This is a genomic window from Bacteroidales bacterium (assembly GCA_035299085.1).
GTDB lineage: Bacteria > Bacteroidota > Bacteroidia > Bacteroidales > UBA10428 > UBA5072.
Genome location: DATGXG010000039.1, coordinates 1 through 57,671 on the forward strand (window position 1 = coordinate 1; position 57,671 = coordinate 57,671).

A 57,671-nucleotide genomic window follows, 5' to 3' on the forward strand; every position below is an offset into this window, starting at 1 on the left:
GATTTCAGGACCCTATTCATGGAATATTACGGCGGGCACACAAGGATGGCAGGAATTTGCGCTTCCGATGCCGGTTCCGTTGGTTTCAGGAGGAGTATATATAGTATCAGTGACGACGGGAAGCGACAGGAACTTTGTATACACTGCAAATTTGACTTTAGTGACACCAAACGATGGGATAGAGTTTATTAGGAGCACTAACTCAACCATTGGTGGCACACCTTCAAATTCAAATGCGAATTCGTTTTTCAGGGATGTGGTGTTTGTACCGGAAGGCGGGCCTGAACTAAAGGCTACTGATCAGCCAGAAATAACAAAATCACTCCATGATATTACATTGGATGCTATATTATATCCCAATCCTGCCAATCATTTGGCATATATCCAGTTCAAGGTACCTACGGAGGGTGAAGCATCGGTTGAAATATGCGCTATTAACGGAAGTCTATTAATAAATTCAAGGATCAAAATCATAGATGACAAAATTGAAATTGATCTACAGGAATTGAATCGAGGAATCTATTTGATTCGAATCATGCTTAATGACCAAATAAAAGTTTTTCGAATTGTAAAGAACTGACAATAAAAGAGGGGTGCTTCTAAACGAGGCACCCCTTTTATTAACTGACTATGAAAGTCAGATTACAAGTGTTTTTTAACCAGGATCCGTTTCATCTGGTTTTTTATGGATTGCATCACCAGCTCTTTAGTCCACAGAACAGGATTATTTGTCCAACGCTGGGGATGAACAGTAATCATCATATGATCTGGTAGTATCTTTTCTTCTGCGGCTCTGATTATATCAAAAGTAGAGTGGAAATTATGCCTCAATATCCTGTTCTCATCCCTATAAACCTTTAACCTTCCATCCTTCGTCATTCCAACAATCTCCTCCACTCTCTCCTCTCTCCTCTCTGCTCTTTCTTCACCACCGATTACCGAATACCGATTACCTTTGGCTGCAGTAGGTTCAGCATGGGAGACGCTTACTTTGTCTCTCACACTCACGCTCTCCCCGTCCCATCTTCTTCCAGTATCAGTTAAATAAAATACCCTTGTAAAGTTCATATCTAAATAGGGTTCAAACTCAATTCCAAAGTCTTTATAACTATATTTTTCCCAAAGTTGCCGATTATCATATTTGCTCAACGGGCTTCCATGCATGCATATGGTTTTAACCGGGTAAAACTGGCGGAAATATTTGAGATTTTTTTCAAAACTTCTAATTGCTTCATCAAGATTGCCTTTACATAATGTCAGATCTTCATAATGATAACCGATTTCATGGCCAAGTGATGCGATTTGTTCGATTATTTTCGGGTTGTTACTTTGAGGAACTATTCTAAAATAGTAAATACCAATTAATTTAAAATCATATTCAATTTTGGATATTTGTAAAGAATTAAAAGGCATTTTATCTACATCATGCCTAAAAATAATATTATTAGCTGAAGATGTATCAGAAAATAAATTATTGGTCAATCGATTAATTAGGGATTTATATGAATCTAAAGTAAAATCTAACACCACAGTATTATTTAAAGTTATTTTGATATAATGGATTATCTCGTATAACCTGTATACTTTTAGGAAAATTTTCTATAAACCAAGTGTAAAAACTTGTAACATCCATTTTTTCCTTAAGTAAGGAATTTCTACGTTCGTTAAAAATATCCCTTAAATTTGGAGTATTAATTAATTCATCAATCTTATCAAATAATTCTTTCTCATTTCCTGATTTTATACCAAATCCAAGATTATATTTATTTTCAATTTCATTCAAATAGCTAATTTTTCCTACGAAATCATTATATCTTATAAATGGTGTGCCTAATAAACCTGCTTCAGTACACATGGTTTGACTATCACCAATGAAAAGGTCAGCATAGGCTATATAATGATGTATATTATTCAAATTTCCTTTAAATCGATAGGGTTCTAATTCTTTTAATATTGGTCGTTCACTGCTAATAATAACTTTCCCCTTTTTTTTAAGTTTTGATACTAAATCTTTTGCTAACTTATCTGAGATACCAGATTTCCCAGAATCATGATACGCTGTAAGACCCGAAAACCTGAGAATAAAGTAATTTTGGTTATTATTTATTTCAACTAAATTACGATTTGGTTTAAACCAATTAGGATGTAAATATGCAAGTTTTTGAAAACCATCATAAAAAATAGTTTTCTTATTCCAAAGGCTATTATTTACACATTTTGGAGCCAAAATACAATCAAAAAATGGATAGCAGGTAAGGGCTCCTAAAAACATAGTCAAAGAAAGATTAACATCATCTTCACCAAAAAATAAGGCTGGAACCTTAATAAAACCTGATATTTGGCCAATTTCTGGAGAAGTACCGATCATCAAGTCGGGATTGAAATTCTTAGCTACTTTGTATAATTCTTTATTTCTTTTAATTAAAGAAGCAAGTATAGAATATAGATTCTTTTTTCTATATCCCCTTGAAATTTGAATGAAATTGAGATTTTTAACCAATTCAATTAAGATATCCTTGTCCTTAATGGTTATTAAAACCTCATGCCCTTCATTTTGCAAATTGTTTATTGTGTTTTTAAATAAATGGTAGTGAGCAGGATGATTTAAGTGGAATAGAAAACGCCTTTTATACGGAGTAACTTTCATTTATTTTATTCGCTATTGTAATTATATGTTTTTTAGATACCAATGAATGAATTGGTATTACAATAATATTATTAATAATTTTTTCAGTATTTGGGCAATCTCCCATTTTATATCCAAATTCTTTTGCCCATTCAATGCATTTGAAGAAATGTTTACCTGCCTCAATATTTACATCTAATAGTTCATTAATTAAGTTATCCCTATTATTAATTAATATGGGAAATGCATAAAAATTAGGACAATTACCGTTTTTCAAATAGTTTATAGTAAGTTTTATTTTTAGTTTAGTAACTAAATAATTCGCATTTTGTTTGTGTATATCTCGTAGGGAGTTACAAAGTGTAAAATTCTGAAGTAATAGAGGTTTAAGCCATTTATGTCCTTTTCTTTGATTGAAGGAAAACTTATTGAGAAAATCTGTATGAGAATCTAACTTTTTTCCAATTTTAAAGGTAAACAAACCATAAATTGGAGGCTTTAATATATATGAAAACAAAAATAGTTTACATAGATCCTTAAAAGATAAAAGAATATTATTATTCGGTAATTTGTCATATTCCTTTTTAAAATTTGGGAATACATCTGGTTTATTAATTATACTAAATCCTCCATTTCCAATAGGTGGGAACTTACCTAAACCTGTTGAAAAAAACGAGGCATCCCCAAACAAGCCTGTATATTTACTATTATATTGTGATAAAAAAGAATGAGCACAATCCTCGATTATAATTTTACCTTTTGCGATTTTAAATATTTCTTCAATATTCTCTGGAAAACCGAACGTATGAGTAATTATTAATACATCTATTCGAGTTATTTTATTTTGGAGGTCAACTAAATCTAATTTTAAATCATTTGTCAAATCGATGAATACAATATTATGACCTGCTTTCTTTATTGCTTGAAAAACGCTTTGGCAGGTATATGCTTGAATACCTATAGTTAAAATACTATCTGAAATAGAATTCAGAAGTACTCGTAAAGCCACTCGAGCAGAGTTGTAAAAGAATGTATGTTTTTCAGGAAAGGGCTCATTATAGACTAAACGTGATTTTGGCCTAGGAAAATATGAGTAAAAAGGAAAACTGTAAAAAAATCTAGGTAATAATTTATAAGTCATTCGGATTAATATTTTTAATAACTTTAGCTGGATTACCTACTGCAATTGAATTATCAGGAATATTTTTTGTTACAATTGATCCTGCACCAACCACAGAACATTTACCAATTTTAACGCCTGGAAGTATAGTGACATTAGCTCCAATCCATGAATCATTATCAATTTCGACATTTTGTGATAAAACCGGAAATATTTTAATAAGTTTTGAATAATTCGGGGATGAATCAGTTATTATTAAAACATTGGGCCCAATAGAAACTCGGTCCCCAATAAATACATTATCCTTACGAGTTTTAAGATCTGAAATTTTCAAAGATGATGGTAAATAAACCTTATTACCGATTTTGTAGCCAGCCAAAATCAAAACAAATCTTCTTAAAGTAATTGCTGGAAGGATTGGATATATTATTTTAAGGAACTTTTTTAAATATGGGTTAAAAACCATTTTACATTTTTTAATACCAATATACCAATTCTTCCTATAATCATTAATAAGGGCTTGTGTATTATTTGAAATCTGCCCAATTCTACCAAATTTTTACTAAATTTTAATTTATGTTCTCTAACTCCATATGGTTTATTTGGCATACCTGCACCACCAAAATCAAATATTTTAAATTTGTGTTCATGACTCCAGATAAGGACATTATAAATTAAAAAATCATTAGGATACTTACTTTCCTCATTTTCCTTTGTACCGGCATACCAATCATAAACCGTATCATTAAATATAAGTTCTATTCTCGTGGCAATTTGCTTATCGTCCAAAAATGCACTAAAAACTTTTAACCGGTTTATTGGGTTAAGTTCCTTAAAAGCAGTAATGAAATATTCCTTTTTAGGACATGGTAAGCCTAGTTTATAATATGTTGATAAGATTAACTCAATTGATTCTAAAAACTCACTTAAATCAGTAATTTCAATAAATACAAGTCCTTTATTCTTACTTTTTGTAATATTCCTTTTCTTATTTTTGGAAATCCCCTTTTCCAACGTATTTAAATCCTCAACATTGATTAATATATTAAGATGAGGTATATAATTAAAGCCATATTTTTTAAAGATGTCATTTGATTCTTTCCAATTCCATTGGTTCCTTATTTGAGTATAAATTACCTTTCCTTTAATAATTTTAAGGTATTTTTGTAATAAGATTTCAAGAGTTTCCAGTGATTCATCAATAATTAATGGTCCTCCTATTATTATTGAACGAGATGTAAATCTTCCAAAAAAGCCGTAATGTTCCTTGTAAATAATCGCTAATAATATACCAACTACCTTATCTGATTTATCAACTGTAATTATAATTGGTTCACAATTAAAAGTTCTTTTATGTATTTCATAATACTCATAAGATTGAAATATGTTTCCATGAGGATGTTTCGAAACCAAAGCCTCCCAGTCGTTTTTATTTATCACTTAAGACCTCCTTATAAATTTCAAAAATTTTTTTAGAAGTTGATATAGAATCTAATCCCAATTCTAATATCCGTTCCACACCTTTTATTGGTCTATTATAAGCTAATACATCTTTTATTTTGTTAGAAATTTCAATTGGATTATTTGAAGTTATATAGCATCCATCCATTTTATTAATTATTACGCTTATATCTCCAACATCAGTTGAAATTACTGGACAATTACATGCTAGTGCTTCCTTTATTACTTGAGGAGAGCCTTCAGAAAAAGAAGTCATCAATACAAGATCCACTGCATTTAAAAGAGTTGATACTTCCATTCTTGAATATCCCTTTAATTCTATCATTTCAACAATCGAATCAGAATTTAAACAGTGTAATGCCTTTTTTGCAAGTTGATAGTTTTTAACATAGTTATTATAAGATCCAGGGAATAAAATATATTTTTTAGTAGTATTTAGTCCTAATAGCCTTTTACTTTCATTTTTGTCTAAAGGTTTAAAAATAGATAAATCTACACCACAAGGGATAATTTTTTGAATGTTTCTTGTTAATTTCTTAGCTAGTTTTTCAGATACAAATATGCACTTTGCAGAAAGGAAAAAAGCTATTCTAGAAAAAAACCTGTTATTTCCAAAGTTAATATCGCTCCCATGAAATGTAACTACAACTGGTGTTTTTCTTTGTAGATTAGCTATAAGTCCACTTAAACCATAATGAGCATGGATAACATCTGGCTTAAAAGTCTTTATCTTATTTTTTAAAGGTTTGAGATTTTTAAGGTAACCAAATGCACCCTTATTAACAATAACATAATATTCAGTACAAATTTCTAGTTCATTTAAAGATAAAACTTGATCAACAATATAAGGACTTATACGATTATTATTACCGCTACAAACAATTAAGACTCTCATTTTCTAAAACCTATAATTTTCGCTGGATTTCCAGCTATAATAGCAAAATCTGGGATGTCTTTAGTTACAATTGAACCTGCTCCAATTATTACACCATTACCTATATTTTGAACTTGAGGTAAAATTATGCAACGAGTACCAATCCAAACATCATTTCCAATTACGAGTTTTGTTTCTATAGATGCTCCTTGTTCAGACATAGGAATGTCTATTCGATGAAATGTATGATTTTTATTTAATATGATGACTTCCTCAGCCATCATTACATTGTTCCCCAGAATGATATTGGAAGGAACTTTACAGCGTTTGCCAATGCCAGATGAATTACCAATTCTAATTTCAAATCCTGAACCAAAATAACAATTGTTTTCAATATTAACAGATTTTCCAACATATTTAAAAATACCTTTAACTAATATATACCTAAATTTTTTACATAGTTTTCCTATTAATGGGAAAGTACTTTTTGGTAAATTGTTAGCAAGGGTGTAAAAAAAGAATAATAAGATGTATCTAATTGCTAACATATTTCTTGATAGGTAATATTTTTTATCTTCGAAGGATGAAAGAATAAGAAACCAAGAATTTGCATAACATCTCTTAATAAGTAAAACAATATATTTTCAAAACGAGTAGATAAGTCATATCTTTTATTAAATGAAACTCGTAATAAAATAACCATAAAATAGGCAAAAAGAATGTAATAATAGTTTAATGTTAGTGATAAGATTAGAAAAATTATTAGGGAAAGCATAGAATAATCTTGTTTCATCATGAGCTTCCATGTCGATTTATTGAAAATATTTCTTCTGTATAGATAACATCTTCCCCAAAGATGACTTTTATCGAAAAGCATTAACCATTTTCTTCTTCGATGAGTATATGAAATTGTATGGTGTATAGCTGCAATAATTGGTAATCTGTGAAGATAGATTCCTTTTTGTGCCAATCGTAAACCCAAATCAAAATCTTGACTACGTTTAAATTCATTTCGCATTCCGCCCACACTGTTCCATATTCTCCTTTCGATTAAAAACAATCCACCAGTTTTGTAATCTATAAGTATTTCTTTATTATTATACATTAAAGTTTTATATACAATTTCATTGCTTTTATCGTAATAATAATTAAAAAAGTCTCCAGAAATAAAAGGATAAATTAAGTTACCATTTAACAGAATAATAGATAAAAAACCTGGAATAATTTCCATATCACCGTCGATAAAAAATAGTATTTTTCCCCGCGATTTTAGAACTCCTATATTTCTTGCTATTGCTGAATTATGGTAATTTAATAATTTAATTATTCTGACATTTTTGAATCCTTGAACTATCCTGATACTGTCATCGATTGAACACGAATCAACATAAATAATCTCATATTCGATTATATGATCCGAGCTAATGCTATTTAGAATGCTATTCAAACATCTTGATAATTTTGGACCTTCATTTTTTCCTATGACAACAAAAGAGATCACCTTATGTAAGGATTATAATTAGTAATTTTATTTCTAAAAATTAACCATAAAATACCAGAACAATAACCACGCAAGAAAGAAAAATTCTTGTTTCTTTGTTCAACTTTAGAAAATATAGATTTAAAAACGAACTTGGTTAGATTCTTGCCTAAAATATAAATAAAAACCAAGAAGTTTAGATTACGATATAAATAGATTAGAGAGCTCTTACTTCGCCAATAACAAACTGGTAAAGAGAACCTCTCTCCTTGTCCGGAAGAAAGACTTCCAATATGCCAAATCCTAGCAGTTGGAGTGTATATTAACTTATAACCCTTTCTTTTTGCTCTTAACGCGAAATCTGCCTGTTCAGAATACATAAAGAAGTATTCACAATAATAGCCAACATCAAATAATATATTATAAGGTAATAACCAAAAAATATCATCAAGCATATCTCGCTCTTTTTCAATTTCAAATTGCCCCCTATCTTCCTCATCTTTACCAGGATAAACCTCTTTAAGTAGTATTTTATTTGAAAAATTACTTCCAATGTATTGAATTTTGTTAGGATTATTATAATGATATACTTTACCAGAAACAATTGCCTTATTATTATGTCTTTGACAGCATAATACCAAATTCTTTATGGAATCCTTATCTATATTGGTATCATTGTTCATAATAAGAATATATTCTGGAATTATATCTCTTATGCTTTTTAGACCCAAGTTTACTCCTTTTGCATAACCTAAATTGACCTCACTTCTTAATATTGTTACCTTTTCAGATTGGATTTTATTTAGTATTTTATAATTTTCTTCTGTTGAACCGTTATCTATTATTGTAAGATGAAAATCTTTATAATTGGAATTCAAAATAGATTTAGTGCAATCAATCGTCATTTCAGGTTGATTATAATTTACAATATATACAAATACATCAGTTTTCATTTTAAACTTCTGGTTAGAGATGAATTTACTAAATTAAATATCAAACAGATAAGGAAAGAGGCATCAGCTGACATATAATACGATATCATATTCCTACTAGTAGAATGGATAACCAATATACTTATTAATCCAATAGCTAAAGACCTAAATCTATGACTTTTATATACCTTTATTTGAAAAAGATATATGAAAATTGAAAATAAGGTACCCCAAATCAATAATAATCCAACTATCCCACCCATAAGTATTATTGAATGATTTGCAATATGCCCGTCATAATATTCAGCTGAAATTTTGCTATATCCAAATCCAATGATAGGACTTTCTTGAATTTTTGACATAATCTTAGGCACTCTTTCAGAAAGCCGAATTAGTGTTCCTTCTGCAGTAAGATTTCCTTCAGCTAAACTCTCAAGTGTTGCAAGCCTATTTAAAGATAATTCTAGGTTTCTTCTAATCGGCGATGGAATAAGAAAGTATGTTATTACTAATAATATTAAACTGGAAAAGATTAATGCAATGTTTTTCTTTTTAGTAATTATAAAAGTGAATAAAAAATAAAGTAATAGCAATGCTGATGCGATCATCCAACCTCTTGTAGCACTTAAAAATATGTATAAAATAGAAATAGTTGAAACCAATACCAAAAACCTAGATTTAAATGCTTTTTCCTTATTAACTATATAATAAATTGAAATTATAATGCTATACAAAGACAATACTATACCTCCAGTTAGTCTAACTAGTTCCTCTTTTTCTAGGATAACATTTTTTGAGGCGCTGTTAAATGTTATCATATTATATATTTTGCCTCTAAGACCAATATCTAGGAATTCAATCAGGTTATGAATAATTACAAAATAGAAAATTATTGTGTTGAATTTAATAAGTTCCTTTTCATTAAATATGATTGGTATTATTAAATAGAGTAAGAATGTTGGAAGTACCTGTAAATAAGTAAAAGAACTTTTTATATTTATTCCAAAATATAGACCTAGGATCAACAAAAAAATTAGATATATACCAATTAAAATATAGAAATTCCTAAAATGATTTAAAATGGTTGGCTTATTTCTTTTATTTAAGTAATATTTAATGAAAATTGCTAAACAGAAAATTGGGACAAAAGATATACCAACAGTAGAAGTTAATTTGAAAATCCAATTATCCCAACGATAATAAAATAGCATAAATGGATAAGAGAATAAAATAAAAACAAATGCTAACCAAAATACACGATTCTTTGAATAAAAAAAACATATAATTAAAAACGAAAAATACAAGGTATTCGCATAAATACTTGTATTACCATATACCAAGAGGCAACCTAAAATTAAAAGAATAAAAATATTTAATTGTGTTAAAATATTTTTTATTGGAATATTAGAAGTCTTATAGCGATAAATCATTTATGATATGTGAATTTTTTGTAGAAATTCAAGAGGAATAACTTTTCAGATTTGCTTAAAAATACGATTGAAGCCAGAATCATTATTGGACTCATAAAATATTTAAAGGAATAATTATCTATTATAATGATTATTAGTGCCGATAGAAGCACATACAACATTATCAGAAGATTTTTTCTATATATATTAAAACCATATAAATATTTTAAAACAATAAAATATATTATAAAGAATATAAAAGGGCTAATTAGAAATTTTAACATCCATCCATATAAACCAAGTTTGGGTACAAATAGTAAGACTATTACAACATTTAATATTGACATTAAAGTTATTAGTATACCATGTATGATGATATTACCTCTAGGCGTCAAAGATTGTGAAAATGCGTACCACCACATATAGAAAAGCACTCCTATAAAGTGAATCGACAAATATTTTTCGGCTTCTAAAAAGTCATTGGAATAGAATAGAGGTATTATAATCTTACGGAATGGCATAGCAATAAAGAGAAAGGGAATCATTAGGAGTGTAACCATTCTTATAGAGTCATTTAATATTCCTTTAATCTCAACGTTATTTTTACACTCACTAAACCTTGGATATAAATAGGTGCTTAATGACGGTAAAATAAAACCAATTAGTAAGTTTGACCATGAGGTAATTGGACTATAAATTCCCAATTTTTGAATGCCAATTTGACTAATTACAATTGAACGGCATACGCTTTCAGAAATTAAAGAAATGATTCCTGCTGTTGCTCCAAATATTGCGAAGGTAAGAAATTCTTTTAGATAAGGCTTATGAATTTTTGCGAAAGCGATATCCCTATATTTAATTTGAAGTTTTCTATAAAAAAGTCTATTGACCTGTAAATGATTAATAATTAGCAAAAAAAAGAAATTCAATAGTACAGATATTACAGCGCCTGTGGTTTTAAAAAAGTAGATTAATGGTAAAAAGAAAATTATAGTTAAAAGTGAACTTAAAATATTTGATCTTGAAATCAATATGGTGTCTTTGTTACTTTTTAACACAGCATAAGATAAGCTATTTCCAATAGTAATTGGAATACAAGTAATCCCTAATAAATAATAAAGTTTATATTCAGATGATCCTAAAAAAAATATAGTCAATTTCTCAGTAAATACTAAACAAAATATTATTATTACAGTTGTAGTAATTGAAATAAGTACAGAATAGGATTTAATTAATTCTACTAATATGTTTTTATAATTATTATTATTTTTATTTTGAACTATTTGTTTAACTAATCCATCGTTCATACTTAATAAAGTAACATTAGATATCATCGTTACTAAATAGCTTATTTGAGAAAAAATACCAACGCCTAAGGTACCGATGTATACTGCAGCTACTTTTGATCTAAGAATTCCAATGAAGAATTGGATACCCTTAGAGAAAACTAAAAACGATGTATTTTTTAATAATTTTTTAAATTCCATGAATTACTATAGAGCAGAATGATTTTTTAAAAAAATTACTAAAAGATTCTTTTTATTAACTTTGAAGGAACTCCGCCAAATACAGAATTGCTTGGAACATTAGAATTTACTAAGGATCCGGCCGCAATAATACTTTTTTCTCCAATTTCAACCCCCATTAATATAGTAGAATTAGCTCCTATGTAGCAGTTAGAATTAATAATTATTGATCGAGATTTAGACGGATAGTAGTTAGATAAAAGAGATTTTGATAGATCTATATGAGTTATAAGAGTAGTTCTCATGGATATAACAACATTATTATGTATAGTTATTCTTTCTCTCAAATCCAAGAAACACTGTTTTCCAATATGTGTTTTACATCCTATTTTTAAATTTTGAAAGTCTCTACAATTATGAATTATTAGACCGGATTCAATATCGCAATCTGAATCAATTGATGCTCCATATAATCTTAATATGGGTATGATTGCATTTTTGTCTATTTTAGAAAGATAAAGAGCTGCATTTTGAAAACCTAGAAAAAGCCTCCTCAAGGAAAAAATAATAATAATTAAAATATTATTGATCTGTACAAAGATGGTTATTCTTAAAAGCTTATAAAACTTTAATAGAAGTTTCATATTTATAATTATTTCAAGCCATCAATTATTATATCGATGTCTGCTTTGGTAATATTAAGATGCAATGGTAAACTCAAAATATGCTCTGAAAAGAACTGTGCTTTTGGACATGTGCCTTTAGCATATCTATATGAATCATAATTCGTATTATCTATATAATGCACCCCTGGATAAATTCCTAATGAATAAAGTCTCTCAATTTTATCATCACGATTATCTGTATATACTTGAAAAAGGTGCCTAGAAGAATAGCAATCGTTAGCCACAGGTATAATATTAATTGATTTAAAGTTCCGTAATCTATTGATATAATAATTAGCTAAATCATTTCTTAATTGATTATCCTCATCAAGGTATTTTAATTGAACAAGCCCTATTGATGCAACAATAGAATTGCCATGATATTTAAAGCCAACATTTGGAACATCATAATACCATTTATAACTTCCTTCTTTTGTGTTAAATCTTTGATATGTATCTTTTGAAATTCCTAACCAGCTAAGTTGTCTGGCTAACTTATCAAGTTCATCATTCTGAAAACAAATCATTCCGGAATCAGCTGTAGGCAAATTTTTTACTGCCTGAAAACTAAAAACAGCCACATCAGCTTCTGGTCCTACATGACTACCTTTCCACTTGGTACCTGCCATGTGAGCTGCATCCAAAATTAGTTTCAAGTTATTCTCCTTGCAAATTTTCAGAATTTCTTCGTATTGCCCTATATTTCCTCCAATGCCAACATACATTATTGCACGAGTCTTACTCGTAATCCGGTTTTTTACCGAAACAGGATCCAGACATAAATATTGATCCACATCTGCAAATACAGGATGCAATCTTTCGTAGAGAATTGCATGATTTGTGGATACAAAGGTTAAAGGTGTTGTTATTATCTCATCGCCATCGTTCCAGTCATTAACTTTTTTGAAAATATGCACAGCAAGGTGCAAACCAGAAGTATTTGAATTAACAAAATGTGCGTTTTTTACCCCGGAGTATTCTTTCCATTTATTTTCAAATTCCACTGTTTTAAAGCCAAGTCCTGTCCAGCCTTTTTCAAGACATTCACGAATTTCTTCCAAAATTTCATCTGTATGGAATTTTGGTACAAAAACATTGATAGCCATTTAATTTGATTTTAGATTGAGAAAGTTAATAGATTTATAAATTTATATTTCGATAAGAGATCAACAGATGTTTGAATTGAATGATTTACATCAGCGAGTTATATTATCCTAAAAAATTAGGTTGAAGTTACTCAAAACATGAGTTCGCAATCAGTGGCTTATTCGTTGTAGCTTGGTAAAATGACTGGCAGCGATTAGAAATTAGTGATTTGATAGCAATAAAAGTTTTTTGGTTGGTCTTCCTGCTGGTCTGGGTGCTAAATATAACGTTTTCTCAGCATCCTTAATTTCAGCAGCCAGCAACGCTGAAAATTCCCGGGAACCGGGTTCATTTAAATGTTCTTTATCTTTAAAAAATTCCGGGTTCTTTATAAAAGCCGGATAATTGGAGTAATCCAGTAATACCGTGCTGGTGTTTTGGATGCTTTCTTTCAGGACATCCATGTTACTGTTTTTGTTCATCACCTTGTAAACCGGAGAAGTAACCAAGTATAACAGGATGCCATGCTTTGAACAGTAGGTGATAATCTCACGCATCATATCCACTTTATATGCATCTATCTTACCTGTGGGGGGGTTAGCAGTATCCGGCAGCACATCTGTTGCCAGTGATCCCTTTATTGGTATATATCCTTTTTCTTCACCCTCACGCAATTTATTGCGGTTCAGGTTTCCCTGGGAAATGGTCAGAAGCAGTGAATTATACGGGTAAACAGAGGACAGAAGCTTTGCTTTTTCATACGGACCTTTGCGTGCCAGGATTTGACTGAATTCTGGATGATTGCTTATATACGGAAGCAGGGTAGACAACCGGTCATTATCGATTTTATTTTCAAGAAACTCATCCGGGTTAATATCAAAAATTACCATTTTAGGAGTATAGCGTTTTACTACAGACAGGAAAACTGCGTAATTGAAAACCAGAAAATTCCCGTCACGGCCTGTATTATAAAAACTCATATGCAGGCTATCTTCAAAAATGCCCGGAACATAATGATGGTTGGCACGCGACGAACCGAAAACCAATATATCAGCGGTTGTACTGTCAAGTGCATAGGTCGTTCTGTAATTTAATCCCGTAGTTTGGGTGAAATAGTAATGCCTTAACAGGCTTCCGGCCAGCAGGTCAAATGCAGCAACAATCAGAAACAGAAGAACAAGATTAAGAATAAACTTACGGATATTTTCTTTTACTTTCATGACCGGCTAAAATTGGAAGTAAATAAATTGTCCGCCGTCAAAAACCCCGATCAGTAAAATCAATAATATGATAAGACTGTAGCTGACCTTCCTCACCCACATGTTCTCATTATGGAAGAATAATAATTTTTCCTTCAGGTATTCTTTCTTCATTTCAATGAGCACCAGGAATACGATGCCAAAAACGGAATAAATAAAGTAAGACAGGGTTCCTATGAAAAATGGCCCTTTAAAAAGGGCTATCTTTTTAATGATTAACAGTGCCTGGTCAAATGACGATGCCCTGAAGAAGATCCAGGCAAAACAAGTAAGGGCAAAGGTTATCACCATGCTTGTAATTTGCCTGAAATACGGGAACTTTTCAAGACCCATTCGGGCATTGAATTTCTGCCTGAATGTACCGGTTACTTCGGCAAAAATCAGGTACAACCCATTTAAGCCGCCCCAGATAACGAAAGTCCAGTTTGCCCCGTGCCACAGCCCGCTGACAAGAAAAACAAAAAACAGGTTAAAATACCAGCGTGGTATCGAAACCCGGTTTCCTCCCAGCGAAATATAAAGGTAATCCCTGAACCAGGTGGATAAGGATATATGCCAGCGTTTCCAGAATTCGGATATGCTTTGGGAAAAATATGGTCTGTTGAAATTGGTCATCAGCTTGAAACCCATGACCTGCGCAGCCCCGATAGCAATGTTGGAATAACCGGCAAAGTCGCAATAAATCTGGAACGCAAAGAATACGGTTGCGACAAGCAGGGTGATCCCCGAATGCTGTTCAGCATTATTGTATACCGCATTCACGTAAATGGCCAGCCTGTCTGCAACTACCAGTTTCATAAAGAAACCCCATAACATCGAACGCAGTCCCTCAACGACCCTGGTGTATTCAAATTCATGCTTCTCGTAAAACTGGTGAAGCAGGTTTTGGGGCCGCTCAATTGGACCAGCAACCAGCTGGGGGTAGAACATTACATAGAGAGCATAGATCCCGAAATTGCGTTCCGCTTTCTGATGTCCCCTGTATACTTCGATGGTATAGCTCATTGCCTGGAACGTGTGAAATGACAGGCCTATGGGAAGAATTATACCCAGGTGGGGAATCCGGTTATGATAGCCTATAGAATTTAAAAAGACGGATAAGTTATCGTTAAGGAAGTTGTAATACTTGAAAACGGCAAGAACGCCAATGTTGGCGATTAAGCTTGCGACGAGGAAATATTTTTTGTTCTTTCCTTTGGTTTTTTCAAGCCAGATACCCGCAAAATAATCGATTACAATGGTAAATCCAAGGATGAGGATATACACAGGGATAAATGCCATATAAAAATAGCAACTGGCCGCCAGTAACAGAAACCACCGGTATTTGTGGGTAATTACAAAATACAGCGTTGTGACTACTATGAAAAAGAGAATAAAATTAATGCTGTTGAAAAGCATGGGGAAAGTGACTGGTGACTAGTGATTGGTGACTGGTAACTGGATGATCTTTGTTAGGGTGTGCCGGTGCGGGCAGATTGCTTCACCCCGGAGGAACCGGGGGTTCGCAATGACGTGAATTGTGACTAGTGACTGCCTCCTTCGCTGAAGCTACTTAGTTAGCCACAAAGGCAATGAATAATTAAAAAATGAAATAATGAAATAATGAATGAATGAAATAATGAAATAATGAATGAATGAAAAATGAAATAATGAATACATGAAAAATAAATATCGAATACCGGATACTGCCTTGGTTAGGGTGTGCCTGTGCGGGCAGATTGCTTCACCCCGGAGGAACCGGGGTTCGCAATGACGTGAATTGTGACTGGTGACTGGTAGTGATTAGTGACTAGTAAGGTCACTCATTTCTCCGGTTGATGATCCATCGGGTGAAAAATGGATCGTCGATTTCGTAACGGTTTTCAAATTTTGTTATATAACCGTTCCTGATTATCCTTTTCAGAGAGCTGAAAACAGTGCTGGATGCCCCTATATCATACTTCTTTATAAAGGCATCCGATAAAGGAGACAAATCGGATTCCGCCATTCCGATCAGCAATTTTTTATCCGTATTGTTGAATGTCCCCCATAATCTTTCATAATCAATATCATGTGATTTCAATATTCCTGCTATGCCTTCATGAACCGGATTTTCAACTACGGCATCCGGGTGTAAAACCTCCCAGGTGGAAAAAGCCAATTGCTGCGTATAGTAAGGATGACACCTGGTAAAATCCATAATTTGCTTCGCAATACCCTCTGCATGTGCCGTCAGATTTTTGAATTTTTCTTCCAAATAAACCGTGAACTCTTTTCCCGGTATTCTCGACAATGCCATCAGATACCCGAAATGATAAAACGGGGAACTCTTCTTTTCAAATAAATCGCGTATCATCGACTCCTGACTGCCCAGGAAAACATAATTACAGTTTTTCTGAACCTGTAATACTGCCCTCAGTTTTCGATCAAGTTCCCTGTCCAGACGCATGATGTCCTGGAATTCATCCAACACCACGATACACCGCTTCTTCTCCGTGCTCAACTTTTCCAGAAGATTTAACACGTCCTCCAGATTCAGAAAGGATTGGCCCGACGGCTGAAAGGACACATCTACAGCATTGGTCAGTGCATTTACCGAGAGAGTGGGTATGATCCTGAAACCTTTTATATACTGACGGATCCGTTCCCCGGGATATACCCTGTAAATTCTCTTCATAAGCTGGGCCGCAAAATCATCCACGCTGGTTATCAATTGAAGATCGATGGCAATCACCGGTCGGTTCATGTCATTCACTACTTTGTATATAAGGCTGGACTTTCCATAACGCCGTGGACTGATCAAAATCAGGTGATTTGGACTCGAAAGCACAGACCGGACCTGCTTGATTTCGTCCTTCCTGTCGATGAAGTAAGGATCATCCACTATGGTTCCAAATTTAAACGGATTAACCGACGTCATTGCGATAATTTCGTTGCGAAAAATTACGGAAGTTTTTTCTATGAAAAAAGGAATTGCGAAAATTTACGTTGCGAAAAAAGTCGCAATGCCATTTTAAACACGAACAACAAGAAGTTTAGCCACGAATGCACTGATTAAAGGCGAAAAATTAAAACGAATGTGACGAATGCGCTGCCTGCGGCAGCTTGAAGAGTTTTAACACGTAGAACACGAGGTACACTAAACACACTAAGTAAAAAGATAACCACGAATGCACTAAGTAAATGAAAAATGAAAAAATGAAAAATGAAATAATGATTACATGAAAAATAAATATCGAATACCGGATACTGCCTTGGTTAGGGTGTGCCTGTGCGGGCAGATTGCTTCACCCCGGAGGAACCGGGGTTCGCAATGACGTGAATTGTGACTAGTGACTGGTGACTGGTGACTGGCAGTGATTAGTAATTAGTGACTAGTTAAAACCCCACTCCACTTATTCGATAAGCCTGAAAGACCCTGGATTAATTTAAGGACTCTCCATGATGTATCTGTAATGGAATAGTCATTGACATTATTTATATATTTTCTCAACCGATGTTCCTCCATAACCGTTTCTATGCAATTTAAAACCCTGTCTTTATCAAACCCTGTTAACACAATCGTGCCGGCGTCCTGGGCTTCGGGGCGCTCCATGCTATTGCGGAGGGAGATGGCCGGGAAACTGAGGATGGCGGATTCTTCGGAAATAGTGCCGCTGTCAGAGAGGGTGCAGGCGGCGTGCGTCTGGAGGGCGATGTAGTCGGAGAAGCCGAAGGGTTTGAGGAAATGTAAGAGGGGGTGATTGGGTGAAGGGGAGACGGGGAGAAGCTCGTCAGTCGTGCTTCGACTCCGCTCAGCATGACCTTCTGATAAGGATTCAATACGCTTACGGGTGCGGGGATGGGTGGAGATGATGACCGGGTAATTGTATTTTTCTACTAATGCATTCAGTATATCCAGGATCTTTTTAAGATTTTCGGGGTTGTCGACGTTTTCTTCTCTGTGTGTACTGACAACAAAAAACTTTCCCTTTTCCAATTTTAATTCATCCAGGATTTTTGATGCTTTTATTTTATCAAGCTGGTGGTCGAGGACTTCTTTCATGGGACTGCCGGTTAAGTAAATACGGCGGTGGGGAAGGCCTTCGACCAGTAAATGCCTGCGGGCATGCTCGGTATATACCAGGTTGAAATCGGCTATGTGATCAATGATCCGGCGGTTGGTTTCTTCAGGTACGTTCTCGTCAAAACACCGATTACCGGCTTCCATATGGAAGATCGGGATGTGCAGGCGCTTGGCCATATAAGCGGCAAGGCACGAATTGGTGTCGCCCAGCACCACAAGGGCATCGGGTTGTTCCTGTTTTAACACGGCTTCGGACTTACGCATGATGTCGCCTACGGCAGCACCTAACGAAGAGGTGTCGACGTTGAGATAGTGATCGGGTTTACGGAGGCCGAGGTCGTTGAAGAATATTTCGTTGAGCTCGTAGTCGTAGTTCTGGCCGGTGTGGACGAGGATGTGGGTGGTGAATTCGTCGAGGCGGGTGATGACGCGGGAGAGGCGGATGATCTCCGGGCGCGTACCCAGCACGGTCATTACTTTGAGTGGATTTTTCATAGGGTAAACACTAAATATTTTTAATGCCTGCGGCATTTTGTTTTATAACACAAAGAACACGAAATCTTTTAACACGAGGCACACTAAGAACACTAAGCACACGAAGATAAAACACAGGTTATTTTTTAATGCCTGCGGCATCTATTTGTTTTAACACGAGGAACACTAAGAGCACTAAGCACACGAAGATTATTTATAATATAATTCGCTTAATGCCATCTTTTAATAGTCTGACATTAAAATTCATCAAAAAACCCAGCCGATAATCTCCAACCCTTAAATAAGTTAGCATTTGTGCCATATGAATACTATTCAATTCTTCAATTGCTTTTAACTCTAGCAATATTCTATCTTCAACTACCAGGTCTGCTCTAAAAACACAATCCAGCGTAATTTTTTTAAATACAAGCGGTATGGGTTTTTCTTTTTCAACTTTAATACCGTTACTGGATAATTCATAAAATAAACATTCTTTATATGCCGATTCAAGTAAACCTGGTCCTAATATTTTGTGAACTGAAATTGCCGCACTTATTACTTCGCTGGCAATATCTTCGGTTATTTGATCCAACATAAGTTTTTAAAATTAACAGATTGGTTTCTTAGTGTTCTTAGTGCTGCCTTTGTGTTCTTCGTGTTAAAATTCTTCATTATGTTTTAACACAATGAACTCGAGTCAATTTTAACACTAAGTACACAAAGGGCACAAAGCACACAAAGATATCCTTAGTGTTCTTAGTGCTGCCTTCGTGCTCTTCGTGTTAAAATTTCTTCATTATGCCGTAGGCATAATCAACTTAGTGTTAAACCGCTTCAAAGTATGTATCCGGGTCGTCGGGGTTGAAGAATTCGTTGATCCAGAAGATCGTATATACATCCTCATCCCCTACATTCGTTATATTATGTGTGTACCAGATGGGCATGTCGACATACGACGGTTCATTCCCGTCCAAATAAAAGTCCATCACCTTATCCGTCCCTATCCTCCTCAATTGTATTCTTGCCTTTCCTTTGATCACCGCGAACCGCTCGATTTTGCGGGTATGAAAATGATTTCCCCGTGTGATCCCCGGTCTGGTTGTCGAAAAGGAAACCTGCCCTCCAAGTTCCGTTTTAATCGTTTCTACAAAGGTCCCCCTGTCATCGGTATTCATCTTCAGCTTCACCGGGTTGATCTTCTCAATATCAATATAGCACCGGAAGGTGTTGAACAGGTCGCGCTCAAAGGTATGGTGGAGAGCGGGGAACTGGCCGTTGTCGAAGTAGTCGGTTTTGAAACGGTTGACCAGGGCGAGGAGCTCGGTTACGTTTTTTTCGACGGTGTGGGGGATGGTGACTGGTGACTGGTGATTGGTGACTGGTGACTGGTTTAGGATTTCGTTCCAGATGAGGGAGACTAAATCTCCGATGTATATGAGTTTGAGGGTGGCGTCGATTTCGATTTTGGGTTGTTCGTTGTGGGTAAGCTGGTGGCAGAAGGTGGCAACCACCGAGTTGTAATACGGGTTGCCGAAAGGTCCGAAGACGTTGGGGATAACCAGTCCGGTAAACCGGGCATGGTTCCTTTCCGCCCATTGTTCAAACAACGCCCTGCCTTCGCGTTTCGATTTCCCGAACATGTTGTCGCGTTCTTCCTGGGTGGAGGAGGAGAACAGCACATGCGGCCGGGAGTTGGTTTTTTCCATGGCGGCAATGAGCTTGTTCACGAGCAGCAGGTTGGTATCGTAAATGGTTTGCGGGTCGTTGTGGCGGTTGAGGGCGGCGAGGTGGATGATGACGTCGCATTGTTTCACGAAGTTTTCGAGAACTTCGGTATCTGAAAAGTACTCGTCTCTAAAAGGAATGCGGGTAACCTCATCTTTCTTTAAACCAAGAAAGTTAAATAAGTGAGTTCCTATAAAACCCGCTTGTCCCGTAATTCCTACTGAAAACATTTATTATTGTGTTTATTTATTCAATTGATCGGGCTTCGCCCGGAACCTTCTTACTTTCTTTGTCCTGTCACAAAGCCACCGCACGGTGTTTCATATTTAGCAATACGTTAATCATAGCGTTCTTCCCCTCTCCTTAAGAGCCTGTCCCGCTTCGGCGGGAAGAGGGGGAAGGGGGTGAGGTGTTTGGGTTACGGTTCAAAAGCCGGAGCCGACCGCTCCCCCATCACATCCTCCCTTATCGAGCGGAGGCGGAGGAGGAGTTGTTTGGTGCCCTCGAGGTCAAGCCTTTCGGTGCTATGTGACGTGTAATCCTCGGTTATGGAAACACTTGATTCTCCTTCGGTGAAAAACTTGCTGTAATTCAAATCCCTTGTATCGGCCGGTATCCTGAAATAATTTTTAAGATCGTCGGCTTTTGACATTTCTTCGCGGTTCACCAGCGTTTCGTAAAGTTTTTCCCCATGGCGGGTACCAATGACTTTAATAGGCACATCTGAGCAGTACATCTCTTTCAGTGCCTGGGCAAGGATACCGATTGTAGATGCAGGTGATTTCTGAACGAAAATATCGCCGTTGTTCCCGTTCTTAAACGCGAACAGCACCAGTTCAACGGCGTCGTCAAGGGTCATCATGAAACGGGTCATGTTCGGATCAGTGATGGTGATGGGCTGGTTGTTCCTGATCTGGGTTACAAAAAGCGGGATCACAGAGCCCCTTGAAGCCATCACGTTTCCATAGCGTGTGCCACAGAATGTAATGCCTTTCCCGTTGAGGTTACGCGATTTGGCCACCATCACTTTTTCGCTCAGGGCTTTAGACATGCCCATGGCGTTGATGGGGTAAACTGCCTTATCGGTACTGAGCACAATGGCTTTTTTGACGTTGTTTTTCACTGCGGAATCGAGCACGTTCTCACAACCCAGCACATTGGTGCGGACGGCTTCGGTGGGGAAGAACTCGCACGAAGGAACCTGCTTGAGCGCTGCTGCCTGGAAGACGAAGTCTACACCGGACATGGCGTTGTCGATGCTTTCGCGGTTACGGACATCGCCGATGAAATATTTTATTTTCGGGTTTTTATAGAACTGCCGCATGTCGTCCTGTTTCTTTTCGTCGCGGCTAAAAATGCGGATCTCTGCGATATCGGTGTTGAGAAAACGGCGAAGGACGGCGTTGCCGAAGGAACCGGTGCCACCGGTGATGAGAAGGCATTTGTTACTGAATTCCATGTCAGAAAGTTTGTAATGGGTATGTTAGGTAACAGATTACGGATTAAAGGTGAATGTGTTTCGTTTTAACCGCGAGGAACACGAGGTGTTTTATGAATGCATGTTATTTAACGACGAAATGATATAAACCGCCTGCGGCAGTTTGAAAAATTTAACACGAAGAACACTGAGAAAAAAGATAACCAGAATGCACGAATTAAAGACTAAAAAAATGATAACGAATTTCACTAATTGCTGCCTGCGGCAGCTTGAAAAAAGCTTCTTAAATCGTTCTTCCCCTCTCTTTTAGGAGAGGGGGCAGGGGGTGAGGTGTTGTTTCACAAATCACTAATTACCAATCACATACATTCCGCTTTACCAGATTTTACCCACAGCACCGCCCCCTCAGTCCCATTACCGGGTCTGAGAAGGGCGCTAAACAAATATAACTATTCACTGGCAAATGTAGATGAGAAGTTATCAATAGTTACAATAAGAGAGGTGATGTGCGTCACCGGGGGCGTTGATCTGAGAGGGTGAGCGGGTGACGGGGAGAGGGGGAGATGGGGAGAAGGGGAGAAGGGGAGAAAGGGGAGAAAGGGGAGAAAGGGGAGAGGGGGAGATGGGGAGATGGGGAGATGGGGAGATGGGGGTTATTTAATTTTCCAGCTATCTGAATCGTTGATCATATTTACAAGCATACCAAGGATATATTCATATTTTTCGTCAAGATTTTTTCTAATTTCCGGAGAAATGTATTCACAGCCTTCAGCAAAATCAAGCCAAACTTGGGATTCAGCAGATTCACCTTCAGATTGGTTTAATTTTGACACAAAAGCCAATGGATATCTACGCATTCGGAAAGCTTCGGCGATATTTGCTGCAACAGATCTTGAACTTCGCCGAACCTGATCGGTTAATGAATATCTTTCTTCTTTGGGAAACGTTTTTGAAATCTTGAAAATTTCCATTGCAGTTTCAAAGGCCACTTGGTAAACTCTCAGTTCTTTGTGTGATTTAATTCTTGCCATTAAACAAGGTTTTTGACTTAAGAGGTTATATATAAATTTAAAAAATATTTATAATTATTCAATTTTAAGAAGTTACTTATTCTACCAAAGTTTCAATCTCCGCCATCGCCTCTCCCCTTTCTCCCCGTCACCCCGTCTCCCCTTCACCCCCTCACCCTGTCTCCCCCTCACTCTCATTCTTCATTCTTAAATAAACTTTTTCGGGTTTCATTCGTATTCTAGCTAATAAAACCAAATCAACCTCTTACAGATGAAAATTATTTCCGTTGTCGGGGCTCGTCCGAATTTTATGAAAATAGCGCCGCTCGTTGAGGCTATCCGCAAACACAATGAACACCACAAAGACCGTTACATTGAGCATATCCTCGTGCATACAGGCCAGCATTACGATATCCGGCTTTCGGAAAATTTCTTCAGTGACCTCGGAATTCCACAGCCCGATGTGAACCTTGAAATCGGCTCCGGCTCCCATGCCGAACAGGTGGGCAACACCATGATCGCTTTTGAAAAAGTACTTCGTGAATATAAGCCCGACTGGGTAGTGGTTGTGGGTGACGTGAATGCCACCCTGGCCTGCTCGGTAACGGCCAAAAAAGAAAATATTAAATGCTGCCATATTGAAGCAGGATTGCGCTCGGGCGATATGACCATGCCCGAAGAGATCAACCGGCTTGTAACCGACAGGCTGAGCGACCTGCTGCTGACACCCGACCGTATTTCGAACGAAAACCTCCGCAAGGAAGGGGTTCCCGATGAAAAGATCAGGTTCGTGGGAAATATCATGATCGATACCCTTGAAGCCAACCGCAACCGTGCGGCTGCCATCAGCATACCGCATATGCTCGACATCAACCACCTTGAAGAGGCGGTTCATGTGAATCACTTTGATTCCGACCAGCCGTATGCCGTAATGACCCTTCACCGTCCCAGCAACGTGGATAAAAAAGAAGTGATTGAACCGCTTCTGAATTTCCTGATCCGCGAAGTGGCTTCATCCATGCCCCTGCTGTGGCCCATTCATCCGAGAACCGCCAAGCAGCTGAAGACATTTGGTTTATGGGACAGCGTTGTACAGAGCAACGGAATCCGGCTTCTTCAACCATTGGGCTACCATGATATGCTCAGGCTGAATATGGGTGCAAGGATTATGTTAACTGACAGCGGCGGACTGCAGGAAGAATGCTGCATCCTGGGTACTCCGTGTCTTACATTGAGATGGAACACGGAACGGCCTGTGACTCTGCGTGAGCATGGCGGCGCCAGCGTGCTTGTCGGCAATAACGTGGAACGCATCCGCAACGAATTCAGAACAACACTGGCCAGCGGCGTGCTTCCTGCCCGTCCCGAGTTGTGGGATGGCCATACGGCCGACAGGATCGTGGCATTGTTTGCGGGAGAGTTTTATTCGTAACACCTCACCCCCTGCCCCCGTAGGATCAGACTTCGTGTTCTTTGTGAAGCCTTCGTGATCTTCGTGTTAAAATTGGAATGTTTCGTGTTAAACGAAACGGTGACAGGTCTTCGACGCTGTCAGGTTTTGCATTCAGTTGAAAACGCAGTTTTCAGCCCTTAGTGCTCTTGAAGTAAAAAGGGGTAGAATCAGACTTCGTGTTCTTTGTGAAGCCTTCGTGGTCTTCGTGTTAAAATTGGAATGTTTCGTGTTAAACCCAACGATGACAGGTCTTCGACGCTGTCAGGTTTATTATTACTCCACCATTTTTAAGAATACTACCGAGAAGACAGCACCGATTGTATAGTAAATGAAATCAACCGGGTCGTAGCTGTGGCCGAAGACTAATGCGAAAGCCCTGTGTTCCGTGAGTTGCACCATAAAAGGGATTTCTAAATACTGGATCACTTCGAGAATGCATGTAACTCCCAGGGCAATCAGAACGGCATAATACCATTTGACGTGGGGAAACACAAAAGAAAAAAGCAGGCTGAAAAAAAAGACGTAAAGGATGCCCCCGATGTGATTGTGAATAATAGCTTCGTATTCACCCCTGTATTGTTTTGTATAGAGCGCAGTGATGAGCACAAGTGTCATCATTATGGCTTTCAGTATACGCGCATGATTATCCTGCAACAAGGTAACAACCCTTGGCGGTATCGTTAGCAGTCGTTTCATTTTGATATATGGAAATAACGTATTTGCCCGGGACAAATGTAAGGCATAGTAAGGAAAATGTAAAGGGAAAAGGGGAAAAAATTAATTCTGCCACTCTCTAACACCTCACCCCCTGCCCCTCTCCTGCCAGGAGAGGGGAGGAACGCATTGAATGAGGCTTGTGGTTCTTAGGTTATGTTTTTTTGCAGGAAGTATTTTAATTAATTGCCTAATGCGTCAATATTAAGAACAGCAATAATAAGCCCTTCTTCCCCTCTCCTCCAAGGAGAGGGGGCAGGGGGTGAGGTGTGAAATGATAGAGGCGTGAGGAGGTGAGGTGTAAGGAGTTCTACCCCCTCTGCTGCTTCAGAATTCGTGCAATATACTTGCCGATGATGTCGAATTCGAGATTTACCACCGTGCCTACCTTAAACTCATGGAAGTTGGTATGCTCATAAGTATACGGAATGATCGCCACCTGGAAGGATTTGTCCATTGAATTCACGACAGTGAGACTTACCCCGTTCACACAGACAGATCCTTTTTCCACGGTCACATAATCTTCGCGTGCCGGCTCATACTCAAAGGTGTAATACCAGCTGCCTTCGGATTCGGTTACCGAGGTGCATACCGCTGTCTGGTCCACATGCCCCTGCACGATATGCCCGTCGAGGCGACCGTCCATTTTCATGCTGCGTTCGAGGTTCACTTCGGAACCGGGCTTGAGCATTCCCAGGTTACTCTTGATCAGGGTTTCCTGTATGGCAGTTACTGTGTAGGTGTCGGACGTTTTTTCAACAACCGTGAGGCAAACGCCGTTATGCGATACGCTCTGGTCTATTTTCAGTTCTGGAACAAACGAGCAGGTGAGGGTAATGTGGAGGTTTTCCCTGTCTTTTTGGAGGGATACCACTTTGGCGGCTTCTTCTACGATTCCTGAGAACATGGTGAGTTTTTTGCGAAGATAAGGTTTTAACCACAAAGGCACAAAGGCAAATTTAACACAAAGAACACAAATGCCTGCGGCATTTGAAGAGTTTTAACACGAAGAACACAAAGATCACGAAGCACACGAAGATTTATTGAACAACTAAGGCACAAAGCCAGTCACCAGTCACCAGTCACCAGTCACCAATCACCAGTCACCAGTCACCAGTCACCAGTCACCAGTCACCAATCACCAGTCACTAATCACTAATCACTAATCACTAATCACTAAAATTTTCCTATCTTCACGCTGGTTAATGTAATAAGCCCTGTTTCATGCCCGAAACCCCTGAATGGTACGCCGTATACACTTGTTCCAAGGCGGAAAAACATGTCGCCACCGAACTGGGTAAGGCAGATATCGAACATTACCTGCCGCTGCAGGTGACCATGCGGCAATGGACCGACCGCAAAAAGAAAGTGCTTGTCCCCCTCATCCGTTCCTATGTTTTTATCCATGTTACCCCAAAGGACTTCATGAGAGTGGTGAAGGTCTGGGGTGTGGTTAGAATCCTGTACTTCGACGGAAAGCCGGTTCCGATACCCGACTGGCAGATCAACAATCTTAAAATTCTGCTTGGCGCAAAGGTTCCGATGGAGACTGATGTCAAAGCCTTTAAAAAAGGCCGCGATGTGCGGATCACCCATGGCGTGCTAAAGGACCTCCGCGGGAAAATCCTGGAGATAAAGGGACAGCATAAGTTGCTCATCAGCATTACGGCACTCGATTACAATCTCACCATCGATATTGACCCGACATTTGTAGAACCTGTTGAAGAAGAAAAATAGCTAACTTTGCAGTAAACCAAACTATATGGCTGCTGCAAAGGAAGTTATTCTTCTCAATATATCCGGACCCGATAAACCGGGTATAACCGCAACCCTCACCCACATCCTGGAACAATACGATACCGCAGTTCTCGACATCGGGCAGGCGGTGATCCACGACCAGCTGTCGCTCGGCATCCTGTTTGAAGTTCCTGAAAACGACGATTCGGCCCCCGTGCTGAAAGACCTGCTCTTCCGCTCCTACGAGCTCGGGGTTACAGCGAGGTTTACGCCCATCACGCTTGATGATTATGAAGACTGGGTGAAACTGCAGGGTAAGGAGCGCTATATTGTCACCCTCATTGCCCGGATCATCAACTCATCGCATATTGCCAAAGTCACCGACATCATTCACAGGCAAAACCTCAATATCGATATCATCAACCGCCTCAGCGGCCGTCCTTCGCTCCAGGATTCCGATCCCCACGCGATAGCCTGCGTTGAATTTTCGGTGCGAGGAACACCCGCCGACAAAGAAAAAATGCGCCGGGAATTTCTTGAAGTTGCCCAGGAAACCATGATTGACATTGCATTCCAGGAGGACAACATTTACAGGCGCAACCGGAGGCTTGTATGCTTTGACATGGATTCGACACTGATCCAGACCGAGATGATCGTTGAACTGGCCAAAAGGGCCGGGGTGGGCGAGGTGGTGCATAAGGTTACCGAGTCGGCTATGAGAGGAGAGATCGATTTTAAGGAAAGCTTCCGGCAGCGGGTAGGGTTGCTGAAGGGACTTGATGAAAGTGTGATGCGTGAGATCGCCTTTCACATGCCGGTTACCGAAGGGGCGCATAAGCTGGTGAGCACGCTGAGGAAATACGGTTACAAAACCGCCATCCTGTCGGGTGGCTTCACCTATTTCGGCCGCTTTTTGCAGCATGAGCTCGGGATCGATTACGTATTCGGGAATGAACTTGAAATTAAAGACGGAAAGCTTACAGGAAATTATATCGGCGATATTGTGGACGGCGCCTGCAAAGCGGAACTGCTCAAGAACCTGGCGTTCAAGGAAGGGATTCACCTGGAGCAGGTGATTGCCGTGGGCGACGGGGCCAACGACCTGCCCATGCTCAACCTCGCCGGGCTCGGCATTGCGTTTCATGCCAAATCGAAAGTAAAGGAAAATGCCCGCCAGGCCATCTCCACCATCGGGCTCGATGCGATCTTGTATCTGATGGGATTCAGGGACAGGGAGCTGAAGTGATTAGTAATTAGTGATTAGTGACTCCCTGTGCTAGGCGAAGTCCCTGTGCTAGGCGAAGTCTCCGACTTCGTCTATACGTAAAGGATAATTAACAATGAATTCCGTTCAGACGAAGTTACAAACTTCGCCTGGCATTTCGGTGCGTTCAGACGAAGTTACAAACTTCGCCTGGCATTTCGGTGCGTTCAGACGAATTACAAACTTCGCCCAGCCCTGACAAACGTCATAGATTTCTCCCCCATAATTCCTAATTCTCTATAAATCTTATATCTTTGTACACATTTTGAAAATCGGAAATTGTATTGTAATTGTTTGATATATAATGAGTAATAAGTATCCTGAATATAAGAGTTTCAACCTGGCGGCTATTAACCGCGAGATCCTTAACGTCTGGAACAAAGAAAAAACATTTGAAAAGAGCCTGGAAGTAAGGCAGGGCAAGCCATCCTACGTGTTTTACGAGGGACCTCCTTCGGCAAACGGGATGCCCGGTATTCACCATGTGATTGCCCGTACCATCAAGGATATTTTCTGCCGTTATAAAACCATGAAGGGCTTCCTCGTAGAACGCAAGGCAGGATGGGATACTCACGGACTGCCCGTTGAGCTTAAAGTGGAAACTTCACTCGGGATTACAAAAGAAGACATCGGGAACAAGATCAGCATCACCGATTTCAACAGCAAGTGCCGGAGCGATGTAATGACTTACACCCGCGAATGGGAAGACCTCACGCTGAAAATGGGGTATTGGGTAGATATGGATAATCCCTATATCACCTACGACAACCGCTATATCGAAAGCCTGTGGTGGCTTCTGAAAGAACTGTTCAAAAAAAACCTGCTTTATAAAGGCTATTCGATCCAGCCTTATTCGCCTGCCGCCGGATCAGGACTCAGCACCCATGAGCTGAACCAGCCGGGCTGTTACCGCGATGTAAAAGATACAACCTGCGTGGCCCAGTTCGAAGTGGTGAAAAATGCCAAATCGGAATTCCTGTTAGCCGAAACGGATGCACCCGTTTATTTCCTTGCATGGACAACCACTCCGTGGACCCTGCCTTCGAACACCGCACTGGCTGTAGGAGCCGATATCACGTATGTGAGGGTAAGAACATTCAATCCCTACACCTTTGAACCGGTTACCCTTATCCTTGCCAAAGAAAGGATGCACGAATATTTTGCCGAAAACAACAAGGATATTGCCATTGAAGCTTTCCAACCCGGCGATAAAAGAATTCCCTATAAAATACTCGGTGAATACAAAGGATCAGAACTCGAAGGCATTGCATACAACCAGCTGATCAACTGGGTGAATCCCGGCAAGGGCGCGTTCAGGGTGCTTACCGGTGATTTTGTCACCACCGAGGATGGTACAGGTATTGTGCATATTGCACCTACTTTTGGCGCCGACGACTTCAGGGTTGCCCGTGCAAACGGCGTTCCCCCGCTGATGGTGCTGGATGTGAACCGCAAACAGGCTCCGCTTGTGGATAAGAAAGGCCGCCTGTTCCGGATCGAAGACCTTGACCCGGAATTTGTAAAAGAGAATGTAAACGTTGAAGAATACAAGCCGTTTGCCGGAAGGTATGTAAAGAACGATTACGATCCTTCGCTTGGCGAGGGTGATCCCACCGTGGATGTGGACATTTCGGTATATCTTAAAAAAGCCAACAAGGCATTCCGCATCGAAAAGCATGTTCACAATTACCCGCACTGCTGGAGAACCGATAAACCTGTGCTGTATTACCCGCTGGATGCGTGGTTCATCAAAACAACCGCGTTAAAGGACAGGATGATCGAGTTGAACAACACCATCAACTGGAAACCGGAATCCACCGGAACAGGCCGTTTCGGAAAATGGCTTGAGAATCTTGTCGACTGGAACCTTTCGCGTTCGCGCTACTGGGGCACACCGCTTCCTGTATGGGTGAGTGAAACCCAGGAGCTGAAGTGCATCGGCTCGGTGGAAGAACTTAAGGAAGAAATCGAGAAGAGCATCAAAGCTGGGTTCATGAAAGAAAACCCGCTGAAGAATTATACAAGCGGCGATTTCGGAAAAGAAAATTACGAGAAATTCGATCTTCACAGGCCTTTTGTTGACGATATCTTCCTTGTGTCAGATACCGGCAAAAAGATGACCCGTGAGCAGGACCTGATCGACGTATGGTTTGACTCGGGCGCCATGCCTTACGCCCAGATGCACTATCCGTTTGCCATGAAGGATCCGGAATTCAGGAAATATTACCCGGCCGATTTCATCGCCGAGGGTGTTGACCAGACAAGGGGATGGTTTTTTACCCTTCATGCCCTTGCCGTGATGCTGTTTGATTCGGTTGCCTATAAGAACATCATCAGCAACGGGTTGTGCCTCGACAAAAACGGCAACAAAATGTCGAAGCGCCTTGGTAACGCCGTTGATCCTTTTGAAGTGATCAACCAGAATGGTTCGGATCCCCTCAGGTGGTACCTGATCACCAATGCGCAGCCATGGGATAATTTAAAATTCGACCTGGAAGGTGTTGAGGAAGTGAAGCGCAAATTCTTCGGAACGCTTTACAACACCTATTCATTCTTTTCGCTGTATGCCAACATCGACGGCTTCAATTACAGCGAACCCGAAGTTCCGGTTGCAAAGCGGCCGGAGATCGACAGGTGGATTATTTCGCTGCTGAACACCCTTGTAAAGGATGTGAATTCGTATTACGAGGACTATGAGCCTACAAAGGCCGGAAGGGCCATCCAGGATTTCGTTATGGAAAACCTGAGCAACTGGTACGTGCGGCTGAACCGGAAGCGTTTCTGGGGAGGCGATAAGTCGGATGATAAGCTGGCGGCTTACCAAACCCTTTATACCTGCCTCGAAACCGTTGTAAAACTGGCTGCCCCGCTGGCACCCTTTTACATGGACAAAATATTCAGGGATCTTAACCAGGTGACCCACCGCGACAAAGAGCAGTCTGTTCACCACACCCATTTCCCAAAAGCGGATGAAACTCTCATCGATGCCGACCTGGAGCAGAAAATGGACCTGGCACAGAATCTTTCCTCGATGGTTCTCGGATTGCGCAGAAAGGTGAATATCAAGGTAAGGCAGCCCCTTCGCAAAATTATGGTTCCTGTCACCGACCCCAACGTAGTAAGGCAGCTCGAAGGGATCAAGCACCTGATCCTGAATGAAGTGAACGTGAAGGAACTTGAGTTTTTGCGGGATACCAGCGGGATTCTCGTGAAAAAGATCAAGCCGAATTTCAAAACACTGGGCCCGCGTTATGGTAAACTCATGAAAGAAATTGCCCAGGCGATTTCGAAGTTCACCCAGGAGGACATTGCCTGTTTCGAAGCCGGGGATGATTATGAAGTCTCCATAGGCACCGAAAGGATAAAGCTGATGCACGACGATGTGGAGATTACATCGGAAGATATCCCGGGATGGCTTGTGGCCACCGAAGGCCGGCTTACCGTGGCACTTGATGTGAACATCACGCAGGAACTCAAGGATGAGGGAATTGCCAGGGAATTTGTAAACCGTATTCAGAATATCAGGAAAGAAAGCGGTTTTGAAGTCACGGATAAGATTGCCGTGGAGATCGGGCAGCAGGAAATAATTGATTCGGCAATTAAAAATTTCAATGAATATATAGCCACTCAAACACTTGCCAAATCAGTAGTTCTGGTTAACATGACCAACACGGAAGGCGCTCAGCTTGTTGAGATTGACGAAAACATTCATACACATATCCGGGTTAGTAAGATTTAATTCCAAATCGTCCCCGAATTGATTTTTTTGATTACATTTAAGAATAATAAAACAGATTAACATGTCAGAAAAGACAAGGTATTCCGACGAGGAACTTGATGAGTTTAAGGTCATTATACTCGATAAGCTTGAAAAGGCAAAACGCGACTTTGAACTTTTAAAGAGCGCCATCACACAAAGCGAGAGCAACGATACGCAAGATACTTCCCCCACATTTAAAGTGCTCGAAGAAGGTGCCGCAACGTTATCGAAGGAAGAGGCCGGCAGGCTTGCACAGCGTCAGCAAAAGTTTATACAGCACTTACAGGCAGCCCTCATAAGGATTGAGAACAAAACTTATGGTATTTGCCGTGAAACGGGCAAGCTGATCAGCAAAGAAAGGCTGAGAGCTGTTCCTCACGCCACCCTGTCGATTGACGCCAAGCAAAAACAGCGCTGATCGTTTCCTCATGAAAGTTTCCATCCGATTCAAGGCGATCCTGCTGATTGTCCTGGTCCTGTTCATTGACCAGGCCATAAAGATTCATATCAAAACTTCCATGACAATCGGTGAAAGCATTTCGGTTTTCGGGCACTGGTTCCAGATCCGGTTCATCGAAAATCCCGGGATGGCTTTCGGACTTGATATTCCCGGAAAGCTCGGCAAGCCGGTGCTTACTATTTTCAGGATCATTGCCGTTGTGGCCATTGGCTGGTACCTGAACCAACTGGTTCGGCGCAGGGCAAATAACGGGCTTATCCTGTGTGTGGCCCTGATAATGGCCGGTGCGGCAGGCAACATCATCGACAGTGTATTTTACGGTCGCATTTTCAGTGAAAGTACATATTTCAATACGGCCAAAATGTTTCCGGAAGAAGGTGGCTATGCGCCGCTGCTTTTTGGAAGGGTAGTGGATATGCTTTATTTTCCCGTCATTCACGGTCATTTCCCGTCATGGTTTCCCGGTAAGGGAGGCGACGAGTTTGTTTTCTTCCGTCCCATTTTCAACCTCGCCGACTCGGCAATAACACTGGGGATACTGTGCATACTTGTGTTTCAGAGGAGGTTTTTTGGGGTACCTGTAGTGGTGGAAGAGGAGAGTGGTGAGAAGGGAGAAGAGAGTGAACCACCGTCATTGCGAGGAGCATGACAAATCGTTGATTATACCCAAATGTAAAGCGACGAAGCAATCTGCCTGCACAGGCACAACCTGACAAAAAGTACAGCCTCACCTAGAATATCCAATCCGGAAATTCACTATATTTAATCCGTTATCAGCAAGTTATGTATAAGGGAGGTTATGTATATATCATGACTAACAAAAACCATACTGTTTTATATACCGGCGTTACAGAAGACATTGTTAGGAGAGTTCGCGAACATAAAGAGCATAAATTCAAAGGATTTACTAAAAAATACAATGCAGTAATATTGGTATATTATCAGTATTATTCTATTATTCAGGAGGCAATAGAAAAGGAAAAGCTGATTAAGGGTGGATCTCGGCAAAGAAAGATTGATCTCATTGAAGTTATGAATCCGGAATGGGAGGATTTGTATGAGAAGATTGCTTTGTGATTTACGATATGTAGCGCTCTTTGCAAGGGTGTGCCTGTGCGGGCAGATTGCTTCGTCGCAGGAGATTAAGGTATAATCAGAGATAAAGGTGGCTCCTCGCATGACGGTTTATATGACAGACAACATCGCATTCGGTAAAAAAGGTGAAGACCTTGCCGTAGACTTCCTTAAGGAGGAAGGATATGAAATACTTGAAAGAAACTGGCATTTCAATCATACCGAGATTGATATCATTGCCAGATTTCATGAATTCCTTGTTATTGCGGAAGTGAAAACAAGAAAAGGGAATTCATGGGGAGAACCATATACAGCTGTTGATTACCGTAAGCAACGGTCACTTATTTTTGCTGCCGAACGGTATATTTATTCTCACCATATTGACCTGGAAGTGCGGTTTGATATCGTTTCGATCATAATCGACAACGACCGCACAGCTATTGAACATGTAAAGGATGCGTTCAGGGCGATTGCGAGGTAGCTGATGGGGTTTTGCCCTTGGCAGGGGTGTGCCTGTGCAGGCAGATTGCTTCGTCGCGAAACATTAAGGCATAATCATTAATCAGAATAGCTCCTCGCAATGACGTAGAGGTGGCTCCTCGCAATGACGGCAGGGCTGATCCCTGTTCACTTCACCTCCGCACCGTTATTGACCCCGTTCTCCGGGGTGACGAAAACCAGTTTTCCCGAGGAGTCTTCGGCGAGGAGGATCATGCCCTGCGATTGAATGCCCTTGATCTCACGGGGCTCAAGGTTTGCCAGCAGGCAGATCTGCTTGCCGATGATGGCTTCCGGCTCAAAGTATTCGGCGATTCCTGAAACCACCGTCCGGATATCCATACCGGTATCAATTTTAAGCTGCATCAGTTTCTTCGTTTTAGGCACTTTAACCGCTTCGAGGATAGTACCCGTTCTGATATCCATCCGGGCGAAATCATCGTAACTGACGCTTTCTTTTTGCGGTTTCGCAGCCACTTTTCCTGCCAGGTTCTTCTCCTTACTTTTTTGCAGTTTTTCAAGCTGCTTTTCAACAGCCTCATCTTCAATTTTGCTGAACAGCAGCGAAGGCTCGTTCAGCTTATGGCCCGAAGGCAATAGATCGGTGCGTCCGCCGTCGTCCCACGAGAGGGTGTCCATGTTGATGAACTCACTTATTTTCTTTGCCGAGAAAGGCAGGAACGGCTCTGTGATAATGGCCAGGTTGGCTGTAATCTGCAGGGCCAAATTCAATATGGTACCTGTCCGGGGTTTATCTGTTTTTATCAGTTTCCACGGTTCGTTGTCAGCCAGGTATTTGTTACCAAGTCGTGCCACATCCATGGCAGCTTTCAGCGCTTCACGAAAGCGGAAATTTTCGAGATTGTATTCAACAGCCTGTTTCAGCCTGGGCAGTTCAGCCAGTGCATCCTGGTCCGCACCGGTGAGGGCATCGGCCGGGGGAACTTTACCGTCGAAGTATTTATTGGTAAGAACCAGTGCGCGGTTTATGAAGTTGCCTAACACAGCAACCAGTTCGTTATTGTTCCGGGCCTGGAAATCCTTCCACGTGAAATCATTGTCCTTTGTCTCCGGCATGGTGGCGCAGAGCACGTACCTCAGCACATCCTGCTGGCCGGGGAAGTCCTGAAGGTATTCGTGTAGCCAAACCGCCCAGTTGCGCGATGTGGAAATCTTATCCCCTTCAAGGTTCAGGAATTCATTGGCCGGAACGTTTCCGGGAAGGTTGTATGTGCCGTCAGCTTTCAGCATGGCCGGGAAGATGATGCAATGAAATACGATATTATCCTTACCAATGAAATGGATCATGCGGGTATCCTTGTCCTTCCAGTATTTTTCCCAATCGGGTGTAAGTTCCCGTGTGGCTGAAATGTAGCCAATGGGTGCATCGAACCATACATACAGCACTTTTCCCTCCGCGCCTTCAACCGGGACCGGGATACCCCAGTCGAGATCACGACTTACCGCCCGTGGTTGCAGGCCGGCATCGAGCCATGATTTGCACTGCCCGTAGACGTTCGATTTCCAGTCCTTGTTATCCTCAAGGATCCAGTTGCGGAGGAAGGGCTCGTACTTATCCAGCGGCAGGAACCAGTGAAGCGTGTCTTTCAGCACAGGTTGACTGCCGCTGATGGTACTGCGAGGGTTGATGAGGTCGGTTGCATTCAACGATGTGCCGCATTTTTCGCACTGGTCGCCGTAGGCATTATCGTTACCGCAATGGGGACAGGTTCCAGTGATATACCGGTCTGCCAGGAACTGCTGCGCTTCCTCGTCGTAATACTGTTTTGTGGTTTTTTCGATGAATTCACCCTGGTCGTATAGTTTCCTGAAAAACTCGGAAGCAGTCTTGTAATGTACTTTCGAAGTGGTTCTTGAATAAATGCTGAACGAAATACCGAATTCGGCAAAAGCATTTTTGATGATGGTGTGGTACTTGTCCACTATATCCTGCGGAGACACCTTTTCCTGCCTGGCTTTGATTGTTATGGGAACACCGTGTTCATCGGAACCGCATATGAACAGTACGTCTTCGCCCCTGAGGCGGAGGTAACGGACGTATATGTCGGCCGGAACATAAACCCCGGCGAGGTGGCCGATGTGTACAGGTCCGTTGGCATAGGGGAGAGCGGCGGTGATCAGATGTCTCTTAGGAGTATTTTGCATAGTATTATATTTAAAAATTGATAATAGCAATAAGGTGTTTAGGTATTAAGGCCTGAGAGATTTTTCTGAATTGATAAAGTTGTACTTTTACTTAATCACTTAATCACTTAATCACTTAATCACTTAATAGCTTAATAGCTTAATAGCTTAATAGCTTATTACTAAAAATGCAAATATATTGAATTCAAACCAACAACGATATGATACGCCCACCCTATCTTAAGAAAGGCGACCGGATAAGCATTGTGGCCCCGGCAGGCACCCTTGTGAAAAATGAGATTGCAGAAGCCTGCGACCTTATGCAGGAATGGGGTGTGGAACCTGTTTTCGGAAAGCATCTGTTCCGGAAACAGCAGTCGTTTGCCGGAACCGACGCACAACGGGCCGAAGATTTTCAGCACATGCTGGATGACCCTTCAATTCGTGCGATAATTTGTGCCCGGGGAGGGTATGGTACGATCCGGATCATTGACAAACTTGATTTCAGCGCTTTTAAAAAAAAGCCGAAATGGATTGTCGGGTACAGCGATATAACCATACTTCATTGTGCGCTTCAGCAAAGGCTCGGGATTGAAAGTATCCATGGCCCAATGCCGCGATTCGTTCCGCCCAAATCGCCTGATTTGGTATCGTTTGATACGTTAAGGGCTTTACTGTTCGGTGAAGAAGGGGAATACATCCTGCAACCGAACCGGCTTAACCGGAAAGGCAAGGGAAAGGGAATACTTACCGGGGGCAACCTGTCGGTCTTATACAGCCTTGCAGGATCGGTTTATGATCCGGATATGGACGGTAAGATACTGTTTATTGAAGATATCGGCGAGAACCTGTATCACATTGACAGGATGATGATGAGCCTGAAGATACGGGGCAAGCTGGATATGCTGAACGGATTGATTGTCGGCGAAATGACCGATATGAACGGTTCAAAGGCGGGGTTTCACAAACCTGCGTACCAGATCATCAAAGAACACACTGCAGCATACGATTACCCGGTTATTTTCGGTTTCCCTGCCGGGCATGGGGAGACCAATTTAGCCATGGTGATGGGGCGTGAAACCGAGATGAGGGTGGAAGAAAAGTGCTCGTCATTGCGAGGAGCATGACAAATCATTGATTATACCCAAATGTAAAGCGACGAAGCAATCTGCCCGCACAGGCACACCGCTGCAAAAAGTACAGCCTCACATAGAATATCCAATCCGGAAATTCACTATATTTAATCCATTATCAGCATGTTATGTATAAGGGAGGTTATGTATATATCATGACTAACAGAAACCATACAGTTTTATATACTGGCGTTACTGAAGACATTATTAAGAGGGTTCGCGAACATAAAGACCACAAATTTGAAGGGTTCACTAAAAAATATAATGTCGTGATACTGGTGTATTACCAGTTTTATTCGAGTATTCAGGAGGCTATTGAAAAAGAAAAGATAATTAAGGGCGGATCATGGCAAAGAAAGTTCGATTTGATTGAAGATATGAATCCGGAATGGGAGGATTTGTATGAGAAAATTGCTTTTTAATAAGCTCTTTATAAGGGTGTGCCTGTGCAGGCAGATTGCTTCGTCGCAGGAGATTAAGGTATAATCATAGATGGAGGTGGCTCCTCGCAATGACGGGGGGGGCTTGCTCTTTGCAAGGGTGTGCCTGTGCGGGCAGATTGCTTCGTCGCAGGAGATTAGGGTATAATCAGAGATAAAGGTGGCTCCTCGCAATGACGGCGGGGATTATTCCACAACCCATATCACCAACTTCTGCCCCGCCTTAACATCATACGAGGAGAGGTGGTTCCATGCTTTGATGTTTTCGAGGGTGCAGTTATATTTCATGGCGATGCGGTGAGTGAATTCACCGGGCTGCACTTCATGGATGATTTTCTTGCGGCCTGCCGTTGACCCTGCATTCTGCACCATGACGTTGTAATCGACGGGTGCACTGCTGTATCCGAGAATTTTTATTTCCTCCTGAAGATATTTCGAAACACTGGCAGCCGGCAACACCAGCACCGACCACGGATCCTGCGACGGGATATAATCAGTCCTGTACACGGGGTTGAGCAGCCGGATATCGTTTACAGGAACTTCGATCATAGCCGAAATCTGGTCGAAACTTACTGGGTATTTAATATGCAATGTGTCGATTGATTCAAAGTTATAGGCCGGGTTAACGGGGATTATGCCGTGGTCTTTGTAAAAATGCATCAGGTAATACACCGCAATGAAAGCCGGTACATAATTCTTCGCCTGTTCGGACAAATAGGGACGCAGCTTCCAGTAGTTGGTCTCGCCCTTGCAGCGTTCGATGGCTTTCCGCACTTCTCCCGGACCGTTGTTATAGGATGAAAGCACAAGCTGCCAGTCGTGAAACGTATTGTTCAGGTATTTCAGGTATTTGCAGGCCGCTTCGGTTGATTTATATGGATCGCGACGTTCGTCGATGTAGGATGTTACCTCCAGGTCGAACAGCCTTCCGGTATTTACAAGGAACTGCCACAGGCCAACGGCACCCGATTTGGAAACCGCCAGCGGATTGAGTCCCGATTCCACCACAGTGAGGTATTTCAGTTCATAGGGAAGTCCGTAGCGGTCGAGTATTTCATCGAAAAGCGGAAAGTAAATTGTGCTCAGCCCGATAACGGAGGCCATTTCCTGTTTGCGGGGACCGGTGAAAAGGTCAATGTAATGGCGGACTTCGGGTGTATAATCGAGCTGAACGGGTGAAAGCTTATTCAGCGAGGCTATGCGGTATTCGTAGAGCATGTCTTTGTCGTCGGGAAGGGCGGCGGCGCATAGTGACTGAGGAAATAATACCAGGAGAAAAGTGAAAATGAGGTAAATGGTAATCGGTATTCGGTAATCGGTAATCGGTGTCACCCTGTTTACCCTGAGCGGAGTCGAAGAGAGCGGGCTTTGCCTGATGCCATAATAATTCAGGCTCAACCTGAAAAGACAGGTCCGACTGAGGCAGAGTCTCAACCGAACAGAATAGGCATGGCAGGTTTTATACATGATCAAATATAATGATTTGAGATGGGTTTACGATTTTAAATGAAGAGGGTTATACTGGATACTAGATGCTGGATACTGGATGCATCGTTCGGCTAAGGCTCTGCCTTAGTCGAATATATCTCATCAGGCTCTGCCTGATGGGTATAATTATTCAGGCCCAGCCTGAAAAGATACGCCCGACTGAGGCAGAGCCTTAGCCGAACACCAACAAAAAAACCCGCTACTCACGCAGCGGGTTTTACTCAAGATTTTTTTCAGGTTTTACTGATTTTCCTTCAGTTCAGCAACCGGAGTTTCGGCCTGAGCTTTTGTTTCTTCGGTCTGATCAGGCTGGGATGCTTTTTTGAATTCCTTTAATCCCTGACCTATTCCTTTCATTAATTCAGGAAACTTCTTTCCTCCGAACAGCAGCGCGATGACCGCTACTATAAGGATAATCTCCATGGGTCCCAGTGACATATTCTTGTGATTAGTGATTAGTGACTAGTGATTTGTGATTAGTAATTAGTGATTAGTAATTAGTAATCAGCTTTATTTTTTTTCTTCGTCGTTATCGGTCTGTGATGCTTTCTTGAATTCTTTCATACCCTGACCGATACCTTTCATCAGTTCGGGAATTTTCCTTCCTCCAAAGAGCAATAAAAGAGCCGCCAGGATCAGGATAATTTCCATTGGGCCTAGTGTGAAAAGCAAAATGTTCAGATTCATGGCAATTGTTTTAAATTGGAGGGGTAAAATTAGAATAAATTTTTGATATACTCAGTTTTTAACATTATTTATAACACTTTTCAACACTACAACACTGCCCTTTACGGTTTGCATTCCGTAACACCTCACCCCTGCCTTTATAGTTTGCATCCGTAACACCTCACCCCTGCCTTTATAGTTTGCATTCCGTAACACCTCACCCCTGCCCCTCTCCTTGCAGAGAGAGGGGGAAGAACGTTTTAAGAATTACCCGGGTATAATCAAAGAATTTCTCTTTAACATGTTTCGCTCACATGGTATAGAGAGGGGTATCCCGACTCCCCTCTCCTGCAAGGAGAGGGGCCGGGGGTGAGGTGTTGACAGATGTAATGAGAGTCCGTAGTGAGGTTTTGTCTTACTTCCCAAGCCACTTCTCCACTCCCCTCACAATATCATTTGTATTGGCATAGATAAGGAGGCCGATGATGAGGACCATGCCCACGATCTGGGCGTATTCCATGAATTTTTCGCTTGGCTTGCGGCGGGTAATGATCTCATAAAGGAGGAACATAACGTGACCGCCGTCGAGTGCCGGTATAGGCAGTACATTCATGAATGCCAGCACGAGCGAAAGAAAAGCGGTGATTTCCCAGAATGCTTCCCAAGACCATACTTTCGGGAACAATCCGCCGATGGCGCCGAAGCCGCCAAGTCCCTTGTAGGCCCCGGTTTTAAAATCGAATATGAGCTTGAACTGCTTGATATAAAAACTCAGCTGTGAGCCTGCCAGTTTGATCCCTGCCGGAATCGCCTGGAAAAAGCCGAACGTACGGGTTTCGAGCTTGTAAAGTCCCAGTTTTTCGAGCTCTTCATATGTGGGAACAAAAGGAAATATTTCAAGTTTTTTTGCCGCTGTAAGCCTGAGCTGAAGGGTGACCGGCTTGCCGTCGCGCAACACTTCCGCTGTTAACGTACCTGTAGGGAGTGTATCGGCCATGCTAACATACTGGTCGTAATATTTCACAGGTGTGCCGTTGATACTTACAAGCTGGTCCTTCGGCTGAAGGCCCGAATTTTTATTCACCGATGAATCAGGGATTTCCCGGATGATGAAAGGAATACGCGGATAAAACAGAATTCCTTTTCTTTCCTTAACCAGGCTGCCCACGAAATTGGTAGATACCGTGAAGGAATCCACTTTGTTATCGCGCAGTACCTGTACTTTTCCCCCGAATATGATTTCCCTGTATATGTCTTCAAAACGAACCGGTTCCGTTCCGTTAATAGAAAGAATTTTGTCGCCATTTTTGAAACCAATATCCTGGGCGATCGAATCAGCGCACCAAATGCCGTCGGTTACATTACGGACAGGTAAAAATTTTTCTCCCCATGCATAAAGGATCGCTGTGTAGATGATAAAACCGAGGACGAGGTTTACCATAACTCCGCCAAGCATGATCAGCAAGCGCTGACCTGCGGGTTTCGACCTGAATTCGTAAGGCTGGGGGGGCTGCTTGAGTTGCTCTGTATCCATTGATTCGTCGATCATCCCGGAGATCTTGACATAGCCGCCAAGCGGAAGCCAGCCAATACCGTATTCGGTATCGCCTTTTTTCAGTTTGAACAGCGAAAACCAGGGATCAAAGAACAGGTAGAATTTTTCAACCCTGACATGAAAAACACGTGCCAGCAGAAAGTGACCCAGTTCATGAAGTATAATGAGAATGGAAAGGCTGAGAAGCAATTGACCGATTTGGATGATGACGCCCATTTTTTTGAATTTGGTTCCAAAGTTAATTAAAAGTATGTGTAATCGGTAATCGGGGAACGGTAATCGGTGACCGGTGATCGGTAATCGGTGATCGGTAACCGGTGATCGGTAACCGGTGATCGGTAACCGGTAAGCGGTAAGCGGTAATCGGTGATCGGTGATTGGTAACCGGTTAATCAGTGATCGGTAATCAGTACTCGGGGTTTTGAGCAGAAAAGGGAGGACTTATCCATCATCGATTGAAGCATTCTTCCAATGGATTCACATAAAGATAACAGATCGGTTTTAACTTTATCTGAAATATACTCACATTCATTAGCGGTTTCAATCCAATGTTGTGTTTCAAACTGTTCGGAATCTGCATCAGAAAGTTTCGAAATGAAATGTTTCTCATATTTTCTTTTACCCCATGATTCAGCGATTTGAGCTCCGACTGATCGGGATGATCTCCTGATTTGATCAGTGAGTGAAAATCTTTCATCAATGGGAAAATTCTTGCTTAATGCATAAATAGTTCTGGATAACTCACGTGTTTTCTGATAAACCTCAAGTTCTTTGTAGCTTTTAACATAATTCATAACGTTAAATTTATATTATTGATAGAACTGATTATTTACCTAACCGAAAACCGAATACTTTAAACTGAATGCCGAACACCGAATACCGAACACCGAATACCGAACACCGAACACCGAATACCGAATACTACAAACACCCCGCCGCAAACCTCCTTGCCTCAGTATCAGTCATTTGAAGATCATCGAGCGAGGGAACAGCCATGAAGGAGACATGCTGCATTGTTTTTTCGATTACGTCCGACATGCGAAGAAACGAAACCTGCTTGAGGAGGAAGGCTTCAACGGCCACTTCATTAGCGGCGTTCATGATGCAGGGCATGTTGCCGCCCCGGCGGAGTGCTTCGAAAGCCAGTCCCAGGTTACGGAATACCTTCAGATCGGGTTTTTCAAATGTAAGCTGGTTGCAGTCGGTGAAATTATAGCGGGTAAAAGAGGATGGCATGCGAACAGAGCACCCCAGTGCATATTGAATGGGAAGCCGCATATCAGGCAGTCCCATTTGTGCTTTTATCGAACCGTCAATAAACTGAACCATGGAATGGATGATGCTCTGGGGATGAATCACCACATCGATCTTCGCGGGTGCCATATCAAAAAGCCAGCTGGCCTCGATAACTTCAAGTCCTTTATTCATCAGCGAAGCCGAGTCGATTGTCACTTTGTTACCCATGCACCAGTTGGGATGTTTCAACGCCTGTTCGCAAGTCACATCCCTCAACTGTTTGGTTGTCATTCCCCTGAAGGGTCCGCCTGAAGCGGTAAGGATCAGCTTTTCAACTGAGTGCGGGTTTTCACCGGCGAGGCACTGAAAGATGGCCGAATGTTCGGAGTCGACCGGATATATGGCACTACCCTTGCTGAGGGCAAGTTCCGTTATAAGCGATCCGGCCACAACAAGGGTCTCCTTATTGGCAAGTGCAATCGTTTTACCTGATCTGACCGCTTCGTATGTGGGAATCACACCTGAAAAACCGACAAGCGATGCCACCACGATATCCGCCCCGGGTTGTACAACCACTTCAGAAATCGCATTGTTACCGGCCAGCACCTTTATGGGCAGCTGTCCAAGCGATTCCTTAACAAAAGTGTACTGGGTTTCATCCGCAATGACTACGTATTCAGGGAGAAATTCAATTGCCTGTTCAACAAGCAGGTTGGCATTCCTGCCGGCTGTGAGGGCAAACACTTCGAATTGCCTTCGATGAGCGCTGATTACTTCAAGGCATTGCGTGCCTATGGAACCGGTTGAACCCAGTATGGCAACCTTTTTTTTCATCAGCCTTTTTATTCAGAACGATATATAATCCTGCGGGTTTAGGGGACTGCCGTTATACCAGAGTTCGAAATGAAGATGGGGCCCGGTTGTGAGTTCACCCGAATTACCTATTATAGCTATCGGATCTCCGGCTTTTACCCTGTCGCCTGCATGCTTCAGGAGTTCGGCGTTATGCTTGTATATTGAAATAATATTATCCTCATGCTGTATCTGGATCACATTGCCGGTTTCTATCGTCCAGCCCGACATCGTAACCGTTCCCGGCAGGGTGGCTTTCACCACTTCATTGGCCGATGTGACGATATCGGTGCCGTAATGCTCATGGATGCTGCTGAACGAGTTGGTAACGAGACCTTTTACAGGGGGAAAGAACAGGATATTAAAGAGTGAAGGCCTGAGTTTACGGTTTTCGGTGATCGAAAGCCCAAACTGATCGTCGGTAACAAGGTTTCGCAGCACGGAATCCCTGTTTCTGTTGTTATAGGTAAGATTGGGCCGGGAAACAGGCTGCTCAGCATTTGTTTCGGTTTCCGAGACTTTTTCACCCGAAATAATCCGGCGCATATTTTCAAAATAGGCGTCGCGTTTGGCGATCTCAATTTCAAGAGAATCGAGACGGTAGTTATTAAGGTAAATGTTGCGGATCGTTTTTTCGTTCGGATAGCCGGGAATCAGCTCCCTTGCCGGAGTGTATGCAATAACTGAAATAACAATGATAAGAAATACAAAGGTTCCGGTACCCACAATGCCCAGCACATTGAGCTTTGTAAGACGGAGGTTGATCAGTTCCTCGAAAGTTTCATCACGGTATATCGATAGTCTGTACTTGTGCCTGAATTTTTCCCAGAAAGACCGCTTTTCGGTTTTTTCGGACATATTGAGAGATTTGGAACAAATATATAAAAAAAACGATTCTGGATACCGGATGCCGGATGCTGGATGAAATACCGAAAGACGAAGTCGGAGACTTCGCCTAGCAATGGGTACTCTCCGAAATGCTAGGCGAGTTTTCAACTTCGTCTGAACGTAATTTCCATAAGATAATTAACTATCAGTTACGTATTGACGAAGTTTCACAGACTTCGCCTAGCACAGGGTAATCGGTAATCGGTGTCCGGTAATCAGTATTAGGTAATTCGAAAGACGAAGTCGTAGACTTCGCCTAGCAAGGGATAATTAACTATCAGTTACGTATAGACGAAGTCGGAGACTTCGCCTAGCACAGTACTCTCTTTGCAAAGTCTTTCCTGTGCCGGCAGATTGCTTCGTCGCAACAGATTACGGGATAATCATTGATTGAGGTGGCTCCTCGCAATGACGATCTGTAAATCGTAAATCTTCAAATCGTAAATCGTAAATTGCCTTAATACGCCCTCACGTTCTTCCCCTCAATGAAATTCCTGAAAGAACGGTTGACGACGCGGTTACCGCCGGGAGTGGGGTAGTCGCCCGTGAAATACCAATCGCCCAAATGATTTGGAATGGCTTTATGCAGGTTTTCAATCGATTGGTACACGATCCTTACCTCGGCCTTAACATCCGGAGTTTTCAGCATATCTGCGATTTTACCTGATATTTGTTCGGGAGTGAAAGGTCTGTAAATTTCACGCACGTGATTGATCGTCTCCTCACGTGGAACCGATTCGCTGTCCTTTGCCTTCCTGTATACTTCATTGATAATATGTTGCCTCCCGGTTTCCTTCAGAAGGGCCATGGCAGCACGGAAGGCAATAAAATCGCCCAGCTTGGCCATATCGATACCGTAGCAGTCGGGATACCTAATCTGCGGCGAAGATGAAACAATGATGATCCGTTTCGGCTTAAGCCTGTCGAGTATTTTAATGATGGAGTATTTCAGCGTGGTTCCGCGAACGATGGAATCGTCGATCACCACCAGGTTATCCTTATTTTCCCTTACCGTTCCGTATGTAATGTCATACACGTGGCCTACCAGGTCGTCACGGTGTGAATCCTGGGTTATAAAAGTACGGAGTTTGATATCTTTTAAGGCAACTTTTTCAACGCGGGGCCTGAGGAAAATGATACTGTCAAGATCTTCCATTGTATAATTGTTGCCCAGCTTCAGGATCTTTTCCTTTTTTTCATTCTTCATGTACGTTTCAACACCGTGCACCATACCATAGAAAGCCGATTCCGCCGTATTCGGGATAAAGGAGAATACCGTATTATCCAGGTCGTGGTCAATGGCTTCGATAATCTGCGGGGTGAGCAATTCACCGAGCATTTTTCTTTCCTGGTATATTTCCTGGTCGCTTCCCCTCGAAAAATAGATCCTTTCGAATGAACAACTGCGTTTTTCAAAAGGTCCCCTTATTTTCTCAATGGATACCGCACCGTTTTTCTTTATTATGATCCCCGAGCCCGGATCGAGTTCGTTTACATCGGAAAAATCCACATTCATAACCGTCTGGATGGCCGGTCTTTCGGAAGTGACGATAACGATTTCGTCATTCTTATAATAGTAAGCGGGCCTGATTCCCCACGGGTCCCTGATAACAAACGCATCACCGTGACCGAGCAAACCGGCAATGGCATAACCGCCGTCCCATTTTTTGCTGGCTTCGCGAAGCATATTGGGCACGTTGAGATTATTGGCGATTAGCTCTGTAATATCCTCGTTTTCGATTCCCTGCTTTTTGTAATTATCAAAGTCGTGCTGTATTTCCCTGTCGAGGAAGTGCCCGACATTTTCAAGCATTGTTACTGTATCGGAAAAATCGCGCGGATGCTGACCCAGTTCAACCAGGATGCGGAAAAGCTCATCCACATTGGTGAGGTTAAAATTGCCGGCCAGCAGGAGGTTTCTTGTTTTCCAGTTGTTGACACGCAGAACAGGGTGTACTTTTTCAATATCATTTCCGCCGTATGTGCCGTATCTGAGGTGACCCAGCAGCACTTCAGCTGCAAAGGGCAGGTTTTCCTTAGCCCAGAAAGGATCGCTTTCAAGTTCCTTATCAGCCTTTTCCGACTGCCGTTGTATGGCTTTGAAGATGGCGTTAATGGCGGCAGCTTTAACGGAGCGTTCCACGTGGATGAAAGGTTTGCCGGGTTTCAGATCGAGTTTGACCGAAGCAACGCCTGCACCATCCTGTCCCCTGTTATGCTGTTTTTCCATCAGCAGGTAGAGCTTATTCAGGCCGTACTTCCAGGTTCCGTATTTAAGCTGGTAGTACTCAAGCGGCTTTAATAATCTCACCAGTGCTATCCCACATTCATGATTAACAGCATCCGTCATAAAAAAATCTTTTGTAAAAATTTAAACTACCTGGGGAAATTCACCGTAATGTTGTCCCGGATAAAAGCATTGGGATAATCAAATCGTATTCTCTCGAGGAACTTCAATGCTTCACTTTTGGTTCTGAAATCTCCCACATACACTTTCCAAAATGGTGATTCAAAAACCTTATCGCTGCTCACATCCTCATAGCGGCTGATAAAACGGGCCCTCTCCTGGTCCGCCGCTGAACGGGCCTGCTGACCGGAGTTATAATAAATGCACACACGGTAACCTTTGATACCTTTCAGATTTCGCATGAGCGAAAGGTGAAGGTTGACCATATTGGTGATGTCGGCGTTCTGTTTGATTTTCACAGTGCCGCTTCCGGGCTGGGCGGACTGAATGTATGCAAATATGTCGTAGGGAATCTGTGCCTGAATTCTGCCTGAAAATCCTGTTGCCATGAGCAGGACAAGTAAATATGTTGCTTTTTTCAACATAATTTCTGAATCAGGGGCAAAGGTAGTAAAAAAATGGATATTGGTGCGGGAAGATCGTCATTACCTGCTTATAGCCGGCACATCAATCAGCCTTTTTTCTGAAACGGGGACTTTTTTAGTTTTAAACCAGGAGCGGGCTTTTACGAAGCCCTGCATTTCTATATTGACCTGTTTTTTGCGGGCAAGACCATATAGTGTGGATGCACCCGACATCAGGTTCGCTATCTCAAGTGAAAAGTCGGTTGCATACGATGAATCGGATTTTGCTTTTATTTTCAGCGGGGTTGTCGTTGTGAGTGTTCCGATAAAATTGCCGTCTACAATTGTTTTGAGGTTCACTTCGGTTACCCTGAAAGAAACTGAAGAAGGATTGTGCACTCCCACAGAGGCCGTGAAAGTGATTGTATTGTTTTCGATCCCCCTGAAGTTCACGTTGTCGACGCCGGTGAGCGTGATATCATCCACCCCTTTGCACGACAAAAGCAATAAGGGTATAAGTATTAAGGTTATAAGCAATAAGGGATTAAGGGCTTTCATTCTTTTATTTTGGGTAAAAGTAGTGAAAAAAGGAATAGCCCCGGCCTGAAGGCCGGGGCTACTGATTAAAGCGATTTAGCAATAAGATCGCCAACCTCTGAAGTTCCCATTCCCATTTTGCCGGCGGCGAGGCTTTTAATTTTGCCTGATGCAAGGGTGTTGCTCACAGCCTGGTCAATTGCTTTGGCTGCTTCTGCTTCACCAAGGGTTTCGATCATCATGCCCCCTGCACAAATTGCAGCCAGCGGGTTGATGATGTTCATACCCTTATATTTCGGGGCCGATCCGCCCATGGGCTCGAACATGGAGACCCCCTCAGGATTGATGTTACCTCCGGCTGCTATGCCAAGGCCGCCCTGGATAATAGCACCGAGGTCGGTAATGATATCTCCGAAAAGATTTTCGGTTACGATCACATCATAAAATTCGGGCGATTTAACAAACCACATGTTGCAGGCATCCACGTGATTGTAATCCTGCTTGATATCGGGGTATTCGGTATCGCCGATTTCCTTATGGGACCTTACCCAGAGGTCACCGGCATAAGTAAGCACATTGCATTTATGCACAAGAGTGAGCTGTTTTCTCTTGTTGCGTTTACGGGTGTAGTCGTAAGCATACCGTACACACCTGTCGACTTGCGGCCTTGAATACACCATCACCTGGGTGGCAACCTCATTGGGAGTACCCACCTGAACGGCACCACCCACACCGGTGTAAATTCCACCTGAGTTTTCACGTACCACAACAAAATCAATGTCTTCGGGACCTTTATCCTTCAGCGGAGTTTCCACGCCGGGATAAAGCTTCACCGGTCGGAGGTTGATGTATTGATCAAGCGCAAAGCGGCTTTTCAACAGAATTCCCACTTCGAGAATGCCGGGCTTTACATCGGGATGGCCAATGGCTCCGAGGAAAATGGAATCGAACTTTTTGAATTCGCCAATGGCTGAGTCAGGCAGGGTTTCACCTGTACGAAGATAGCGGTCACCGCCAAAATCGAAATACTGGTAATTCAGTTTAAAGCCAAATTTTGCGGCTGCGGCGTCCATTACTTTAACGCCTTCCTTTACTACTTCGGGTCCTGTTCCGTCACCCGGAATTACTGCGATGTTGTAGGATTTCATTTTTGTGATTAGTGATTAGTGATTACTATGTCTGTTAGTCTGTTGGTCTGTCAGGAAAACTTCTTAAATCTTAAATCGGTGTTCGGTGTTCGGTGTTTTTGACGCCCTACCTGTGCGGGCAGATTGCTTCGTCGCTTTACTTTCTGCCATAATCATTGTTATACCCGGCTTCTCGCAATGACGAACTCTTTTATATACTGCTGTTATTCTCAATAATATTAAGCATTTTCAGTGTGGCTTTGATGGCGGCGACGGTTTGGTCGGAATCGAGGGCGCGGGTTTTGAATTCGTGCTCCATTTTCCATGTGATAACTGTCTGCACCAGTGCATCCGTTTTTCCGCCGGGAGGAATTGAAACGAAATAGTCGATAAGGGCAGGAAGTGATTTCTCAAGCCTGCTGTATATCTTGCGCAGCGCCTTCATAAAGGCATCGTACTGTCCGTCGCCGTTAGCAGTTTCCTCAAAAACATCCTCGCCTATCTTAATTTTCAGACTGGCAACGGGCTTTAATTCGTTAGCTGTAGACAGGGAATAATTGAGGATCTTTATTTTTTCGTCAACCGTTTTATTCCGCAATACATCGGAAATGATATAAGGCAGATCTTCCTGTGTAACCGATTCTTTTTTATCTCCCAGTTCAATAATCCGTTCCGTTACCTTCCGCATCGCTGCAAAATCGAGTTCAATGCCCATTTCTTCGAGATTCTTACGGATGTTTGCTTTTCCTGAAGTTTTGCCCAGTGCGTAAATCCTCTTCCTGCCAAAGCGTTCCGGCAACAGGTCGTTAAAGTACAGCTGGTTCTTCTGGTCGCCGTCGGCATGTATACCGCTTGTTTGCGTAAATACATTGTCGCCTATCACCGGTTTGTTGGGTGACACCCGGATGCCTGAAAATGATTCAACCAGTTTACTGACCATCGTTATTCTCGACTCACGGATCGACATATCATACCTGAAATGATCTTTCACAATGGCTACTATACTTGACAGGGGAACGTTACCCGCTCTTTCGCCAAGTCCGTTTACGGTAGTGTGAAGACAGTCGATTCCGGCCCGGAGGGCTGAAAATGCATTGGCAGCTGCCAGGTCATAGTCGTTGTGTGCATGGAAATCGAATTGCAACATAGGATACCGGTCGATTATCATTTTACAGAAATCGTAAGCCTCAACCGGGTTAAGGATACCAAGTGTATCGGGAAGCATGATGCGGTCGACCTGGCACATTTTAAATGAATCGATCATATAAAACACGTAGTCGGGCGAATGCCGCATACCATTCGACCAGTCCTCGAGATAAATATTTACCCTGAGTCCCTGCTCACGGGCCCGCTGCACTGTCTGCCTAATGTCTTCGGCATGCTGTTCGGGCGTTTTCTTCAGCTGTTCGGTTACATGTTTCAAAGAACCTTTTGTAAGCAGGTTCAGCACTTTTCCGCCTGCATTTTTAATCCAGTTAATGGAAACGTCGCCATCGACAAAACCCAGCACTTCAACCTGGTTAATGTGGTTGTGCTTAGCTGCCCATTCGGTAATCTTCTTCACAGCGGCAAATTCGCCTTCCGATACCCTGGCTGACGCAACCTCAATGCGGTCAACCCTGAGATCATCGAGCAAAAGCTTGGCCATGCTGAGTTTTTCCTCGTCGGTGAATGACACTCCCGAGGTTTGTTCTCCGTCGCGGAGAGTGGTGTCCATTATGGTGATCTTCATGGTTGAATGTATTCAGTGTTCGGTAATCGGTAATCCGTGTTCGTTGTTTGTTTCAGGGACGTTAGGGACTCTAGAGACGATAGGGATTTCAGGTAAGACGAAATCAGAGACTTCGCCTGGATTAGATTTCAGGTAAGACGAAGTCAGAGACTTCGCCTAGCTTATTATCCTACTAATAGCCTAATAGCCTAATAGCCTTTCTTCTCAAACTCCACAATCTTATCCTTCATGCTCAGCAAATAGTCGATATCGTCGTAGCCATTGATGAGGCAAGTTTTTTTGTAATGATTGATATCGAAATGTTCCTTTTCGCCTGTTGCCAGGATAGTGACAGTCTGGTTCGGCAAATCGATTTCAAGAACAGCGTTTGCATCTTTTTCAATAGCGGCAAACACCGACTTTAAAAAGCCTTCGCTAACCTGCACCGGAAGTATACCATTGTTCAGGGCGTTGTTCTTGAAAATATCGGCAAAAAAACTTGAGATCACCGACCGGAACCCGTAACCGCCTATAGCCCAGGCGGCGTGTTCGCGACTTGAGCCGCTGCCAAAATTCCTTCCGGCTACAAGGATCTGGCCGGAGTACGTAGGATTATTCAGCACAAAATCAGCTTTCGGCTGGTTATTCTTATCGTATCTCCAGTCACGGAACAGGTTATCGCCAAACCCATCACGGGTGGTGGCTTTCAGGAACCTTGCCGGTATGATCTGGTCGGTATCGACATTTTCAATAGGCAGAGGAACGCAGGTTGATATGAGTGTTTTGAATTTTTCGGTTGCCATGTGTAGCAATATGATTATAAATTATACATCTGGTTAAAGGAAATCCCTGGGGTCCGTGATCTTGCCGGTAATGGCTGCGGCTGCAGCGGTGAGTGGACTTGCAAGGAATGTACGTGCGCCGGGTCCCTGCCTGCCTTCAAAATTCCGGTTTGATGTGGACACGGCATATTTACCTTCAGGTATTTTGTCGTCGTTCATAGCCAGGCATGCTGAACATCCGGGCTGGCGAAGTTCAAAGCCGGCTTCGGTAAGTATCCTGTCAATTCCTTCTGAAATTGCCTGTTTTTCTACCTGTTTTGATCCCGGAACGATCCATGCGGTTATGTTATCCGCTTTTTTCTTTCCTTTCACAAACGAGGCAAACTGGCGGAGGTCTTCGATCCTTCCGTTTGTGCAGCTTCCGACGAAAACATAATCAACCGGTTTGCCCATCATCGGCGTAGCCTGGTTGAGGTTCATGTACTGCATGGCCTTTTCAAAGGTGAGTTTGTTCGATTCGGGAAGCTCCCTGCTGTCGGGTATCCGGCCTGTAACTCCAACTCCCATACCCGGATTGGTTCCGTATGTGATCATCGGTTCAATATCTGCGGCATCATAATGCAGCTCAAGATCAAAAACAGCTTCCGGATCGGAAACCAGCGTTTTCCAGTAGGTGAGTTTCTTATCCCATTCGCCGTCTTTTGGTGCAAACTCACGATCCTTAAGGTATGCGAAAGTTGTCTCATCAGGAGCAATCAGACCACCCCTGGCGCCCATTTCAATGCTCATGTTGCAGACTGTCATGCGGCCTTCCATGGAAAGCGAACGGAAAGCAGAGCCGGCATATTCGATAAAGTATCCTGTGCCACCGCTGGCGGAAATCTTTGAAATGATATAAAGGATAAGATCTTTGGCTGTAACACCTTTGCCGAGTTTCCCGTCAACCGTGATCCGCATTTTCTTAGGCTTGGGCTGCATGATACACTGAGTGGCGAGCACCATTTCCACCTCGCTTGTTCCGATTCCGAAGGCAACACAACCGAAAGCTCCATGTGTAGATGTGTGGCTGTCGCCGCATACAATCGTCATACCCGGCTGGGTAAAGCCCATCTCAGGGCCGATCACATGCACAATGCCCTGTTGAGGGTGGTTAAGACCATAATGCCTGATGCCGTGTTTCTTTGTGTTTTCAGTGAGCTTATCCACCTGGGTGCGTGAAAGCAGGTCGTGGATGGTCATATGCTGGTTCACTGTGGGAACATTGTGATCGGGCGTAGCCAGCGTCTGGTCGGGCCTGAAAACTTTCAGACCTCGTTTATCCAGTCCCGCAAAAGCCTGAGGACTCGTCACTTCATGAATCAGGTGCCTGTCGATGTACAGCACACTGGGACCGTCTTTTAACTCAGAAACCACATGCGCGTCCCAAACCTTGTCGAATAATGTCTTAGCCAATTCTGTACGATTTAATGTTAAACAATTTTATTGATTGCACTGATCAAAGCCTCTACCGAAGCAGTGAGAATGTCGGTATGACCTGCGAAACCATAATACAGGTTACCGCGGTTTTCAATCTGGATATGAACCTTTCCGACATCATCGCTTCCGCGTGTGATGGCCTGTATGAGGAATTCCTCGAGCTTGATGTTGTGTCTTACGATACTGCGGACTGCCTTAAAGGCAGCGTCAACGGGACCGTTTCCTGATTCAGTTGCTGTAAAGCTTTCCCCGCTGATGCTCAACGTAACGGCTGCCATGGGGATTGCCGATTTACCGCCTATGATTTGTAAGTGCTCGAGCTTAATCCGGCTGCCGTTTGCACTTTCATTGCCCACAAGGAGTTCAAGATCTTCGTCCTTTACCTCCTTTTTGCGGTCGGCTACTTCAAGGAATTTAGTATATACCTGTTCCAGTTCTTCTCCTTCGAGCTGGTACCCGAGGTTTTGCAGTCTGTGTTTCAGGGCGGCCCTTCCGCTCCGCGCCGTAAGGGCAATGATGGATTCATTGATACCCACAGTTACCGGGTCGATGATCTCGTAGTTTTCACGGTTTTTCAGCACGCCGTCCTGGTGAATACCCGAAGAATGGGCAAATGCATTCCGGCCTACGATTGCTTTATTGGGCTGAACCGGCATGTTCATCAGGGATGATACCATGCGGCTGGTTTTATAAATATTTTCGGTTATAATACCTGTGTCAATTCCTATGTTTTTACGGCTTTTGAGGATCATCACCACTTCTTCGAGTGAAGTGTTTCCGGCCCTTTCGCCAATACCGTTAACTGTAACCTCAACCTGTCGGGCGCCGTTCAGCACCGCACTGATGGAGTTGGCAGTGGCCATGCCCAGGTCGTTGTGGCAATGGGTAGAAATGACTGCCTTGTGGATTCCTTTTACATTTTCAACAAGGTAACGGATTTTAGCACCGTATTCTTCAGGAAGGCAATAACCGGTGGTGTCAGGAATATTCACAACGGTGGCGCCAGCCTTGATAACCGCTTCGATAACCCGGGCCAGGTATTCATTGTCGCTCCGGCCGGCGTCTTCGGCGTAGAATTCAACGTCTTCCACGTAATTCTTCGCATACTTAACGGCGGCGACGGCTCTTTCAATGATTTCTTCCGGGGTGGCGTTGAATTTGTATTTGATATGGTAGGGTGATGTTCCGATACCTGTATGGATGCGTTTTCTTTTTGCGTATTTAAGGGCTTCGGAGGCCACATCGATGTCTTTCTCGACGGCTCTTGTGAGAGCGCAGATAACAGGGTATTTAACCACTTTGGATATTTCTTCGACAGAATGGAAATCACCGGGACTGGATATCGGGAAACCGGCTTCTAGTACGTCAACACCTAGAGCCTCGAGGGCCCGGGCCACTTCAATTTTTTCTACTGTGTTTAACTGGCATCCGGGAACCTGTTCCCCGTCTCTCAGTGTGGTGTCGAAAATAAATAATCTGTCGCTCATAATGATATGGTTTTATTAATAATCAAAAGAGCCATCCTCGTTCTGAGAATGGCTCTTTTATATTTTGTCACAGACATACCATTCTCACTCCGGTGTCTTAAGAAGGAGACCAAGAATAATAATGTTAAAAATGATAGCCTGATTTTTCATTGAATCAATTTTTCAGAATGCAAATATAATGACAAAAATCATATTTGCAAAAAAAGGGGGAAAAAAGATTAAGTGCTCGTCATTGCGAGGAGCGAGAATTAATATTGATTATAGAACCACTTAAATGCGACGAAGCAATCTGCCAGCACAGGCAATGCTTTGCAAAGAGATATTTACAAATCGGTTTCGGCAATTGTGTTGGTACTCTTTGCAAGGCTCTTCCTGTTCGGTCAGATTGCTTCGTCGCCAGTAAATTTGTCTATTTGATTTAATTTAATTCAAGCTCCTCGCAATGACGGCTTGGTTTTGTCTATTCCATGGCATTCATCAGTTCCTCGGTCATCTCGAGGTTATGGTAAACGTTCTGAACATCGTCAACGTCCTCAAATTCTTCGATTATTTTAAGCACTTTCTGGGCGGAGTCGACATCAAGTTTCTTTGTATCGTTGGGAATGCGCTGCAGGGTTGCATTTTCTATTTTAACACCCATTTCTTCCAGTTTCTTATGAACCTTGCCAAAATCCTCAACAGCACAAGTGATTTCAAAAACATCGTCGTTCAGATCAATATCTTCGACGCCGGCATCAATGACTTCGAGTTCAAATTCTTCGGGATTGATATTTCCTTTTGGCACAGTAAAAACTCCTTTACGGTCGAAAATGAAAGCGAGTGATCCATTGGTTCCAAGGTTGCCGCCGCGTTTGTTGAAGATCGCCCTGATGTTGCCCACCGTACGCTGGTTATTGTCTGTGAGACATTCAATAAACACCGCCACACCATGGGGTGCATAACCCTCAAAGCTCACTTCCTGGAGATTGGCTCCTTCATTGCTGGCTTTATTAATGGCCCTGTCCACATTATCCTTTGGCATATTGGCTCCTTTGGCATTCTGCACGGCCAGGCGAAGCCTCGGATTATTTTCAACTGCAGCACCGCCTTCTTTAACGGCTATCTGGATTTCCTTTACTATGCGTGAAAAAATCTTTCCTCTTTTTGCATCAAGAGCTCCTTTTTTCCGCTTAATGGTTGACCATTTACTATGACCCGACATATGGATTTTTTTTGTTTTTAAGAAAAGTATGCAAAAATAATAATTTACTGTCAACCGGGAAAACGGAAAAGGGTTAAATTATATCATAAGTGTCTTATTAAGTATGAAGTACTTGTTTTGAATCAAACAAAACTGTAACTTTTAGCACAGCCGTTTGTTCTCATTCAAGTAACCTCAAACGTATGAAATTTATTAAATGTTTGCGGATCTGGTTGTTGTTACCGGTATCGGCAGCAGCTGTCTTCCTGGCAGGATTTGCCTTGGAAGACCTGCGTTTTAAAAGAATCAACGATGCGTTAAACAAATATAACTACCTGTTCCCGCAGCAAAAAGTATATCTTCATATCGATAAAAAGGTTTACAGGGGAGGAGACGATCTGTGGATTAAGGCCTATTTACTGAACGGTACGGATCATTTGCCCGATACCTTCAGCACCAATCTGTATGTTGAAGTTATGAGTCCGGGCCAGACCCGGGTTGAAATCAAGCGACTGCAAATTCTTAACGGTTTCGGGGTCGGTGATTTTCATTTATCCGATACGCTACCTGAAGGACTATACCAAATCAGGGCGTTTACTGCATGGATGAAAAATTTTGATCCTGATTTTTTCTTTAAAAGGAATTTCCAGGTAATGAATCCGGATTATTCAAGGCTTATCTCTCCGAAACAGGCCCGTGAAAACAAGAAAGCACTTAAGAAAATGTTCGGTACCGATTATACCGATGTGGATCTCCAGTTTATGCCAGAAGGAGGTTACCTTGTAAACGGTCTTGAAAGCGTTGTGGGTTTTAAGGCCATAAATAAACCGGGAAAAGGAGTGGATATTGAAGGTGAAATCCGTGACAGCAAAGGAAAAAGAGTCACCGGTTTTAAAACGTTATATAAAGGAATCGGCACATTCCGGTTTACCCCTGTAAAAGGCCTGAAATACTTTGCCGTAGCCAAAACCGGTGAAAAGGAGATTAAGGTTCCCCTTCCACAGCCCCTCGAATTTGGCCTCGTGATGCATACTGAAAACACGCCCGACCATGTAGCTATACATTTTGTTTCAAACAGACATTCAAATGATCCGGCAGCCAATGATCTCATTGTCGTAGGTCAAATAGGAGGAAGAATCTATTTCAGTAAAACGATCAGTCTTAACCAGGGTAAGGCTTTTCTTGAAATACCCAGAAATATTTTTCCAAGCGGGATCATGCAATTAACGGCCTTTTCAGGACGGGGCACGCCACTGGCAGAAAGGCTTGTTTTTATTAACATGCTGGGTGCTATGAAAATCAGTTATACCGTGGCAGATTCGGCATCGGATAACGGGAATAAAGTTCTTGTTAAATTCCTTGTAACCGACAGAACCAACCGGCCTTTACTGGCAAATCTGTCCATGGCTGTTTTGAAGGATAACGATGATGAGACTGAATCAAACCGTGACAATATCCTCAGTAACCTGCTTCTTGTATCGGATCTGAAAGGATATATCGAGGATCCGCTGGATTACTTTATGAACCCGGGCGAAAACAATGATTCAAAACTGGATAACCTGATGCTGACACAGGGATGGCGCAGGTTTGAATGGAAAGATGTACTTGCCGGCGAATATCCTGAAATAAAATACAAAGAGGAAAAAGGAATCACTATTTCAGGAAGGATCACCCGTGATTTCTTCAATCTTCCGATAGAAAACTGCAAGGTGCAGTTGTCAATTATGGATCAGTATAACGATGTGTTTACAAAGTATTCGGGTGACAATGGAGTTTTTGAATTCGACAGCATGGTCTATTTCGATACAATCAGTGTGAAAATTGAAGCATGGCGGCGTTCAGGAAGAAGGAACCTTGTGATTCAGCTTCCGGATTACGAGGAGGATAAGGTTGTGGGTCACGTGGGCGATTACACCCTTACAACCTATTCCGACAGGGATAAGAAAGAACACAGGAAGAAAATGTACGCTGAAAATCTGAAATTATATAAAAAGGAAAAGGCCGCAGAGGAGGAAGAGAGAAAGAACAGCCTGCAGGGATTATACGGGGAACCTGATTTTGTATTGTATAACAAGGATTTCCATATGGTAAACGGAAACATTCTGGATGTAATGAAAGGCCGGGTTC

52 protein-coding genes (1 of these 52 running past the window's edge) are annotated in these 57,671 nt (G+C 42.0%); 12 read left to right on the forward strand and 40 right to left on the reverse strand.

What is annotated here, in order from left to right:
* Positions 1–580 (forward strand): T9SS type A sorting domain-containing protein (locus tag VK179_12680; protein ID HLO59593.1); only part of this gene is annotated, 580 nt, incomplete at its 5' end.
* 62 nt (positions 581–642) lie between these two features.
* Here VK179_12680 and VK179_12685 read toward each other — a convergent pair.
* From VK179_12685 to VK179_12785, 21 genes are all read right to left on the reverse strand, one after another.
* Positions 643–1,527, reverse strand: coding sequence for a hypothetical protein (locus VK179_12685; GenBank protein ID HLO59594.1), 885 nt, complete (start codon positions 1,525–1,527; stop codon positions 643–645).
* Between the two features lie 7 nt (positions 1,528–1,534).
* Positions 1,535–2,647 (reverse strand): DUF354 domain-containing protein, encoded by a 1,113-nt coding sequence (locus VK179_12690; GenBank protein HLO59595.1) that lies wholly within the window; start codon positions 2,645–2,647, stop codon positions 1,535–1,537.
* Positions 2,628–3,767, reverse strand: a complete 1,140-nt coding sequence (locus VK179_12695; GenBank protein HLO59596.1) for a DegT/DnrJ/EryC1/StrS family aminotransferase — start codon at positions 3,765–3,767, stop codon at positions 2,628–2,630. The genes VK179_12690 and VK179_12695 overlap by 20 nt, the downstream gene beginning before the upstream one ends.
* Positions 3,757–4,212, reverse strand: coding sequence for a DapH/DapD/GlmU-related protein (locus VK179_12700; protein ID HLO59597.1), 456 nt, complete (start codon positions 4,210–4,212; stop codon positions 3,757–3,759). The genes VK179_12695 and VK179_12700 overlap by 11 nt, the downstream gene beginning before the upstream one ends.
* A complete protein-coding gene (locus VK179_12705; GenBank protein ID HLO59598.1) occupies positions 4,191–5,186 on the reverse strand; it encodes a GNAT family N-acetyltransferase in 996 nt (331 codons plus the stop codon). Before VK179_12705 ends, VK179_12700 begins: the two co-directional genes overlap by 22 nt.
* Positions 5,176–6,102, reverse strand: a complete 927-nt coding sequence (locus VK179_12710; GenBank protein HLO59599.1) for a glycosyltransferase — start codon at positions 6,100–6,102, stop codon at positions 5,176–5,178. Before VK179_12710 ends, VK179_12705 begins: the two co-directional genes overlap by 11 nt.
* On the reverse strand, positions 6,099–6,629 hold the full coding sequence (locus VK179_12715; GenBank protein ID HLO59600.1) for a hypothetical protein: 531 nt from the start codon (positions 6,627–6,629) through the stop codon (positions 6,099–6,101). The genes VK179_12710 and VK179_12715 overlap by 4 nt, the downstream gene beginning before the upstream one ends.
* Positions 6,623–7,582, reverse strand: a complete 960-nt coding sequence (locus tag VK179_12720; protein ID HLO59601.1) for a glycosyltransferase family 2 protein — start codon at positions 7,580–7,582, stop codon at positions 6,623–6,625. Before VK179_12720 ends, VK179_12715 begins: the two co-directional genes overlap by 7 nt.
* A complete protein-coding gene (locus VK179_12725) occupies positions 7,579–8,514 on the reverse strand; it encodes a glycosyltransferase family 2 protein (protein ID HLO59602.1) in 936 nt (311 codons plus the stop codon). The genes VK179_12720 and VK179_12725 overlap by 4 nt, the downstream gene beginning before the upstream one ends.
* Entirely contained in the window at positions 8,511–9,311 is an 801-nt protein-coding gene (locus tag VK179_12730; protein ID HLO59603.1) for a hypothetical protein, read from the reverse strand. Before VK179_12730 ends, VK179_12725 begins: the two co-directional genes overlap by 4 nt.
* A gap of 608 nt (positions 9,312–9,919) precedes the next feature.
* Positions 9,920–11,389, reverse strand: a complete 1,470-nt coding sequence (locus tag VK179_12735; GenBank protein HLO59604.1) for an oligosaccharide flippase family protein — start codon at positions 11,387–11,389, stop codon at positions 9,920–9,922.
* A 38-nt stretch (positions 11,390–11,427) separates the two neighbouring features.
* The gene (locus tag VK179_12740; GenBank protein HLO59605.1) at positions 11,428–12,012 is read right to left on the reverse strand and encodes an acyltransferase; all 585 of its coding nucleotides are present in this window, start codon (positions 12,010–12,012) and stop codon (positions 11,428–11,430) included.
* Positions 12,013–12,020: 8 nt separating this feature from the next.
* Positions 12,021–13,139 carry a DegT/DnrJ/EryC1/StrS family aminotransferase gene (locus VK179_12745; GenBank protein ID HLO59606.1) on the reverse strand — a complete coding sequence of 373 codons (1,119 nt, stop codon included), beginning with the start codon at positions 13,137–13,139 and terminating at the stop codon, positions 12,021–12,023.
* 201 nt (positions 13,140–13,340) lie between these two features.
* The gene (locus tag VK179_12750) at positions 13,341–14,339 is read right to left on the reverse strand and encodes a hypothetical protein (protein ID HLO59607.1); all 999 of its coding nucleotides are present in this window, start codon (positions 14,337–14,339) and stop codon (positions 13,341–13,343) included.
* Positions 14,340–14,345: 6 nt separating this feature from the next.
* On the reverse strand, positions 14,346–15,776 hold the full coding sequence (locus tag VK179_12755) for an MBOAT family O-acyltransferase (GenBank protein HLO59608.1): 1,431 nt from the start codon (positions 15,774–15,776) through the stop codon (positions 14,346–14,348).
* 400 nt (positions 15,777–16,176) lie between these two features.
* Positions 16,177–17,277 (reverse strand): ATP-binding protein, encoded by a 1,101-nt coding sequence (locus VK179_12760; protein HLO59609.1) that lies wholly within the window; start codon positions 17,275–17,277, stop codon positions 16,177–16,179.
* A 447-nt stretch (positions 17,278–17,724) separates the two neighbouring features.
* Positions 17,725–18,918, reverse strand: coding sequence for a UDP-N-acetylglucosamine 2-epimerase (non-hydrolyzing) (gene wecB / locus VK179_12765; protein ID HLO59610.1), 1,194 nt, complete (start codon positions 18,916–18,918; stop codon positions 17,725–17,727).
* Positions 18,919–19,111: 193 nt separating this feature from the next.
* A complete protein-coding gene (locus VK179_12770) occupies positions 19,112–19,492 on the reverse strand; it encodes a GxxExxY protein (protein ID HLO59611.1) in 381 nt (126 codons plus the stop codon).
* Positions 19,493–19,721: 229 nt separating this feature from the next.
* A complete protein-coding gene (locus tag VK179_12775; protein ID HLO59612.1) occupies positions 19,722–20,852 on the reverse strand; it encodes an NAD-dependent epimerase/dehydratase family protein in 1,131 nt (376 codons plus the stop codon).
* A gap of 188 nt (positions 20,853–21,040) precedes the next feature.
* Entirely contained in the window at positions 21,041–22,081 is a 1,041-nt protein-coding gene (locus VK179_12780) for a polysaccharide biosynthesis protein (GenBank protein HLO59613.1), read from the reverse strand.
* Between the two features lie 632 nt (positions 22,082–22,713).
* Positions 22,714–23,091 (reverse strand): four helix bundle protein, encoded by a 378-nt coding sequence (locus VK179_12785; protein ID HLO59614.1) that lies wholly within the window; start codon positions 23,089–23,091, stop codon positions 22,714–22,716.
* 250 nt (positions 23,092–23,341) lie between these two features.
* On the opposite strand from VK179_12785, the gene wecB (VK179_12790) reads away from it, so the two are divergent.
* Positions 23,342–24,502, forward strand: a complete 1,161-nt coding sequence (wecB, locus tag VK179_12790) for a UDP-N-acetylglucosamine 2-epimerase (non-hydrolyzing) (GenBank protein ID HLO59615.1) — start codon at positions 23,342–23,344, stop codon at positions 24,500–24,502.
* A gap of 294 nt (positions 24,503–24,796) precedes the next feature.
* Here the strand turns inward: wecB (VK179_12790) and VK179_12795 are convergent, their stop codons facing one another.
* Both VK179_12795 and VK179_12800 read right to left on the reverse strand, forming a co-directional pair.
* A complete protein-coding gene (locus tag VK179_12795; protein ID HLO59616.1) occupies positions 24,797–25,219 on the reverse strand; it encodes a DUF2809 domain-containing protein in 423 nt (140 codons plus the stop codon).
* A 328-nt stretch (positions 25,220–25,547) separates the two neighbouring features.
* A complete protein-coding gene (locus VK179_12800; protein ID HLO59617.1) occupies positions 25,548–26,144 on the reverse strand; it encodes a riboflavin synthase in 597 nt (198 codons plus the stop codon).
* A gap of 317 nt (positions 26,145–26,461) precedes the next feature.
* Here VK179_12800 and VK179_12805 point away from each other — a divergent pair, with 317 nt between their 5' ends.
* From VK179_12805 to VK179_12835, 7 genes are all read left to right on the forward strand, one after another.
* Positions 26,462–26,974 carry a UpxY family transcription antiterminator gene (locus VK179_12805; GenBank protein ID HLO59618.1) on the forward strand — a complete coding sequence of 171 codons (513 nt, stop codon included), beginning with the start codon at positions 26,462–26,464 and terminating at the stop codon, positions 26,972–26,974.
* A gap of 25 nt (positions 26,975–26,999) precedes the next feature.
* Positions 27,000–28,220, forward strand: coding sequence for a phosphoserine phosphatase SerB (serB, locus tag VK179_12810; GenBank protein HLO59619.1), 1,221 nt, complete (start codon positions 27,000–27,002; stop codon positions 28,218–28,220).
* Between the two features lie 322 nt (positions 28,221–28,542).
* Positions 28,543–31,977, forward strand: coding sequence for an isoleucine--tRNA ligase (gene ileS, locus VK179_12815; GenBank protein ID HLO59620.1), 3,435 nt, complete (start codon positions 28,543–28,545; stop codon positions 31,975–31,977).
* Between the two features lie 61 nt (positions 31,978–32,038).
* Entirely contained in the window at positions 32,039–32,416 is a 378-nt protein-coding gene (locus VK179_12820; protein ID HLO59621.1) for a TraR/DksA C4-type zinc finger protein, read from the forward strand.
* Between the two features lie 10 nt (positions 32,417–32,426).
* On the forward strand, positions 32,427–33,107 hold the full coding sequence (locus VK179_12825; GenBank protein HLO59622.1) for a lipoprotein signal peptidase: 681 nt from the start codon (positions 32,427–32,429) through the stop codon (positions 33,105–33,107).
* A gap of 134 nt (positions 33,108–33,241) precedes the next feature.
* Positions 33,242–33,535 carry a GIY-YIG nuclease family protein gene (locus VK179_12830; GenBank protein HLO59623.1) on the forward strand — a complete coding sequence of 98 codons (294 nt, stop codon included), beginning with the start codon at positions 33,242–33,244 and terminating at the stop codon, positions 33,533–33,535.
* Positions 33,536–33,647: 112 nt separating this feature from the next.
* Complete coding sequence (locus VK179_12835; protein ID HLO59624.1) at positions 33,648–34,013, forward strand: YraN family protein; 366 nt, start codon at positions 33,648–33,650, stop codon at positions 34,011–34,013.
* 146 nt (positions 34,014–34,159) lie between these two features.
* Here VK179_12835 and metG read toward each other — a convergent pair whose 3' ends face one another.
* Positions 34,160–36,196, reverse strand: a complete 2,037-nt coding sequence (gene metG, locus VK179_12840; GenBank protein HLO59625.1) for a methionine--tRNA ligase — start codon at positions 36,194–36,196, stop codon at positions 34,160–34,162.
* Positions 36,197–36,396: 200 nt separating this feature from the next.
* Here metG and VK179_12845 point away from each other — a divergent pair, with 200 nt between their 5' ends.
* Both VK179_12845 and VK179_12850 read left to right on the forward strand, forming a co-directional pair.
* Positions 36,397–37,302, forward strand: a complete 906-nt coding sequence (locus tag VK179_12845) for an LD-carboxypeptidase (GenBank protein HLO59626.1) — start codon at positions 36,397–36,399, stop codon at positions 37,300–37,302.
* Between the two features lie 134 nt (positions 37,303–37,436).
* The gene (locus tag VK179_12850) at positions 37,437–37,730 is read left to right on the forward strand and encodes a GIY-YIG nuclease family protein (GenBank protein ID HLO59627.1); all 294 of its coding nucleotides are present in this window, start codon (positions 37,437–37,439) and stop codon (positions 37,728–37,730) included.
* A gap of 204 nt (positions 37,731–37,934) precedes the next feature.
* Here VK179_12850 and VK179_12855 read toward each other — a convergent pair whose 3' ends face one another.
* The 16 genes from VK179_12855 to VK179_12930 all read right to left on the reverse strand — a co-directional run bounded on the left by VK179_12855 (position 37,935) and on the right by VK179_12930 (position 55,565).
* Positions 37,935–39,215: a transglycosylase SLT domain-containing protein gene (locus VK179_12855; GenBank protein HLO59628.1), complete on the reverse strand. Its 1,281-nt coding sequence runs from the start codon at positions 39,213–39,215 to the stop codon at positions 37,935–37,937.
* Positions 39,216–39,476: 261 nt separating this feature from the next.
* Complete coding sequence (locus VK179_12860; GenBank protein HLO59629.1) at positions 39,477–39,674, reverse strand: twin-arginine translocase TatA/TatE family subunit; 198 nt, start codon at positions 39,672–39,674, stop codon at positions 39,477–39,479.
* Between the two features lie 72 nt (positions 39,675–39,746).
* Positions 39,747–39,923: a twin-arginine translocase TatA/TatE family subunit gene (gene tatA, locus VK179_12865; protein HLO59630.1), complete on the reverse strand. Its 177-nt coding sequence runs from the start codon at positions 39,921–39,923 to the stop codon at positions 39,747–39,749.
* Positions 39,924–40,317: 394 nt separating this feature from the next.
* Positions 40,318–41,673: an RIP metalloprotease RseP gene (rseP, locus tag VK179_12870; protein HLO59631.1), complete on the reverse strand. Its 1,356-nt coding sequence runs from the start codon at positions 41,671–41,673 to the stop codon at positions 40,318–40,320.
* A 176-nt stretch (positions 41,674–41,849) separates the two neighbouring features.
* Entirely contained in the window at positions 41,850–42,251 is a 402-nt protein-coding gene (locus VK179_12875) for a four helix bundle protein (GenBank protein HLO59632.1), read from the reverse strand.
* Between the two features lie 127 nt (positions 42,252–42,378).
* The gene (locus VK179_12880) at positions 42,379–43,527 is read right to left on the reverse strand and encodes a 1-deoxy-D-xylulose-5-phosphate reductoisomerase (protein ID HLO59633.1); all 1,149 of its coding nucleotides are present in this window, start codon (positions 43,525–43,527) and stop codon (positions 42,379–42,381) included.
* 12 nt (positions 43,528–43,539) lie between these two features.
* On the reverse strand, positions 43,540–44,403 hold the full coding sequence (locus VK179_12885) for a M23 family metallopeptidase (GenBank protein HLO59634.1): 864 nt from the start codon (positions 44,401–44,403) through the stop codon (positions 43,540–43,542).
* 487 nt (positions 44,404–44,890) lie between these two features.
* Positions 44,891–46,783, reverse strand: a complete 1,893-nt coding sequence (locus tag VK179_12890) for a hypothetical protein (protein HLO59635.1) — start codon at positions 46,781–46,783, stop codon at positions 44,891–44,893.
* A gap of 26 nt (positions 46,784–46,809) precedes the next feature.
* Positions 46,810–47,265, reverse strand: coding sequence for an SPOR domain-containing protein (locus VK179_12895; protein HLO59636.1), 456 nt, complete (start codon positions 47,263–47,265; stop codon positions 46,810–46,812).
* Positions 47,266–47,325: 60 nt separating this feature from the next.
* Positions 47,326–47,802, reverse strand: a complete 477-nt coding sequence (locus tag VK179_12900) for an LEA type 2 family protein (protein ID HLO59637.1) — start codon at positions 47,800–47,802, stop codon at positions 47,326–47,328.
* 65 nt (positions 47,803–47,867) lie between these two features.
* Entirely contained in the window at positions 47,868–48,929 is a 1,062-nt protein-coding gene (locus VK179_12905; protein ID HLO59638.1) for a 3-isopropylmalate dehydrogenase, read from the reverse strand.
* A 190-nt stretch (positions 48,930–49,119) separates the two neighbouring features.
* The gene (locus tag VK179_12910) at positions 49,120–50,640 is read right to left on the reverse strand and encodes an alpha-isopropylmalate synthase regulatory domain-containing protein (protein HLO59639.1); all 1,521 of its coding nucleotides are present in this window, start codon (positions 50,638–50,640) and stop codon (positions 49,120–49,122) included.
* A 188-nt stretch (positions 50,641–50,828) separates the two neighbouring features.
* Positions 50,829–51,422 (reverse strand): 3-isopropylmalate dehydratase small subunit, encoded by a 594-nt coding sequence (gene leuD, locus VK179_12915; protein HLO59640.1) that lies wholly within the window; start codon positions 51,420–51,422, stop codon positions 50,829–50,831.
* 33 nt (positions 51,423–51,455) lie between these two features.
* Positions 51,456–52,853, reverse strand: coding sequence for a 3-isopropylmalate dehydratase large subunit (gene leuC, locus VK179_12920; GenBank protein HLO59641.1), 1,398 nt, complete (start codon positions 52,851–52,853; stop codon positions 51,456–51,458).
* 17 nt (positions 52,854–52,870) lie between these two features.
* Positions 52,871–54,364, reverse strand: coding sequence for a 2-isopropylmalate synthase (locus VK179_12925; GenBank protein ID HLO59642.1), 1,494 nt, complete (start codon positions 54,362–54,364; stop codon positions 52,871–52,873).
* Positions 54,365–54,824: 460 nt separating this feature from the next.
* Positions 54,825–55,565 carry a YebC/PmpR family DNA-binding transcriptional regulator gene (locus tag VK179_12930; protein ID HLO59643.1) on the reverse strand — a complete coding sequence of 247 codons (741 nt, stop codon included), beginning with the start codon at positions 55,563–55,565 and terminating at the stop codon, positions 54,825–54,827.
* A gap of 182 nt (positions 55,566–55,747) precedes the next feature.
* Between VK179_12930 and VK179_12935 the strand changes: the two genes are divergently transcribed.
* A protein-coding gene (locus VK179_12935) for a TonB-dependent receptor plug domain-containing protein (GenBank protein HLO59644.1) crosses the window boundary here: on the forward strand, positions 55,748–57,671 show its 5' portion. It continues 497 nt past the right edge of the window; only the first 1,924 of its 2,421 coding nucleotides appear in the window; its start codon is at positions 55,748–55,750; its stop codon lies beyond the right edge, outside the window.

Excerpts from the sequence above, each read along its gene's own strand:
- serB (HLO59619.1), top strand. The coding sequence starts at position 27,000 with ATGGCTGCTGCAAAGGAAGTTATTCTTCTCAATATATCCGGACCCGAT.
- VK179_12820 (HLO59621.1), top strand. The coding sequence starts at position 32,039 with ATGTCAGAAAAGACAAGGTATTCCGACGAGGAACTTGATGAGTTTAAG.
- VK179_12785 (HLO59614.1), bottom strand. The coding sequence starts at position 23,091 with ATGGCAAGAATTAAATCACACAAAGAACTGAGAGTTTACCAAGTGGCC.
- VK179_12825 (HLO59622.1), top strand. The coding sequence starts at position 32,427 with ATGAAAGTTTCCATCCGATTCAAGGCGATCCTGCTGATTGTCCTGGTC.
- VK179_12850 (HLO59627.1), top strand. The coding sequence starts at position 37,437 with ATGTATAAGGGAGGTTATGTATATATCATGACTAACAGAAACCATACA.
- VK179_12835 (HLO59624.1), top strand. The coding sequence starts at position 33,648 with ATGACAGACAACATCGCATTCGGTAAAAAAGGTGAAGACCTTGCCGTA.
- rseP (HLO59631.1), bottom strand. The coding sequence starts at position 41,673 with ATGGGCGTCATCATCCAAATCGGTCAATTGCTTCTCAGCCTTTCCATT.
- VK179_12855 (HLO59628.1), bottom strand. The coding sequence starts at position 39,215 with ATGTATAAAACCTGCCATGCCTATTCTGTTCGGTTGAGACTCTGCCTC.
- leuD (HLO59640.1), bottom strand. The coding sequence starts at position 51,422 with ATGGCAACCGAAAAATTCAAAACACTCATATCAACCTGCGTTCCTCTG.
- VK179_12900 (HLO59637.1), bottom strand. The coding sequence starts at position 47,802 with ATGAAAGCCCTTAATCCCTTATTGCTTATAACCTTAATACTTATACCC.
- VK179_12780 (HLO59613.1), bottom strand. The coding sequence starts at position 22,081 with ATGGAATTCAGTAACAAATGCCTTCTCATCACCGGTGGCACCGGTTCC.
- VK179_12910 (HLO59639.1), bottom strand. The coding sequence starts at position 50,640 with ATGAAGATCACCATAATGGACACCACTCTCCGCGACGGAGAACAAACC.
- wecB (HLO59610.1), bottom strand. The coding sequence starts at position 18,918 with ATGAAAAATCCACTCAAAGTAATGACCGTGCTGGGTACGCGCCCGGAG.
- VK179_12775 (HLO59612.1), bottom strand. The coding sequence starts at position 20,852 with ATGTTTTCAGTAGGAATTACGGGACAAGCGGGTTTTATAGGAACTCAC.
- VK179_12710 (HLO59599.1), bottom strand. The coding sequence starts at position 6,102 with ATGAGAGTCTTAATTGTTTGTAGCGGTAATAATAATCGTATAAGTCCT.
- VK179_12725 (HLO59602.1), bottom strand. The coding sequence starts at position 8,514 with ATGAAAACTGATGTATTTGTATATATTGTAAATTATAATCAACCTGAA.
- VK179_12880 (HLO59633.1), bottom strand. The coding sequence starts at position 43,527 with ATGAAAAAAAAGGTTGCCATACTGGGTTCAACCGGTTCCATAGGCACG.
- VK179_12730 (HLO59603.1), bottom strand. The coding sequence starts at position 9,311 with ATGATAACATTTAACAGCGCCTCAAAAAATGTTATCCTAGAAAAAGAG.
- VK179_12925 (HLO59642.1), bottom strand. The coding sequence starts at position 54,364 with ATGAGCGACAGATTATTTATTTTCGACACCACACTGAGAGACGGGGAA.
- VK179_12930 (HLO59643.1), bottom strand. The coding sequence starts at position 55,565 with ATGTCGGGTCATAGTAAATGGTCAACCATTAAGCGGAAAAAAGGAGCT.
- VK179_12895 (HLO59636.1), bottom strand. The coding sequence starts at position 47,265 with ATGTTGAAAAAAGCAACATATTTACTTGTCCTGCTCATGGCAACAGGA.
- metG (HLO59625.1), bottom strand. The coding sequence starts at position 36,196 with ATGCAAAATACTCCTAAGAGACATCTGATCACCGCCGCTCTCCCCTAT.
- VK179_12690 (HLO59595.1), bottom strand. The coding sequence starts at position 2,647 with ATGAAAGTTACTCCGTATAAAAGGCGTTTTCTATTCCACTTAAATCAT.
- VK179_12770 (HLO59611.1), bottom strand. The coding sequence starts at position 19,492 with ATGTTGGATCAAATAACCGAAGATATTGCCAGCGAAGTAATAAGTGCG.
- VK179_12885 (HLO59634.1), bottom strand. The coding sequence starts at position 44,403 with ATGTCCGAAAAAACCGAAAAGCGGTCTTTCTGGGAAAAATTCAGGCAC.
- wecB (HLO59615.1), top strand. The coding sequence starts at position 23,342 with ATGAAAATTATTTCCGTTGTCGGGGCTCGTCCGAATTTTATGAAAATA.
- VK179_12795 (HLO59616.1), bottom strand. The coding sequence starts at position 25,219 with ATGAAACGACTGCTAACGATACCGCCAAGGGTTGTTACCTTGTTGCAG.
- VK179_12745 (HLO59606.1), bottom strand. The coding sequence starts at position 13,139 with ATGGCTATCAATGTTTTTGTACCAAAATTCCATACAGATGAAATTTTG.
- VK179_12695 (HLO59596.1), bottom strand. The coding sequence starts at position 3,767 with ATGACTTATAAATTATTACCTAGATTTTTTTACAGTTTTCCTTTTTAC.
- ileS (HLO59620.1), top strand. The coding sequence starts at position 28,543 with ATGAGTAATAAGTATCCTGAATATAAGAGTTTCAACCTGGCGGCTATT.
- VK179_12805 (HLO59618.1), top strand. The coding sequence starts at position 26,462 with ATGCCCGAAACCCCTGAATGGTACGCCGTATACACTTGTTCCAAGGCG.
- VK179_12830 (HLO59623.1), top strand. The coding sequence starts at position 33,242 with ATGTATAAGGGAGGTTATGTATATATCATGACTAACAAAAACCATACT.
- VK179_12905 (HLO59638.1), bottom strand. The coding sequence starts at position 48,929 with ATGAAATCCTACAACATCGCAGTAATTCCGGGTGACGGAACAGGACCC.
- VK179_12715 (HLO59600.1), bottom strand. The coding sequence starts at position 6,629 with ATGTTAGCAATTAGATACATCTTATTATTCTTTTTTTACACCCTTGCT.
- VK179_12845 (HLO59626.1), top strand. The coding sequence starts at position 36,397 with ATGATACGCCCACCCTATCTTAAGAAAGGCGACCGGATAAGCATTGTG.
- VK179_12875 (HLO59632.1), bottom strand. The coding sequence starts at position 42,251 with ATGAATTATGTTAAAAGCTACAAAGAACTTGAGGTTTATCAGAAAACA.
- tatA (HLO59630.1), bottom strand. The coding sequence starts at position 39,923 with ATGAATCTGAACATTTTGCTTTTCACACTAGGCCCAATGGAAATTATC.
- VK179_12755 (HLO59608.1), bottom strand. The coding sequence starts at position 15,776 with ATGCTTTTCAACAGCATTAATTTTATTCTCTTTTTCATAGTAGTCACA.
- VK179_12750 (HLO59607.1), bottom strand. The coding sequence starts at position 14,339 with ATGAAAGTAAAAGAAAATATCCGTAAGTTTATTCTTAATCTTGTTCTT.
- VK179_12860 (HLO59629.1), bottom strand. The coding sequence starts at position 39,674 with ATGTCACTGGGACCCATGGAGATTATCCTTATAGTAGCGGTCATCGCG.
- VK179_12890 (HLO59635.1), bottom strand. The coding sequence starts at position 46,783 with ATGACGGATGCTGTTAATCATGAATGTGGGATAGCACTGGTGAGATTA.
- VK179_12735 (HLO59604.1), bottom strand. The coding sequence starts at position 11,389 with ATGGAATTTAAAAAATTATTAAAAAATACATCGTTTTTAGTTTTCTCT.
- VK179_12760 (HLO59609.1), bottom strand. The coding sequence starts at position 17,277 with ATGACGTCGGTTAATCCGTTTAAATTTGGAACCATAGTGGATGATCCT.
- VK179_12800 (HLO59617.1), bottom strand. The coding sequence starts at position 26,144 with ATGTTCTCAGGAATCGTAGAAGAAGCCGCCAAAGTGGTATCCCTCCAA.
- VK179_12740 (HLO59605.1), bottom strand. The coding sequence starts at position 12,012 with ATGAAACTTCTATTAAAGTTTTATAAGCTTTTAAGAATAACCATCTTT.
- VK179_12700 (HLO59597.1), bottom strand. The coding sequence starts at position 4,212 with ATGGTTTTTAACCCATATTTAAAAAAGTTCCTTAAAATAATATATCCA.